52 protein-coding genes (1 of these 52 running past the window's edge) are annotated in these 57671 nt (G+C 63.4%); 37 read left to right on the forward strand and 15 right to left on the reverse strand.

Annotated elements, in window-relative coordinates; genetic code table 11:
- Positions 1–82: 82 nt before the first annotated feature.
- Both JFN93_RS23550 and JFN93_RS23555 read right to left on the reverse strand, forming a co-directional pair.
- Complete coding sequence (locus JFN93_RS23550; RefSeq protein ID WP_199386834.1) at positions 83–2971, reverse strand: patatin-like phospholipase family protein; 2889 nt, start codon at positions 2969–2971, stop codon at positions 83–85.
- Positions 2972–3016: 45 nt separating this feature from the next.
- Positions 3017–3778 (reverse strand): hypothetical protein, encoded by a 762-nt coding sequence (locus JFN93_RS23555; protein ID WP_199386835.1) that lies wholly within the window; start codon positions 3776–3778, stop codon positions 3017–3019.
- 397 nt (positions 3779–4175) lie between these two features.
- Between JFN93_RS23555 and JFN93_RS23560 the strand changes: the two genes are divergently transcribed.
- From JFN93_RS23560 to JFN93_RS23580, 5 genes are all read left to right on the forward strand, one after another.
- Positions 4176–6830 carry a hybrid sensor histidine kinase/response regulator gene (locus tag JFN93_RS23560; protein ID WP_199386836.1) on the forward strand — a complete coding sequence of 885 codons (2655 nt, stop codon included), beginning with the start codon at positions 4176–4178 and terminating at the stop codon, positions 6828–6830.
- A 230-nt stretch (positions 6831–7060) separates the two neighbouring features.
- On the forward strand, positions 7061–7531 hold the full coding sequence (locus tag JFN93_RS23565; protein WP_199386837.1) for a (2Fe-2S)-binding protein: 471 nt from the start codon (positions 7061–7063) through the stop codon (positions 7529–7531).
- Positions 7528–9684: a xanthine dehydrogenase family protein molybdopterin-binding subunit gene (locus tag JFN93_RS25870; protein ID WP_199386838.1), complete on the forward strand. Its 2157-nt coding sequence runs from the start codon at positions 7528–7530 to the stop codon at positions 9682–9684. Before JFN93_RS23565 ends, JFN93_RS25870 begins: the two co-directional genes overlap by 4 nt.
- Positions 9685–9817: 133 nt before the next feature.
- Entirely contained in the window at positions 9818–10438 is a 621-nt protein-coding gene (locus tag JFN93_RS23575; RefSeq protein ID WP_199386839.1) for a hypothetical protein, read from the forward strand.
- A 227-nt stretch (positions 10439–10665) separates the two neighbouring features.
- Positions 10666–11430, forward strand: a complete 765-nt coding sequence (locus tag JFN93_RS23580; RefSeq protein WP_199386840.1) for a C1 family peptidase — start codon at positions 10666–10668, stop codon at positions 11428–11430.
- Positions 11431–11567: 137 nt separating this feature from the next.
- On the opposite strand, the gene JFN93_RS23585 is transcribed toward JFN93_RS23580, so the two are convergent.
- The 3 genes from JFN93_RS23585 to JFN93_RS23595 form a co-directional block, all read right to left on the reverse strand.
- Positions 11568–11855, reverse strand: a complete 288-nt coding sequence (locus tag JFN93_RS23585) for a hypothetical protein (RefSeq protein ID WP_199386841.1) — start codon at positions 11853–11855, stop codon at positions 11568–11570.
- Positions 11856–12044: 189 nt separating this feature from the next.
- Entirely contained in the window at positions 12045–12443 is a 399-nt protein-coding gene (locus JFN93_RS23590) for an Hsp20/alpha crystallin family protein (RefSeq protein ID WP_215907854.1), read from the reverse strand.
- A 43-nt stretch (positions 12444–12486) separates the two neighbouring features.
- Complete coding sequence (locus tag JFN93_RS23595) at positions 12487–12936, reverse strand: Hsp20/alpha crystallin family protein (protein WP_199386842.1); 450 nt, start codon at positions 12934–12936, stop codon at positions 12487–12489.
- 363 nt (positions 12937–13299) lie between these two features.
- Between JFN93_RS23595 and JFN93_RS23600 the strand changes: the two genes are divergently transcribed.
- Positions 13300–14346 carry an acyl-CoA thioesterase gene (locus JFN93_RS23600; protein ID WP_199386843.1) on the forward strand — a complete coding sequence of 349 codons (1047 nt, stop codon included), beginning with the start codon at positions 13300–13302 and terminating at the stop codon, positions 14344–14346.
- A gap of 42 nt (positions 14347–14388) precedes the next feature.
- Here JFN93_RS23600 and JFN93_RS23605 read toward each other — a convergent pair whose 3' ends face one another.
- Complete coding sequence (locus tag JFN93_RS23605; RefSeq protein WP_199386844.1) at positions 14389–14559, reverse strand: hypothetical protein; 171 nt, start codon at positions 14557–14559, stop codon at positions 14389–14391.
- 462 nt (positions 14560–15021) lie between these two features.
- On the opposite strand from JFN93_RS23605, the gene galE reads away from it, so the two are divergent.
- The 6 genes from galE to JFN93_RS23635 all read left to right on the forward strand — a co-directional run bounded on the left by galE (position 15022) and on the right by JFN93_RS23635 (position 20652).
- On the forward strand, positions 15022–16014 hold the full coding sequence (galE, locus tag JFN93_RS23610) for a UDP-glucose 4-epimerase GalE (protein ID WP_199386845.1): 993 nt from the start codon (positions 15022–15024) through the stop codon (positions 16012–16014).
- Positions 16015–16024: 10 nt separating this feature from the next.
- Positions 16025–16903, forward strand: a complete 879-nt coding sequence (locus JFN93_RS23615) for a YicC/YloC family endoribonuclease (RefSeq protein ID WP_199386846.1) — start codon at positions 16025–16027, stop codon at positions 16901–16903.
- An 18-nt stretch (positions 16904–16921) separates the two neighbouring features.
- A complete protein-coding gene (gene gmk, locus JFN93_RS23620) occupies positions 16922–17530 on the forward strand; it encodes a guanylate kinase (protein ID WP_199386847.1) in 609 nt (202 codons plus the stop codon).
- A 120-nt stretch (positions 17531–17650) separates the two neighbouring features.
- The gene (gene rpoZ, locus JFN93_RS23625) at positions 17651–17857 is read left to right on the forward strand and encodes a DNA-directed RNA polymerase subunit omega (RefSeq protein WP_199386848.1); all 207 of its coding nucleotides are present in this window, start codon (positions 17651–17653) and stop codon (positions 17855–17857) included.
- A gap of 117 nt (positions 17858–17974) precedes the next feature.
- Positions 17975–20128, forward strand: coding sequence for a RelA/SpoT family protein (locus tag JFN93_RS23630; protein WP_199386849.1), 2154 nt, complete (start codon positions 17975–17977; stop codon positions 20126–20128).
- Between the two features lie 140 nt (positions 20129–20268).
- Positions 20269–20652, forward strand: a complete 384-nt coding sequence (locus JFN93_RS23635) for a RidA family protein (protein WP_199386850.1) — start codon at positions 20269–20271, stop codon at positions 20650–20652.
- A gap of 67 nt (positions 20653–20719) precedes the next feature.
- Here JFN93_RS23635 and rpmB read toward each other — a convergent pair whose 3' ends face one another.
- Complete coding sequence (gene rpmB / locus JFN93_RS23640; RefSeq protein ID WP_199386851.1) at positions 20720–20911, reverse strand: 50S ribosomal protein L28; 192 nt, start codon at positions 20909–20911, stop codon at positions 20720–20722.
- A 102-nt stretch (positions 20912–21013) separates the two neighbouring features.
- On the opposite strand from rpmB, the gene JFN93_RS23645 reads away from it, so the two are divergent.
- Positions 21014–21604 (forward strand): YdcF family protein, encoded by a 591-nt coding sequence (locus tag JFN93_RS23645; protein WP_199386852.1) that lies wholly within the window; start codon positions 21014–21016, stop codon positions 21602–21604.
- Positions 21605–21866: 262 nt separating this feature from the next.
- Here JFN93_RS23645 and metG read toward each other — a convergent pair whose 3' ends face one another.
- Genes metG through tmk form a run of 4 tightly spaced genes read right to left on the reverse strand, consistent with a single transcriptional unit; the run spans position 21867 to position 26007 of the window.
- Complete coding sequence (gene metG / locus JFN93_RS23650) at positions 21867–23393, reverse strand: methionine--tRNA ligase (protein WP_199386853.1); 1527 nt, start codon at positions 23391–23393, stop codon at positions 21867–21869.
- A complete protein-coding gene (locus JFN93_RS23655; RefSeq protein WP_199386854.1) occupies positions 23390–24346 on the reverse strand; it encodes a PSP1 domain-containing protein in 957 nt (318 codons plus the stop codon). The genes metG and JFN93_RS23655 overlap by 4 nt, the downstream gene beginning before the upstream one ends.
- Before the next feature lie 17 nt (positions 24347–24363).
- Positions 24364–25326, reverse strand: a complete 963-nt coding sequence (gene holB, locus JFN93_RS23660) for a DNA polymerase III subunit delta' (protein WP_199386855.1) — start codon at positions 25324–25326, stop codon at positions 24364–24366.
- A complete protein-coding gene (gene tmk, locus JFN93_RS23665) occupies positions 25327–26007 on the reverse strand; it encodes a dTMP kinase (RefSeq protein WP_199386856.1) in 681 nt (226 codons plus the stop codon). It lies immediately after the preceding gene.
- Between the two features lie 183 nt (positions 26008–26190).
- On the opposite strand from tmk, the gene rnc reads away from it, so the two are divergent.
- The 19 genes from rnc (at position 26191) to holA (ending at position 48821) form a co-directional block, all read left to right on the forward strand.
- Positions 26191–26886, forward strand: coding sequence for a ribonuclease III (gene rnc, locus JFN93_RS23670; protein ID WP_199386857.1), 696 nt, complete (start codon positions 26191–26193; stop codon positions 26884–26886).
- Position 26887: 1 nt separating this feature from the next.
- On the forward strand, positions 26888–27931 hold the full coding sequence (locus tag JFN93_RS23675) for an elongator complex protein 3 (RefSeq protein ID WP_199386858.1): 1044 nt from the start codon (positions 26888–26890) through the stop codon (positions 27929–27931).
- An 88-nt stretch (positions 27932–28019) separates the two neighbouring features.
- The gene (era, locus tag JFN93_RS23680; RefSeq protein ID WP_199386859.1) at positions 28020–28913 is read left to right on the forward strand and encodes a GTPase Era; all 894 of its coding nucleotides are present in this window, start codon (positions 28020–28022) and stop codon (positions 28911–28913) included.
- Positions 28914–29150: 237 nt separating this feature from the next.
- Positions 29151–31214 (forward strand): Ig-like domain-containing protein, encoded by a 2064-nt coding sequence (locus tag JFN93_RS23685; protein WP_199386860.1) that lies wholly within the window; start codon positions 29151–29153, stop codon positions 31212–31214.
- 291 nt (positions 31215–31505) lie between these two features.
- Positions 31506–32828 (forward strand): ribosome biogenesis GTPase Der, encoded by a 1323-nt coding sequence (gene der, locus JFN93_RS23690; RefSeq protein ID WP_199386861.1) that lies wholly within the window; start codon positions 31506–31508, stop codon positions 32826–32828.
- Positions 32829–32920: 92 nt separating this feature from the next.
- Positions 32921–34600, forward strand: coding sequence for a response regulator (locus JFN93_RS23695; RefSeq protein ID WP_199386862.1), 1680 nt, complete (start codon positions 32921–32923; stop codon positions 34598–34600).
- Entirely contained in the window at positions 34597–34962 is a 366-nt protein-coding gene (locus JFN93_RS23700) for a response regulator (RefSeq protein WP_199386863.1), read from the forward strand. Before JFN93_RS23695 ends, JFN93_RS23700 begins: the two co-directional genes overlap by 4 nt.
- A gap of 12 nt (positions 34963–34974) precedes the next feature.
- Positions 34975–36999 carry a chemotaxis protein CheA gene (locus JFN93_RS23705; protein ID WP_199386864.1) on the forward strand — a complete coding sequence of 675 codons (2025 nt, stop codon included), beginning with the start codon at positions 34975–34977 and terminating at the stop codon, positions 36997–36999.
- Entirely contained in the window at positions 36999–37799 is an 801-nt protein-coding gene (locus tag JFN93_RS23710) for an ExeA family protein (protein WP_199386865.1), read from the forward strand. Before JFN93_RS23705 ends, JFN93_RS23710 begins: the two co-directional genes overlap by 1 nt.
- 19 nt (positions 37800–37818) lie before the next feature.
- The gene (locus JFN93_RS23715; protein WP_199386866.1) at positions 37819–38778 is read left to right on the forward strand and encodes a chemotaxis protein CheW; all 960 of its coding nucleotides are present in this window, start codon (positions 37819–37821) and stop codon (positions 38776–38778) included.
- Between the two features lie 21 nt (positions 38779–38799).
- Positions 38800–39177, forward strand: coding sequence for a response regulator transcription factor (locus tag JFN93_RS23720; protein WP_199386867.1), 378 nt, complete (start codon positions 38800–38802; stop codon positions 39175–39177).
- Between the two features lie 4 nt (positions 39178–39181).
- Complete coding sequence (locus tag JFN93_RS23725) at positions 39182–39685, forward strand: chemotaxis protein CheW (protein ID WP_199386868.1); 504 nt, start codon at positions 39182–39184, stop codon at positions 39683–39685.
- 58 nt (positions 39686–39743) lie between these two features.
- Complete coding sequence (locus JFN93_RS23730) at positions 39744–41729, forward strand: HEAT repeat domain-containing protein (protein WP_328754570.1); 1986 nt, start codon at positions 39744–39746, stop codon at positions 41727–41729.
- 2 nt (positions 41730–41731) lie between these two features.
- Positions 41732–42583: a CheR family methyltransferase gene (locus JFN93_RS23735; RefSeq protein WP_407931901.1), complete on the forward strand. Its 852-nt coding sequence runs from the start codon at positions 41732–41734 to the stop codon at positions 42581–42583.
- A gap of 89 nt (positions 42584–42672) precedes the next feature.
- A complete protein-coding gene (gene cheB / locus JFN93_RS23740) occupies positions 42673–43680 on the forward strand; it encodes a chemotaxis-specific protein-glutamate methyltransferase CheB (protein ID WP_407931902.1) in 1008 nt (335 codons plus the stop codon).
- Between the two features lie 190 nt (positions 43681–43870).
- The gene (locus JFN93_RS23745; protein WP_199386871.1) at positions 43871–44251 is read left to right on the forward strand and encodes a response regulator; all 381 of its coding nucleotides are present in this window, start codon (positions 43871–43873) and stop codon (positions 44249–44251) included.
- A 129-nt stretch (positions 44252–44380) separates the two neighbouring features.
- A complete protein-coding gene (gene leuS, locus JFN93_RS23750) occupies positions 44381–46858 on the forward strand; it encodes a leucine--tRNA ligase (RefSeq protein WP_199386872.1) in 2478 nt (825 codons plus the stop codon).
- Between the two features lie 162 nt (positions 46859–47020).
- Positions 47021–47575: an LPS assembly lipoprotein LptE gene (gene lptE / locus JFN93_RS23755; protein ID WP_199386873.1), complete on the forward strand. Its 555-nt coding sequence runs from the start codon at positions 47021–47023 to the stop codon at positions 47573–47575.
- A 241-nt stretch (positions 47576–47816) separates the two neighbouring features.
- Positions 47817–48821 (forward strand): DNA polymerase III subunit delta, encoded by a 1005-nt coding sequence (holA, locus tag JFN93_RS23760; RefSeq protein ID WP_199386874.1) that lies wholly within the window; start codon positions 47817–47819, stop codon positions 48819–48821.
- A gap of 449 nt (positions 48822–49270) precedes the next feature.
- Here holA and rpsT read toward each other — a convergent pair whose 3' ends face one another.
- Positions 49271–49537, reverse strand: a complete 267-nt coding sequence (gene rpsT, locus JFN93_RS23765; protein ID WP_199386875.1) for a 30S ribosomal protein S20 — start codon at positions 49535–49537, stop codon at positions 49271–49273.
- 459 nt (positions 49538–49996) lie between these two features.
- On the opposite strand from rpsT, the gene JFN93_RS23770 reads away from it, so the two are divergent.
- Entirely contained in the window at positions 49997–50611 is a 615-nt protein-coding gene (locus tag JFN93_RS23770; RefSeq protein ID WP_199386876.1) for a class I SAM-dependent DNA methyltransferase, read from the forward strand.
- A gap of 55 nt (positions 50612–50666) precedes the next feature.
- Positions 50667–50855, forward strand: a complete 189-nt coding sequence (locus tag JFN93_RS23775; RefSeq protein ID WP_199386877.1) for an FmdB family zinc ribbon protein — start codon at positions 50667–50669, stop codon at positions 50853–50855.
- A 129-nt stretch (positions 50856–50984) separates the two neighbouring features.
- On the opposite strand, the gene JFN93_RS23780 is transcribed toward JFN93_RS23775, so the two are convergent.
- From JFN93_RS23780 to JFN93_RS23790, 3 genes are all read right to left on the reverse strand, one after another.
- Entirely contained in the window at positions 50985–52370 is a 1386-nt protein-coding gene (locus tag JFN93_RS23780) for a cytochrome C (protein ID WP_199386878.1), read from the reverse strand.
- A gap of 145 nt (positions 52371–52515) precedes the next feature.
- Positions 52516–52842: a hypothetical protein gene (locus JFN93_RS23785; protein WP_199386879.1), complete on the reverse strand. Its 327-nt coding sequence runs from the start codon at positions 52840–52842 to the stop codon at positions 52516–52518.
- Between the two features lie 188 nt (positions 52843–53030).
- Positions 53031–54749, reverse strand: coding sequence for a DUF3373 family protein (locus tag JFN93_RS23790; protein ID WP_199386880.1), 1719 nt, complete (start codon positions 54747–54749; stop codon positions 53031–53033).
- 293 nt (positions 54750–55042) lie between these two features.
- On the opposite strand from JFN93_RS23790, the gene miaB reads away from it, so the two are divergent.
- From miaB to JFN93_RS23805, 3 genes are all read left to right on the forward strand, one after another.
- On the forward strand, positions 55043–56365 hold the full coding sequence (miaB, locus tag JFN93_RS23795) for a tRNA (N6-isopentenyl adenosine(37)-C2)-methylthiotransferase MiaB (RefSeq protein WP_199386881.1): 1323 nt from the start codon (positions 55043–55045) through the stop codon (positions 56363–56365).
- Positions 56366–56385: 20 nt separating this feature from the next.
- Positions 56386–56889 (forward strand): bifunctional nuclease family protein, encoded by a 504-nt coding sequence (locus JFN93_RS23800; RefSeq protein ID WP_199386882.1) that lies wholly within the window; start codon positions 56386–56388, stop codon positions 56887–56889.
- Positions 56890–57302: 413 nt separating this feature from the next.
- Positions 57303–57671, forward strand: partial view of a M42 family metallopeptidase gene (locus tag JFN93_RS23805; protein WP_199386883.1) — the 5' end (the start) only. Its footprint extends 702 nt past the window's final position; only the first 369 of its 1071 coding nucleotides appear in the window; its start codon is at positions 57303–57305; its stop codon lies beyond the right edge, outside the window.

Consider the following 57671-nt stretch of genomic DNA (forward strand, 5'->3'; position numbering starts at 1 on the left):
CCGAACGCCGAACGCCGAACGCCGAACGCCGAACGCCGAACGCCGAACGCCGAACGCCGAACGCCGAACGCCGAACGGTTTTTCACCCCCCTTCCGTCTCCTGCCCCTCCTGCAGCGCCTTTTTCACTGCGGCACGGTGCAGCCGCTGCGCCTTGGCGAAGAAACTGTCCACCGAGGTGATCCGGTGCTCGGCGAGTTTTTCCAGCGAGTGCATCCCGAGCCTGCGGTAGCTTTCGAACTGCGCCTCGTCAAACCACTGGTCCGCCGTCGTCTCGTGGGGAAAGCCCGGATGGGTTTTCCAGTAGTTGAAATCGTCCACCGGCTCGTCACCGGTCAGTACCGGCTTCACGTAAAGCAAAAGACCGTCGGCGGCGTCCTCGCAGGCGTCGCAGTCGCGGTACTTCACCGTTCCTACGGCGAAATGCGCCTTCTTCGCCCGGATCGCGCTGAAATCGATGTCGATCTCGATGCCGAAATCCGAGCGCACCTTACGTACCGCATTGCCGAGGTCTTCGAAGGTCGCTTCGCAGTCGCATCCGGCATCGCAGACGATGAGGTACCGGCACCGGCGGCGCACCATCTCGTAGAGTCCCAGGTTTTCGAAATGGCCGCCGTCGGACAGGTAGATGAAAGGGCTGTCGTCGGTTGTAAGCCCGAAGGTCTCCTTAAGCAGGTGCCAAAGCGCCAGTTTCGGCGACTCTTTCCGCCAGCTCGTGCGCATCCCCTTGCCGGGATTTCCGACCCACCACCCGAGCCGGACGTCGAAGAACGCCATGATGAAGGTGACCAGCGGCGAGGAGTGGTATCCCATGTTGGGGCTTGCCGCGGCACCGGAAATGGCCATTGCCGTGCCGAGCTTGATCGGGTCCAGCGGTGCCGTTTTGCCGCCACCGAAGAGATCCGCCGGGCGGAATCCACCGGGCTGCTTCGGCACCGGCCGGTCGTCGAGCTTCAACGGCAGCTCGACGTTGCCGCCGGCGGCCAGCGGAGTGAAAACGAAGGAGGTTGCCTTGCGCTGCTGCCAGGCGAGCCGTCTCCCCTTCACCAGGTTCCAGGCCGCGTTCACCACCTGCAACGGGCGCCTGGGCAGATCCTTCAGGTAGACGTCATCGAAGGGATCCAACCCGGTGAAGGGATTGGGGTCCCGCTTCTTTTCGGGGCGGGAGGCGCCGAGATAGCACCGGACCAGCCGGTTGCGATACATGGCATGCAACGAAAACGTGTTGATGTTCACCCATGCCGCCATCGCCATGGAGAGCGCAAAGGAGACCGCGGTCAGCACGGCAACGGTTCCCAGCGGCGCATGCAGGAGCACGAAGCCGTGGTAGGCGAAAGGGTCCAGGGGCCTGAGGTGGAAGGGGGCTCCGGCGGGCCACTGCGGGAGCACCGGAAGCCACTGGGTCGCCAGCAGGGAGAGGGCGATCGCGACAAAGACGATGAAGGTGCCGGCGAGCAGCGCGGGGAGCCGGGTCCGCAGGTTGCTCATCGTCGCCCCGGGACGCAGCGCCGGCGTGGAGGCCGCCTTCCCCATGAGGGCCGCGGCGATGCCGGAAGCGCCGCCGACGGCGGTCCAGGCCCAGTTCCAGAAGGGGAAGGCATTGGCCACCAGCAGCCAGGGGCCGTAGAAGACGACGGTGAGGGCGATACTCCAGAAGAGGGCCGCCAGGAGCACCATCCCCCCCGCGCGTCCCCACCACTCGCGGTCCGGCTCCCCGGTGAACCGCGACAAAGCCGCCACCAGCAACGCGCCGGTGAGTAAAAATACGAGCAGTATCACCGGAACGCACAGGATCAGGTACAAAAGCTCCGGGTTCGCGGTGCCGTAGAGCAGCGGCGTCGCCAACTGGGTCACGGCGAGCCAGCCGAGCAGCCCCGCGACTACTCCGGTCACGGCGGCGCAGACGCCAAACCAGCAGAGGCGCCGGGCGGCGATGCTCTCTTGTCCGCCGGTGCGCATCTGGAGCCACAGCAGGCCGGTCAGCCACCCGGCCACGTGGACCTCGGTGGCAAAGCAGATGAACCCCTTCAGGCTCGGGAAGCGGTCCGGCAGCATCCCATAGGTTTCGGCGAAGTACGCCGAGAGGCCGCCGGCCATCAGCACGACCGGGAGCAGGAAAAACAGCGCGAACCGTCCCTTGGCATACCTTTGGTTGCCGACACTGGGGAGATCCACGGCGGCATAGGCGATCGCGATCACCCCGAACAACGCCCCGAACCCGAGAAAGACCGGAGCAGATCCGGGAAACGCGTTTTCCGTCATGAGCAGGGCGGTCAGCCACCGCGGCAGGAGCAGCAGGGCGAAAAAGAGCGGCAGCAGCACCAGCCAGTTCAAAAGGAGGTTCCGGACGTAGATCCCCACGATGGCCCAGGTGTCGATGCTCAGGATGCCGACCCGCGGCGTCAGGTAGTTGCTGTAGTCCCTGAGGAAGCGGACCTGGTACGGCTCCTTGCAGCGCAATGCCGGCTCTTGCTGGGCGAGCGCCGCGAAGACCGCCTCCTTTCCGGCCAGCACCGCCCTTTTTTCCTGGGTGGGAGTCAGCACGCCGCCGAGCCTTTCTTTTTCGCCGCAGACCTCGCGGTGGATCCAGGAGGAGAGCCAGCTGCCGATGTAGCCCCCCCCGGAGACCGTGGAGACGTAGTCGATCTCCGGCAACATCCCGCAGCGGGCGAGTTGCTGCAGGACTCCCAGGTTGAAGGTGGCGCTGCGAATGCCGCCGCCGGAGAAACAAAGGGAGGTGAATTCCTCCCGGTGGAGTTCCTCCACCACGGCCCGGAAGCGACTTTCCCGCTCCTCCTTCCAGGCTTGGGTCCCGGCGTCCTGGTCCGCAGTCTCGGCCGCGTCATCATCCGCAGCGGTCGCCAGAGGAGGCTCCAGGCCGTCCTTGGCCGCCTTGATCGCCTCGATCTCCTGGCGCAGCATCTGGTCCAGGTCAAGGTATGCTCTGCTTTCCCCTGCGCCGCCTGACGTCATGGCCCCTCCCGAGAATGGATTGGAAAAGCTTCTCCTGGTGCTCCCTTATTTCTGGTTCGTCGCCGCGTAGATCGCTTTCAGGAGCTGGGCGCTCTGGGCCAGCTGCGTGTACGCCTCCTCCTCGGTCATTACCGGCCGGGGCGGGACGGCATCCTCCATGGCATAGCCGAGGCTTTTGGCCCCGTTGGCGATGGCGGCGATCTGGACCGCCAGGTCGCGGTAGAAACGACCGATCTCCGAGGAAAGGTGCAGGGGGGGCAGCCGGTTCATGCGCTCCTCGATCTCACCGGCCAGCCGGGCTACCTTGGCCTCGGTGGTCTCCTTGGGAGGACCGCCCGTCTCGACGACGCCGTCGTTGGCGGCGTGGTTATCCCGGTTGAACTTGTTGTAGGCGGTGTTGTGGAACGGCATGGAGAGATCGCCGAGGTAATGGGCGGCATAGCCCAGCGGATAGAGGGCGTATTTGCCGGCCGCCTGGGCGATGAGGTAGTCGTTTATGGAGGCGATGATCGCTCCGTAGAGGTGGCCGCTGGCATCTTCCGGCTTGTCGTAATCCTTCACCTGGGCGAGGACCATTTCCGTCGTGATCAGAACCCCCGGCGCCGTATTGTGATAGTGGTTCGCTCCCTCGAGATCCCCGGCCTTTTCCTTGGCCAAGTCGGGTCCCACCGCAAGGTAGGCGTAGTTTCCCAGCCCGGCTGCCCGGACTACCGCCATGTGGGTGGCGTCGTGCCAGGCCGAGGCCGGCTGCGGGGCCAGGGCCAGCAGCGCGGCCGCCAGCACCGTCCAGATGCTTCGAATCATCATGGCTTCTCCTTTCTTCGGTCTGATTCCAACGCGGCCCCCCTCCGATAGCGAAAGCGGTGCCGTTTGATCTATCTGCGTTGGACCACTTTTCTAACAAAAGCCGTGCCATCGATTTTTGAGGCTGCGCGGAGATGGTTTCCGACGCAAATACGGTCCGTTATCACAGTCGCCGGGCGCGGCTTGGTTGTATTAGGCAAAACTAACTGTCCATTATGTTGCAATCCAATCAGTAAGAGGTTTAAATCATTGATCATGTAAAAAAATGGACAGTCCATTTTTTTACAGTTGCCGTTCCCGATTCTGGGGGCGGCTGGTGTCCAAAGAGACGGGATGTCGTTCCTATGCCAAGTGCGGCGCGCGAGGCACCGGCAACGGTGCTCGCCATGGGAGTGGTTTGATGCGGATGGACGGACTCAAGGGTTTCTCCACGAAGTACGGGCTGGTCTTTTTCCTCTGCTGGACTGCAGTGATTGGGGCTCTGGCGTCCATTACCCTCTATTTCCACCATGCTGACACCTTGAAGGAGGCGGAGCACGAGGCGCGCGACTACTTCCGGCTCAACATGTTCTACCGGGCCTGGGCGGCGAAAATGGGGGGGGTCTACGTCGACGCCGGCAAGGTGGTCCCCAATCCGCATCTCAATGTCCCCGACCGCGACGTGACGACCACGACCGGAAAGCAGCTCACCCTGGTCAACCCGGCGTACATGACCCGGATGGTTTTCGACAGTCTCCGCACCGCTTCCACCGACCCGATCGTCAGCCGCATCGTGAGCCTCAAACCTCTCAACCCACGCAATGTGCCGGACGTATGGGAACGGGACGCCCTGCTCGGGTTCGAGCAGCGCAAGTACCGGGAGCGCTCGGAGGTGGCGCAGATCGAAGGGCGGCCCTACCTGCGCCTGATCTCCGCCTTCATCACCGATCCCCCCTGTCTCAAATGCCACGGCTTCCAAGGCTATCGGACCGGGGACATCCGCGGCGGCATCACGGTCTCCGTGCCGCTGACCAACCGGCTGCTCCTGGAACGAGCCTCCGACTGGCGCATTGGCGGCGGCTACCTGCTGCTCTGGATCGTCGGCAATGTCGGCATTGCCACCGCCTCGCGCCGCCGCTGGGAATACGAAAAGAAGCTGCACGCCTCGGAGCGGAAATTCCGCACCGTCTGTGACTGGACCCAGGACTGGGAGTACTGGATCGGGAGAGACGGCTCCCTGCAGTACGTCTCCCCGTCCGCCCTCGAGGTGACCGGTTACCCGGCGGAGGAGTTTGTAAAGGACCCGGGGCTCGCGATCCGCATCGTGCATCCGGAGGACCGGGGGGCGTTCGAGACGCATACCGTGGACGGGCACACCCGCTCCGGGCCGGTCGCCGAGTCGATGGAGTTCCGGATCGTGACCCGGCAGGGGGAGACCCGCTGGATCCAGCACAACTGTCGCCCCATCTTCGAAGGGGAGGTCTTTTTGGGGCGGCGCGCCTCCAACCGGGACATCACCGAGCAGAAAGGGGCCGACGCAAAGGTGAGCCGGCTCTCGGCCATTGTCGAATCTTCCGACGACGCCATCATCTCGATGAGCCCGGACGGTATCGTCACGAGCTGGAACCGCGGCGCGGAAAAGATATTCGGATTCCGCGAGGCGGAGATGCTGGGGCAGCGCCCCACCAGACTCTACCCTCCGGACCGCTTCGACGAGGAGGGGCGGATCTTGGCCGTACTGGCGGGAGGCGAAAGCGTCGAGCCCCTGGAGACGGTCCGGGTGGACAAAGAGGGGCGCCGGCTCGACCTTTCGGTGACCGCCTCGCCGATCCGCGATCGGGTGAGCGGGGCGGTCATCGGGATTTCCGTGATCGCCCGGGACATCAGCGACATGAAACGGACCGCTGAGGAACGCCTGCAACTGGAGCGGCAGATGCTGCAGACCCAGAAGCTGGAAAGCCTCGGGGTGTTGGCGGGGGGCATTGCCCACGACTTCAATAACATCCTCATGGCGATCATCGGTAACGCGGACCTCGCCCTGATGCGGATCAACCGGGAATCGCCGGCCCGCGACAACCTGCTCCAGGTGCAGGACGCGGCTTCGCGCGCCGCCGATCTGGCGCGGCAGATGCTGGCCTACTCCGGCAAGGGGAAATTCAGCATCGAAAACATCGACCTGAACCTCCTGGTGCAGGAGATGACCCATATGCTGGAGGTCTCCATCTCGAAGAAGGCGGTGCTCAGGTTCAACCTGCACCAGCCGCTCGCCTTGATTGCCGCCGATGCAACCCAGCTGCGCCAGATCGTCATGAACTTGGTCATCAACGCTTCGGAGGCGATCGGTGACCGCAGCGGCGTGATCGCGATCTCGACGGGATGCATGAACTGCGACCGGCGCTACCTGGACCAGTTTTCCCTGGAAGGGACCATCGAGGAGGGGCCGTATGTCTACCTCGAGGTCGCCGACACCGGCTGCGGCATGGACCGCGAGACCATGGCCCGGATCTTCGACCCCTTCTTCACCACCAAGTTCACCGGCCGTGGCCTCGGGATGGCCGCCGTGCAGGGCATCATCCGCGGGCACAAGGGGGCGATCAAGGTTTACAGCGAGCTCGGGAAGGGGACCTGCTTCAAGGTATTCTTCCCCTCGACCTCCAAGCTGATCGACGTGGTCGACGAGCGCCGCGTCCGGGACCAGGAATGGAAGGGGAGCGGAACCGCCCTTTTGGTAGACGACGAGGAGAGCGTGCTCGGGATCGGCAGCGACATGTTGCGCGAGCTCGGCTTCGAGGTGCTTACCGCGCCGAACGGGCGCCAGGCGGTCGAACTCTTCCAGGCGCACCGGGACCGCATTACCTGCGTCATCCTCGACCTCACCATGCCGCACATGGACGGGGAACAGACGTTCCGGGAGCTGCGCCAGATCGACCCGGAGGTGAAGGTGGTCATGTCCAGCGGCTACAACGAGGACGAGGTCACCCAGAAATTCACCGGCAAAGGGCTGGCCGGGTTCATCCAGAAACCGTACAAGTGCTCGACCCTGCAGGAGACCCTCAACGCCGCGCTGGGAAGGTAACCTCAGCGGGTCTCATCTCGTTTTTTGCGATCCGACTGATCCGACTGATCCGACTGATTGGTCGGATCGGTCGGATCCGATCCCGGCAGCAGGCACCTCCTTTACCTCCTTTTTCCCCTGCCGTACCTTCCCCATTCCCCGTTGACTCGCCATTGGCCTGTGCTAATTTTTTAGCTTTCGTGCCCGGGCGGCCGGTTGGCCGCCGCAACATCCTTTTGCCAGGAGGTTCCATGGTCGCGCTCACGGTTAACGGCAGGCGGTACGAGGTCGAGGTGCCGGTCGACACCCCGCTCCTTTGGGTGCTCCGGGACAATCTCGGCCTCACCGGCACCAAGTACGGCTGCGGCAGGGCGTTGTGCGGGGCCTGCACCGTTCATGTCAACGGCAAGGCGGTTCGCTCCTGCGTCACCCCGGTCTCGGCCGTCATCGGCAAGGAAGTGCTCACCATCGAGGGGCTGGCTCCGGACGCCGACCACCCGGTGCAGCTTGCCTGGATTGCCGAGGACGTCCCCCAGTGCGGCTACTGCCAGTCGGGACAGATCATGTCCGCGGTGGCCCTGCTGGCGGCAAACCCGCGTCCGACCGATGCCGACATCGACCAAGCCATGTCGGCGAACCTCTGCCGCTGCGGGACCTATCCGCGCATCCGCAAGGCGATACATCGTGCCGCCGCAACGATGGCGGCGGGGGGACATCGATGAACGGGACCGTTCGGGTCAGCCGCAGGGATTTCCTGAAGCTGGGAGGTGTGGCGGGGGCGGGGCTGCTGCTGGGATTCCGGTTGCCGGTGCGGGAGGCTGAGGCCGCGGAGGAGCAGAAGCCCCCCTATCCGCCCAACGCCTTTTTGCATATCGGTCAGGACAGCGGCGTCACCATCTTCGTCAACAAGTCCGAAATGGGGCAGGGGCCGTACACGGCGGTGGCCATGCTGATTGCCGAGGAACTGGAGTGCGACTGGAACCGGGTGCGGGTCCAGCCGGCGCCGGTGGCGGCGGTCTACAACAACCCGATGTCCGGGATGCAGATGACCGGCGGCAGCACCACGATCCGCACCGAGTGGGTCCGGATGCGGGAGGTGGGGGCGGCGGCGCGGATGATGCTGATCGAGGCTGCCGCGCAGAACTGGAAGGTTTCCCCCGCCACCTGCCACGCCGAAAACGGCAAGGTCGTCGGCCGGCACGGCGCCTGGGTTTCCTTCGGGGAGATCGCCGAGCAGGCCTCCCTCCTCGAGGTGCCGGCCCAGGTCCCCCTGAAGGACCCTTCGCGGTTCCGGCTGCTCGGCAAGCCGGTGCCTCGGCTCGACACCCCGGCCAAGGTGAACGGCGTCGCCCTTTTCGGTATCGACACCCAGATGCCGGGGATGCTGGTCGCCGTGGTGGAGCGCCCTCCGGTGTACGGCGGGAAGATGCGCCGGCTGGAGGCTACCCGGGCCCGGGCGGTCCCGGGGGTGACTGCGGTCTTCCAGATTCCGCAGGGAGTGGCGGTGGTGGCGCGGGATTTCTGGGCGGCGAAGCGGGGGCGCGATGTTCTCGAGGTGGAATGGGATGACGGCCCCCGCGCCGGGCTCTCCACGGCGGCCATGCGGCAGCACTACCGGGAGCTGGCTCAGGCACCGGGGCTGGTGGCACGCCGCGACGGCGATCCCGAGGGGGCGCTCAACGGTGCGGGAAAACAGGTGACGGTGGAGTACGAGCTTCCCTACCTGGCTCACGCCGACATGGAGCCGCTCAACTGCGCGGTGGACCTGCGGGCCGACGGCTGCGACGTCTGGGTGGGGACCCAGGCCCAGACCGGAAACCAGCTCGCGGTGGCCAGGCTCACCGGACTTAAGCCCGAGCAGATCCGGATCCATACCGCCTTTTTGGGCGGGGGATTCGGCCGCCGCGGCAACCCGCACTCCGATTTCGTGGTGATCGCGACCCAGGTCGCGCTGGGCGTTCGCCGGCCGGTGAAGGTGATCTGGACCCGCGAGGACGACATGAAGGGGGGCTATTACCGTCCGTTGTGGCACGCCCGGATGAGCGCCGGGCTCGACGAGGGGGGAAAGGTGGTCTCCTGGCAGCACCGCATCGTGGGGCAGTCCATCATGAAGGGGACCTCCAACGAAAAACGGCGCATCAAAAACGGCATCGATCTCTCCTCGGTGGAAGGGGCCAAGGAACTCCCCTACGAAATCCCCAACGTCCTGGTCGATCTGCACAGTCCGGAGCCGGGGATGCCGGTGCAGTGGTGGCGCTCGGTGGGGCACTCCCACACCGGCTTCGAGGTGGAGAGCTTCATCGACGAGCTCGCCCACCACGCGGGAAAGGATCCCTACCGGTTCCGCCACGACCTTTTGGCGCGCCATCCGCGCCACCGCGGCGTGCTCGATCTCGCCGCCGAAAAGGCGGGGTGGGGGGGTAAGCTTGCGGCGGGACGCGGGCGGGGGATCGCCGTGTTCGAATCCTACGGCAGCTATGTATGCGAGGTCGCGGAGGTCTCCGTCGACCGCACCGGTTTCGTCCGGGTGCACCGCGTCGTCTGCGCCGTCGACTGCGGGCATACCGTGAATCCGGGGATCATTGCGGCCCAGATGGAAGGAGGGATCGCCTTCGGCCTCACCGCCGCCCTCTATGGCATGATCTCCGTCGAAAACGGGCGGGTGCTGCAGGAGAACTTCAACGACTACCCGGTGCTGCGCATGGATATGATGCCGGAAGTCGAGGTGCACATCGTGAAGCGCTCGGAAAAGCCGGGGGGCATCGGGGAGACGGCGGTCCCGCCGATCGCACCTGCGGTGACCAACGCCATCTTCCAACTGACCGGAAAGCGGGTCCGGCGCCTCCCCATCGACCCGACCTTCCTGAAAAGCTGAGAGTTACCCTCTCCATCCGGCAGAGGGGGGCCGGAGGCCGGGTGAGGGGGGCGATTCTTGATGAGGTTGCCCCCTTCACCCCAGCCCTCTCCCGGGGGGAGAGGGGGTGTCTGAACTTGATGAGGGAGCCGGAATGAAAACTGACCGTAGGAAGAAGGGAGCTTTGCGTCTGGCGGGCTTCGCAATCATCTGGCTGGCCCCCTTTGCTCTGGTTGGCGCAGCGGTCCTTACCAAAACCGCTGGGCTGGCCTTCGCCGTCACCAAGGACGACAGCGCGTCCGCCGCCGCTTTTCTCAAGGCGGCGGCCGTCTTTTCCGATCCCCGCTGTGTGAACTGCCATCCGGCCGGAAACCGGCCGCTGGTCGGCGACCAAAGCCTGCCGCACCCGATGCACGTCGAGCGCGGTCCCCAGGGATTGGGTAGAAACGGTTTGTGGTGCAGCACCTGCCACCAGGAGAAGAACCTGCACGATCCGCATACCCCGCCCGGGGCCCCGGAATGGATGCTTCCCCCCGCCGACATGCCGATGGTCTTCGAAAAGCGAACCCCGCGCCAGCTATGCGAGCAGTTCAAGGACCCGGCACGTAACGGTTCCCGGACCCCCACGGAGATCGCCGAGCACGTCCGGGAGGCTCCCACGGTGCTGTGGGGATGGCATCCGGGCGAGGGGAGGCGGGCGGTGCCGATGCCTCACGACGAGTTCGTGCGGCTGATGACCGAATGGGCGGAGAAAGGCGCCGCCTGTCCCGAATAAACGAGGAGCTTCGGTGCCATTGGCAAACGTAGGGCGCAGCATGCTGCGCCCTTTTCGTCGGTGCTTTTTCCTTCCGAACCGCGGCGGAAATGCCGCTCTTACCGTTCGTGCAATTGTCGCATCCTTTCATTGTTCATTTGATCTTTCACCCTGCTCCGTCCTACAATGAACGTAAGGTTAATTAAGATGTGGCAAGGATGAGGGAGGTCATCCGAAAGGGGGATCACATGGCAATGAAGATCAAACGTTACGGATGGGTCCACGACCTGCCCGACCAGCGTGACCATCTCTACGCAGCCCCTCTGGAGATCCTGCGGGCGCTTCCGGAGCAGGTGGACCTGCGTGGGCAATGCCCGTCGGTCTACGACCAAGGGGATCTGGGGAGCTGCACCGCAAATGCGATCGCGGCTGCGGTCGAGTTCGAACGGAATCGGCAGGGATTGAGGGATTTCATGCCCTCGCGCCTTTTTATCTATTACAACGAACGGGCCCTGGAGGGGACGGTGGACTCCGACAGCGGCGCCCAGATCCGGGATGGCATCAAGACGGTGGCATCGTTTGGCGACTGCCCGGAGGAAGAGTGGCCCTACGACGTCTCCAAGTTCGCCGACAAGCCGACCAACGCCTGCTACCTCGACGCGGCCAAGGTCAAGGCGGTGCTGTACAGCAGCCTGGTGCAGAACCTGAACCAGATGAAGGGCTGCCTTGCTTCCGGCTTCCCGTTCGTCTTCGGCTTCACCGTCTATGAGAGCTTTGAAAGTTCCGAGGTCGCGAGTACCGGCGTCGCGCAGATGCCGGGTTCCGGGGAGCAGGTGATCGGCGGCCACGCCGTGGTGGCGGTCGGCTACGACGACAGCGAACAGCGGTTCATCGTCCGCAACTCCTGGAACACGAACTGGGGAATGAGGGGGTACTTTACGATGCCCTACGCCTACCTGACTGACCCGAAGCTCAGCTCCGACTTCTGGACTATCCGGTTGATTACGGCCTGATGGGAAGGAAAGGTCGCTGACGCTGGGGGGCGGTTTCCCCCGAGGGTAGGGACTGGGTAGCAAAGAGGGATCACCAAAATTGGTGGTCCTTTTTTTATGGTAGGGGGGGGTAGCGCTGCCAGAGGGTGGTGCTTGTCCTAGCCCCAGAACTTGGAGATTACTTTGTCCAGGCCCTCGACGTCCTGGTGATGGACGTGGTGCACCATCATGTCGCCGTCTTGCTGCGGCATCTGATAGTTCGGAGCGGGAAGGGCCAGGGAGAGGTACAGGTAGGCAACGCAGGCGTAGAAAAGGACCAGGGCCGCCATGATCCATTGCGTCGTGGTCGGCTCGCTGGTCAGAAACCACCAGACGCCGGCGGCGACAATCCCGCAGGCTAGGACCGGTGCGGGGATGCGCTTGGATTTTTTGGTCTGCTCCATCATGCGGAACCTTTGACGACGTTGGAATGCGGGTTTAACGGACGGTGGGGCCGCCTCCCGGAGAAAGGCCCGGGACGTTTGGTGAGATTTCCCCGTTATGACGTATCGGCAGAAATCGGATTGGGTTTAGCTTCTTTTTTCCGGGGTTGATCCGGAGGGGCTGCAGGCGCCCCTCCGGAACTCCTCGGTATCTCAGCTGGCGACGGAAATCTCGACCCGCCGCGGCTTGGCCGCCTCCCGCTTGGGAAGGTGCAGGGTAAGCAGGCCGTTGCGGAACTCCGCCTTCATCTGCCCCTGGTCGATCACTTCCGGGATCTGGAACTGGCGGTAGTACGGAGCCCATTCGAATTCGCGGTAGAGCGGGCGCCCCGTGGTCTGAACGGAAACCGGGGCGTTGATGGTAAGGATTCCCTGGTCCACGTGGATCTCGATGTTGTCCTTGAGCGCCCCCGGCAGGTCCGCAGTCAGCAAGAGTTCCGATTCGTCTTCGATTATATTCACCGCCGGCCGCAGGAATTTTTCCGGGGCCCGGGTCTCTTCCCCGGTCTGCAGGCTTCTTTCTTCATTTTGAGCGGTAATGCCGTTTGCCATGATTGGTTACCTCCTTGCTCCGGTTCTTTGACTACGCCAAAGGTCAGGAAATCTTCACCTCGATTTTCTTCGGCTGGGCGTGCTCCGGTTTGGCCATCGAAATCCTCAGCACCCCATCCCTGAAGTCGGCCGAGGTCCGGGACGGATCTATTTCGGTCGGCAGGTCGATGGTACGGGAGAATTTGCCGAAGCCAAGCTCCTTGCGATGAACCAGTTCCCCCTGTCTCTCGCCGGGAGCCTTACGTTCTCCGGCGATGGTGACGGTGTCGCGCAAGAGGGAGACGTCGAGCTGGTTCGGGTCGACGCCGGGGACCAGCGCCTCGAGGTAGACCTGGCCTTCGTCCTCGCTCAGGTTGATGAGGGGGAAGCGCCGCGCCGAAGTCGGAGACAGAAAAGTAGTCGCCAACGGACGGGCAAATCCCACGCCGCGGAAAGCTTCATCGATTTCCCTTCTCAGGCTTTCGAGTTCGTTGAAAAGTGACCAGCTTGCCATGTGAATTGCCTCCTTTCGTTTGGTGAGTACCGGGTACGTCGGTAAGATAATCATCCCTTTTGCGGTGTCAAGGGGGGGATGAGCAATGGGTAATGAGCAATGAGCAAAGAGCAAAATCGTCAAGGTGGTACCGGCGGTCCGGTTGAATTGGTGGTCACTCCGAGAGCTTGCTCACTGCTCATTGCGCACCCTGATTGCTCTCCCCCTTTGCCAACAATGAAAAAGGCGCTATCCTTGGTACTCTTTTCTTTACCGGGAGAGACAAAGGGACAACGAGGTCCAGTATGCATCTTTGCGGTTGATGGCCCCTGTCAGATGAACAGCTGGTGATGAACAGAAAGATTGACTACTACGGAGCTCTCTATGACACGACCCTCGGAAACTTCCTTCTATCACACGCTCCCATTTTCACGGGACTTGTCGCTGCGCCGCCGTTTCATGGTGGTGGACGAACCCCTGCTGGGGAACCTCCGGTTCGGCCTCCTGCTGGAGGTGCTCGACAAGGTGGCCGAAGAGTGTGCCCTCAATTACGTGAACCAGTTCCATCCGGAAGCACGGGTGGTCACGGCGGCCATCGACAATATCATCGTCCGCCATGCCGCCGACGTCACCCGGGACATCGTCTGTGACGCTCGCATCAACCACGTCGGCCGCTCCTCGGTGGAGGTCGGCATCCGGGTCGAGCAGCCGGGAAACCCCGCCAATCACGTGGCTTCCTGCTACTTCTCCATGGTGGCCCGTTCCGGCATGGGGGACGACGCGGTGAGCATGGAGCTTCCCCCGCTCGAATACACCGAGGAGAAGGAGAAGTCCCGGTTCCGCAAGGCGGTGGCGCGCCGTGAGGAATACCGGCAGCAGCAGGCGCTTTTATCCGAGCCTCCCAGCCGCGATGAGTACGCGGTGCTCGCGACGCTCCACAAGGCGCAGGACCTCCCCGGGTTTCACGGGCTCCTGGCCGGACGCCTGGGGACCGACTCGTGGGAACGGATGTACCCCGAGTTCGAGAACGTGCCCCAGAAGATCTTCGGCGGCTACCTGGTCCGGCGCGCCTACGAGCTCAGTTCGATCTGCTCGGAGCTCGTGGCTCCGGATCGTCCCATCATCGCCGCGGTGAACCGGATCAACTTCTTCCACCCGGTCCGGATGGGGGACAAGCTCCACTACACGGCGCGGGTGGTGTACACCAACGGCAGCTTCATCTGCGTGGAGGCAAACATCGAACGCATCAGCCGGGACCGGACCAGCAAGGCGCTGTCCAACTCCTGCCTGTTCACCTTCGTCAACGTGGACCGGAATCTGGTGCACCAGTCGGTTCCGGCGGTATTCCCGACGACCTACGGGGAGGACGCCGGATACCTGGCGGCGCACCGGAGCCTGCAGACGCTGCTTGAGCACACCTCGATCATCTGAAGCGGTTTGGAATGGAGGGATGAGGCGATCTTAGGGGGGCAGTTACGGCGTCTTGCTGAGCGAGATGAGAAATTCCATGACTCCGAGGAGGTTCACCAGCCGGCGGAAGAGACGATTCTTTTCTTGGGGGTCGCATGCGGTGGTCAGTTTTTCCCTGATCTGCTGATATTGTTCGTAAACGGCTTCGATACGGTTGAATTTGGCTTTGCCCACGATGGTCTGCTCCTTGAGATTGTAAAGATTTGAAGAATGTAATTAAACGTAGCAAATTTGTCAAGCGGCAGAAATGGGTCGTGCGCCCTACGCGGGAATCCGCCCGGCGCAGCTCCGGCGGGCCCAGCGCCAGCTCGGACCAAGTTTTCCTCGGCAACCGGTGGTTAAAAGGTTGCGCCGCAATTTTCTAAATGGTATAAACAGTGCCTTATGAAACGGACCGTCCGGTCGCCGCAACACCGCGATCAAGCTCCGGTTCTTGCCCCCCTTCCCGGACCGACCGCTTCACGTTCATGATGCCTTTACGGGTTTAGTCGGGCCGGCTAGACCCTTTTGTATTTCCGGCGCCCGTTTCGGGACGGCCGGGTCAGGTCCCGACACGGCTTGCGACGGGGCCCCAAGGACGGCCCTGCGGCTGTCGCGCGCCAGACCAATCCCATTGCTTCACATCGAGGAGACCCCATGAGCACGATATTGGTTACCGGAGGTGCTGGATACATCGGCAGCCACGTGGTCCGGCAACTTTCCGAGGCAGGCCACAAGGTCGTGGTATTCGACAACCTTTCCACCGGCTCCCCCGATGCCTTGATCCATGGCGAGCAGCTCATCGTCGGCGACCTTGCCGACCGCGAGCGCATCAATACCGTTCTTCGCGAGACCGGGGCCAAGTCGGTCCTGCACTTTGCGGCTGCCATCATTGCCCCCGAATCGGTTTCGTTGCCGCTGAAATACTACGGCAACAACACCCGCAACACCCTGAACCTCCTTGAGGCCTGCGTTGCCAACGGCGTCGAGCGCTTCATCTTTTCCAGCACCGCGGCCGTCTACGGGATCCCCGAAGGGGGCGAAGCTTCGGAGACCAGCCCCACCGTTCCCATCAACCCGTACGGCGCTTCCAAGCTGATGAGCGAGGGGATGCTGCGTGACGCGGCGGCGGCCCACGGCTTCAAGTACGTGGCGCTCCGTTATTTCAACGTCGCCGGCGCCGATCCGCAGGCACGCATGGGGCAGCGCACTCCGGACGCCACCCACCTGATCAAGGTTTCCTGCCAGGCGGCGCTGGGGATGCGCGACTGCGTTTCCATCTTCGGTACCGATTATCCGACCCCCGACGGTACCGGGGTCCGCGATTACATCCACATCGAGGACCTCGCCGCGGCCCACCTCTACGCCCTTTCCTATCTGGAGCGGGGCGGGGAGTCGACGGTGATCAACGTCGGCTACGGGCGTGGCTCCAGTGTCCGCGAGGTGGTCGACGTCGTACAGAAGGTCAGCGGCGTTCAGTTCAAGGTGGTCGAGGGGCCCCGGCGTCCGGGGGATCCCGCGAACCTGGTGGCCCAGGCATCCCGGATCCGTTCCCTGCTCGGCTGGGCTCCCAAGTACGACGACCTCACCACCATCGTGGCCGACGCCTGGCGTTGGGAGAAAAAACTTTTCGAAGCGCAAAAGAAGTAGCGGGGGAACCATGTTAAAGAGCATGACCGGGTATGGCAAAGGGGAAGCGTCGTTCGGCGCGGGGCGGATCGTCGTCGAGCTGCGCTGCGTCAACCACCGCTACGGTGAAATTTCGGTGAAGCTCCCCCGGCAGTTCATGCCCTTCGAGAGCGACATCAAGAAGCGGGTCGCCGAAAGGCTTTCCCGCGGCAAGATCGATCTCTTCATCCAGGTGGAGGGGGGCGCATCCCAGGGGGTGCCGACCGCGAACCTCCCGCTGGCACGCGGCTACTTCAAGGCCTTCAGCAGCATCCGCGAGGCGCTCGGGATCGACGAGCCGGTGGGGCTCGAACTGGTGGTCTCCCAGCGCGACGTGATCACCATGGCTGCCGAGGTGGAGACGGTGACCGACGAGGTCCCGCAGGAGCTCGTCTCGGCACTTGATGCCGCCCTCGCCGGTGCGGACCAGATGCGGATCTTCGAAGGCGAATCGCTTCTGGCCGACTTCCGGAAGCGGCGCGAGCAGCTCGAGGTCCTGATCACCCGGGTGGCGGAACGGGCTCCCGAGGTGGTTTCGGATTACGCGGTGAAGCTCAAGGAGCGGATCGCGGCCCTCATCGCCGACAGCGGGCTGCCTGAGGACCGGCTCGCCCTCGAGGTGGCGGTCCTGGCCGACAAGGGGGACATTACCGAGGAGCTGGTCCGGCTGGCGAGCCATTTGCGCCAGTTCGACGAGACGATCGGCCGCAGCGAGCCGGTGGGGCGCAAGCTCGACTTTTTGCTCCAGGAGATCAACCGCGAGGTCAACACCATCGGCTCCAAGGCCAACGACGCGCAGATCGCGGCGCTGGTGGTCGAATTGAAAAGCGAGCTGGAAAAGATACGCGAACAGGTTCAGAACGTAGAGTAACCTGCCGAAAAGGTGACTATGAAACGAGAAGGCGTGCTCTTTGTCATATCCGCTCCCTCCGGGGCGGGAAAGACCTCTCTGTGCAAGGAAATCATTGACATAATTCCTAATCTCCGGCATTCTGTCAGCTACACGACCCGTACCCCCCGCCCGGGGGAGCTGCATGGCCGTGATTATTTTTTTGTGGACCAGGCGGAATTCCAGCGGATGATCGAGGCCCAGGAGTTTGCCGAATGGGCCGAAGTACACGGCAACCTCTACGGTACTTCCCTCGCCACCCTCAACGAATGCCGCGCCAACGGCATCGACCTCATCCTCGACATCGACTGCCAGGGGGCGCAGCAGCTGAAGGGGCGCTACAACGGCGGCGTCTACATCTTCATTCTCCCCCCCAGCATCGCGGAACTCAGACGGCGGCTCGACAACCGCTCCTCCGACTCCGAAGAGGTGATCGAACGGCGCATCCGGAATGCCGCCGGCGAGATCCGGGAAGCCCGCTGGTACGACTACATCATCGTCAACGACGTGTTCGCCGTGGCGGTGGAGCAGTTGAAGGCGGTCCTCACCGCCGAGCAGTGCCGCTCGTCGCGGGTGATTCAGGGACTGTCGGAAAATTTCGATTTGTAATACACTAAACGTTCGACCTTTAATGTTCGACGTTAAACCCCTCAGTCAGTGCAGTTGTTTTTCAAAACCCGCTCGCACGTCGAACGCTAAACGTCGGACGGATTCCAAGGAGTTACGATAATGGCCCGTGTAACCGTTGAAGATTGCCTCGAGAAGGTCGACAACCGCTTTCTCCTCGTGATGCTCGCTTCCAAGCGGGTGAAGCAGCTTTTCAAGGGGGCGAAGCCCCTCATCGACAACCGCGCCGGCAACAAGAACGTGGTCGTCTCGCTGCGCGAAATCGCCGCCGGCAAGATCGGCTGCGAGCTCGGCAAGAAAAACCGCTAGGCAGCAGGAGGGGAAGAGCTTTTCGCCCCCTCAGATCGGTACCGAAAGGGGCTAAGGGCTCAAGGGGAGACTCCCTTGGCCGTTAGCCCCTTCCTTTTTCCTCAAAGACAGGTTCGCATGATTCGACTGAACGACATACTGGAGAAGGTCGCCGCCTACAACCCCGGTTGCGACCTCGACCTTTTGCGCAAGGCATACGTTTTCAGCGCCAAGGTCCACCAGGGGCAGACCCGCCTCTCCGGCGAACCTTACCTGGTCCACCCGATGGAAGTGGCGGGGATCCTCGCCGACCTGAAGCTCGACCTCCCCGCCGTCGTGACCGGGCTTTTGCACGATACCGTCGAGGACACCCTGACCACGATCGAGGAGCTGGATGCGCTCTTCGGTCCCGAGGTCGCGCGCCTGGTCGACGGGGTCACCAAGATCGGGAAGATCCACTTCAAGACCAAGGAAGAGAGCCAGGCGGAGAACTTCCGCAAGATGCTCCTCGCCATGGCCAACGACATCCGGGTCATTCTGGTCAAGCTCGCCGACCGCCTGCACAACATGCGGACCCTGCAGTACCAGCCCGAGGCGAAGCAGCGCGCCATCGCCAAGGAGACCCTGGACATCTACGCCCCGATCGCCAACCGGCTCGGGATCTCCTGGGTCAAGGGGGAACTGGAGGACCTTTCCTTCCGGTACCTGGAGCCCCAGCTTTACTATGACCTCGCCTCCAAGGTCGCCAAGAAGAAACAGGAGCGCGAGTCCTACGTCTCGAGCGTCAAGGAGATCATCAAGAAGCAGCTCGAAGAGCACGGCATCAAGGGGGAGGTTTCCGGGCGGAGCAAGCACCTCTATTCCATCTACCGCAAGATGCAAAGCCGCAACGTCGACATCGACCAGATCTACGACCTGATCGCGATCCGGGTCAACGTCGACGACATCCGGGAATGCTACGAGGTCCTCGGGATCATCCACTCGACCTGGAAGCCGATTCCGGGGCGGTTCAAGGATTACATCGCGATGCCCAAGGGGAACATGTACCAGTCGCTGCACACGACGGTGATCGGTCCTCTTGGCGAGCGGATGGAGGTCCAGATCCGGACCTCCGAGATGCACCGCGTCGCCGAGTCCGGCATCGCCGCGCACTGGAAGTACAAGGAAGGGGGCAAGGGGTACGACGAGAAGGAGGTGCGGCGCTTCACCTGGCTGCGGCAGCTCCTCGAGTGGCAGCAGGAGCTCGACGACTCCCGCGAGTTCATGGACACCGTCAAGGTCGAGCTCTTCCCCGAGGACGTCTTCGTCTTCACTCCCAAGGGGGACGTGAAGGGGTTCCCGAAGGGATCGACCCCGATCGACTTCGCCTACAGCATCCACTCCGACGTCGGGCACCGCTGCGTCGGCGCGAAGGTGAACGGCAAGCTGGTCCCGCTCAAACATGAGCTTAAGACCGGCGACATCGTCGAGGTCATCACCAGCCCGCACCACACCCCGAGCAAGGACTGGCTCAAGATCGTCAAGAGCTCCCGGGCCCGCAACCGGATCCGGGCCTGGGTCAAGACCGAGGAGCGGATGCGGAGCATCATCCTCGGCCGCGAGATCTGCGAGAAGGAGTTCCGACGCTACTCGGTGAACTTCGCCAAGATGTCCAAGACCGGAGAGCTCAAGCGCGTGGCGCAGGAATTCGGGTTCCAGGCCGAGGACGACCTGATGGCGTCGGTGGGATACGGGAAGCTTTCCAGCAACCAGATCCTGGGCAAGCTGCTCCCGGCCGAAAAGCTGGAGGCGGCGGCCGAGCACAAGGAGACCCGGATCGGGAAGGTGCTCGACAAGCTGAAGGGGAAATCCTCCAGCGCGATCCAGATCGACGGGGTAGAGGACGTGCTGGTCCGCTTCGGCAAGTGCTGCAATCCGCTTCCCGGCGACGAGATCGTCGGCTTCATCACCCGCGGCCGCGGCGTCACCATCCATACCCGCGACTGTCCGTTTGCCCTGGACAGCGAGCCGGAGCGGCGCATCGAGGTGGCGTGGAACAAGGGGACCAAGAGCGCGCTGCCGGTGAAGATCCGCGTGGTCTGCAACGACGAGAAGGGGATCCTGGCGCACATCGCCACCGCCATCACCAACTGCGAGGCGAACATCTCCTCGGCGTCGATCCAGAGCACCCTCGACAAGCGGGGCGAGAACCTCTTCGAGGTCGATGTGACCGACCTGGGGCACTTGAAACGGGTGTTTTCCTCGATCATGAAGGTGAAGGGAGTCATCACCGTGGAGCGGGTGAAAAGCTAGAAGTCACCGGTAGTAGGTAAAAAGCGCACCGCAGAGGACGCGGAGACCCGCAGAGGAAAGATCTTTTATTATTTCGGACGTACCGGCCCTGAGCGTCCCGGCTCCTTAACGAGCGGGACCGGGTGAGGATAGGGGGAAACATGAAGAAGGAAATCATCAGCACGGACCGCGCGCCCAAGGCGATCGGTCCTTACAGCCAAGGGGTGAAGGCAGGGGGCTTTCTGTTTCTTTCCGGTGCCATCGCACTGGACCCGGTGACGGGGGAGATGAAGCAGGGAGGGATCGAGGCGGAGACCGAGCAGGTGATGGCGAACATCGGCGCGCTTTTGGAGGCGGCCGGTGCGAGCTTCGCCGACGTGGTGAAGACGGTCATCTACCTCGCCGACATGAAGGACTTCACCACGGTGAACGGGATCTACGGCCGCTTCTTCGCGGAGAATCCGCCGGCGCGGGTGACCGTCGAGGTGAAGGGGCTGCCGCGCGGGGCGCTCGTCGAGATCGAGGTCACCGCCTGCTGTGGCTAAGGGGCAAAAACAAAGCCGCGGACGCCAGGGGCGCCGCGGCTTTGATCGCTTGCGGAAGAGGTCAGGCTTAGAGGGCTTTGGTCACGTGCCCGGAGCGGATGCAGCGAGTGCAGACCTTGATGCTCCTGACAGTGCCGTTCTGGACGGCCTTAATCTTCTGCAGGTTGGGACGCCAGATCTTCCTGGTTTTGTTGTTGGCGTGGCTGACGTTGTTCCCGAAGCTAGGGCCCTTACCGCAAATCTCGCAAATTCTGGACATTTCTTACCCTCCGGTGGTTACTGAAGTCGCTATTTATAACAGAACGGCGATGGCGATGCAAGCAAAATCTGCGGCGTCGCCCTCGTTTTGAAGGTGTGTCTCATGGTTTTAGTCAAGGGACTGATTTCCCTGATCGTTTTACTCTGCCTGGTCCTGAGCGTGCTGTTCGTGGACTTCGTGTACAAGACCTTCTCCCTCAAGCAGCGCGAGGTGCACGCCGACGCCATCGTCGTCCTCACCGGCGGGCGCGGTAGGGTCGACGAAGGGGTGCGCCTCTACCGGGAAGGGCAGGGGCGCCTCCTCTTCCTGATCGGGGTCGACCCTTCGGTGCGCAAGTCCGAACTCTACAAAGGCGAGGGTTCCGATGGGGTGATCCTGGAGCAGGTTTCCCGCAACACGCTGGAAAACGCCATCTACGCCCGGGACCTGATCATGAAGCACCACGTCAACTCGATCAAGCTGATCACCTCGCGCTACCACATGAAGCGCGCGACCATCATCTTCAGAAACGCGCTCCCCAAGGACGTCGCGGTCTATCCCCATCCGGTCGATTCGAGGAACCTCAAAGAGGAGTGGTGGAACCACGGCGGGAGCTTCAAGCTGCTGTTCTCCGAGTTTTACAAGTACTGCATGTTCCGCTTCTTCTTCCTGCTCGCCCCGGGTGAGCTCCGCCCGCTGCCGTTGGCTTCGTGATGTTGATGGTCCTCGGTAATCTCGCGAAGTTGCGTCAAGTTGCCACAGCAGCCCCGTAGAGCCGCGTACCCTGTGGGCGCGCCGTTCCTGGCGCAAATGAGCAAGGCTGATCGCGCCAGGAATGGCGCTCCCACAAGTTCTGCCGACCGCTCAGCAATAACAAACCTGCACCGCCGTTTTCTCCCGCAAATAAAGAAAGGGACCTCCCGAATACCGGAAGGTCCCTTTCTTTTTTGAAGTCGCTTGCTTTTACTAGCCCGCCTTACCCTTCCGCCTCGATCCTCGGGAAGAGCGCCTCTGCCTTGGCGATCTTGGTGCCGGGCTTGAGGAGCCCCCATTTGAGCCCTTCGGCGCTGGCCTCCTCGGTCACCCCGAGGTAGCAAAGGCCTTTCTGGCTGGTCTTGGGCATGAACGCGGAGAGGAGGAAGTAGACGATCCGCTGGGACTCGAGAAGGTGGTACATCACCGTCGCCAGCCGTTCTTTCTGAGCCGGATCCTTGGCGAGAGCCCACGGGGCGGTCTCGTCGATGTACTTGTTGCCGGCCGAGATGACCTCCCAGATGGATTGCAGCGCCTTGCTGAAGGAGAGGTCATCCAGGTGCTGGTCGACCTGCTGGATCATCGCTTCGGTCTTCTCCCGATAGGCCCGGTCGATCGGGGTCTCGGCGCCCGGTGTCTGCAGCTCGCCGCCGAAGTACTTGTTGAGCATCGCGGTGGAGCGGTTCAGGAGGTTCCCCAGGTCGTTGGCGAGGTCGGAGTTGATCCGGTTCACCAGCGCCGCGTGGGAGAAGTCGCCGTCCAGGCCGAACGGGACCTCGCGCAAAAGGAAATAACGGACCGCGTCCACGCCGTACTTGTCGATCAGCATGTTCGGCTCGACCACGTTTTGCAGGCTCTTGCTCATCTTCTGCCCCTCGACGGTCCACCAGCCGTGGGCAAATACCTTCTTGGGCACCGGCAGCCCGGCCGCCATCAGGAAGGTGGGCCAGTAGACGGTATGGAAGCGGAGGATGTCCTTGCCGATCAGGTGCACGTCGACCGGCCAGAACTTCTCGAAGTTCCCCCCTTCGTCGGGGTAGCCGAGCGCGGTGATGTAGTTGGTGAGCGCGTCGAACCAGACGTAGATGACGTGGTTTTCGTTGCCCGGGACCGGGATCCCCCACTTGAAGGTGGTGCGGGAAACCGAGAGGTCGCGCAACCCTTCCTTCACGAAGGAGATGATCTCGTTACGGCGCGATTTGGGCTGGATGAAGTCCGGGTTCGCCTCGATGTGCGCCAGGAGCTGGTCCTGGTATTTGCTCATCCGGAAGAAGTACGACTCCTCCTTGAGCTTCTCGGTCGGGCGGTTGCAGTCCGGGCACTTGAAATCGATGAGCTGGGTCTCGGTCCAGAAGGTCTCGCACGGGGTGCAGTACCAGTCCTCGTATTCGCCGAGGTAGATGTCGCCTTTCTCCATCACCTTGGCGAAGAAGTCGCTGACCCCCTTCTTGTGCCGCTCCTGGGTGGTCCGGATGAAGTCGGTGTAGGAGATCTCCAGCTTCTCCCACAGCGCCTGGAAGCGCTTCATCACGCGGTCGGCGAGTTCCAGCGGGGTTTCGCCGGCGGTGTTGGCTGCTTTTTCGACTTTCTGGCCGTGCTCGTCGGTGCCGGTGAGGAAAAAGACCTCGAACCCCTTGAGCCGCTTATAACGAGCCAGCACGTCGGCCGCAAGCGTCGTATAGGCGTGCCCGATGTGGGGGACGTCGTTTACGTAGTAGATCGGTGTGGTGACGTAGTAGGCCGGTTTCATGATGGCTTCTCCTTTTTGCGCTCCTTGACGTCCTGGGGACGGCGCTCCCGGTCGCGGTCGCGCCGCTGTTTGCCGGGGTTGGGCCCCTTCTTGGCGTCTCCTTGCTGCTCCTGCTTCTGGTTCTGGGGGGGCTTCTTCACCCGGTCGCTCACGCTCTCGGGAGGGATGTCATCCCCCTTGAGGTGGACCATGCTGTCGTCGGTGGTCTTCACCGTGACGGTCCCCTGCAAGACGTTCACCTTGACGATCTCGCCGTCGATCCCGCAGCACTGGACCCGTTTGCCGCACTTGGGAAGCCCCTTGCGCAGGCTGCAGTAGGTCTCGAATTCGTAGGAGAGGCAGCACAGCAGACGGCCGCACTGGCCGGAGATCTTGCTCGGGTTCAGGGCGAGGTTCTGTTCCTTGGCCATCTTCACCGAGACCGGCTCGAACTCGCGCAGATACGACGAGCAGCAGAGCTCGCGACCGCAGATGCCGATGCCGCCGACCATCTTGGACTCGTCGCGCACCCCGATCTGGCGCATTTCGATCCGGGTATGGAAGGCGTGGGCGAGGTCCTTGACCAGCTCGCGGAAATCGACCCGGCCGTCGGCGGTGAAATAGAAGATCGCCTTGCTCCCGTCGAAGAGGTACTCGACCTTGACGAGCTTCATCTCCATCCCCCGCTCCTTGATGCGGGTGAGGCAGAAACGGTGGGCTTCCTTTTCGCGGGCGGCGTTGGCGGCTGCTGCGGCCAGATCGTGTGGTTCCGCGATCCTCAAGACCGGCTTGATCCCCTCGGGAAGGACCGCGTCGTCCACCTCCAGGGGGCCGGCGACCACCTGGCCGATGCTTTTGCCCCGCTCGGTCTCCACGATCACCTTGTCGCCCCGTTGCATCGAGACAACCTTTCCCATGGTGAAGTCGTAGAGCTTGCCGGCGGCGCCGAATTGGATCCTGACTATCCTTGCCAAAATACCTCCAGTTAATCCTACCTAGCGGCGAGCCTCATGAAGAATACCTCCAGGGCGAGCCGGGCGTTTACGTTGCGGGCCAGCTGGCGGCGCATATCCAGAAGCTGTTCGATGAGCTCCATGGTCCGCCGCTCCGAGAAGCGCGCTGCCTCCCGGGCCACCAGCTCCGCGAGGTCGGCGTTGGCCAGGGCCTCGGGGGTGCGGCGGTAGATGAGGACGTCGCGCAGAAAGGAAAGGAGCAGTTCCAGAAGTTCCGGAAGCCGGTCCTTGTCCGCGGCGTACTCCTCGGACGCCGCGAAAAGCGGCGCTATGTTAGACAACTCGAAGGAGGTGACCCGCTCCAGGAACTCGTTTCTCCCGGCGAGCACCCCTTCGGTTGCGATCTCGATGCCGCGCTTGAGGCTCCCCCCGGAAAGGGTCGCCGCGATGCGCGCCGCCTCCGCGGAAAAGCCGTCCCGCACCAGGCGCCCCTCGACCGCCTCGACCGAAAGCGGCTGGAAGGCGAGTTCCTGGCAGCGCGACAGGATCGTCTGCAGTACTCCGGCGCGCTCCGCGGTGAGCAGGATCATCAGTGCGTCCCCGGGGGGCTCCTCCAGGGTCTTCAAAAGCGCGTTTCCCGAAGACTGGTTCAGCTTCTCGGCGCCGTCGATGATGCACGCCTTCTTGGGTGCCTCGAAGGGACGGTAGCTCAACTCCTTCTGCAGTTCGCGCACCTGGTCGATCTTGATGAACGCGCCGTCCGCCTCCAGGATGTGGAGGTCGGGGTGCTGGCCCGAGGCGACCTTCTTGCAGGAGGGACAGACCCCGCAGGCGTCCGGCTTGCCGCAGAAGATCGCCTGCACGAAAGAAAGCGCGCTCTTGCGTTTGCCGCACCCCTCGATCCCGGTGAAGAGATAGGCGTGGGCCACGCGGTTGAGCGTGATGGAGCGGGAGAGCACATTTAACGCCCGCTCCTGCCCGATGACGTCGGAAAAGGGCATCTAGCTCCCCAGCGCCTGTGCGAGCAGGGCAAAACGCGGCTCGCCCGGGACGACCCGCTGGGCGAGTGCCGCCACGATCCGTCCCGAGATCTCCTCGACGCTCCCGGAGCCCTCGACGATCACGAACCGCTCCGGGTTGGCCTCGGCGAGATCCAGATATCCGTGACGTACCTTTTCATGAAAACGCAGCGATTCCTGCTCGAAACGGTCTTCCTTGGCGCCGTGGGTCCCTTCGATGCGCGCCTTGGCGCGTCCCAGCCCCATCTCCACCGGGCAGTCGATCAGGACGGTCAGGTCGGGACGGACCCGGCCGGTCGCCAGGGTGTTCAACTGGTTGATCATGCTGAAATCGAGCCCCCGGCCGCATCCCTGGTAGGCGACGGTGGCGTCGGTGAAGCGGTCGCAGACGACGATCTCGCCACGCTCCAGTGCGGGGGTGATAACCTGCTCCACGTGCTGGGCGCGGGCCGCGGCGTAGAGCAGCAGTTCGGCGGTCGGGGTGATGGCGTGGTTTTCCGCGTCGAGCAGGATCGCGCGGATCTGGTCCGCGATCGGGCACCCCCCGGGCTCGCGGGTCGCGGTAACCGCTACCCCGGCCGCTTCGAACCGCTCCTTCAAAAGGCGCATCTGGGTGGTCTTGCCCGATCCTTCGATGCCTTCGAATGTAATGAAAAAGCTCATGGGACCATCTCTTTTTCGCCGCTGATACAGGCTTTTAGATTAACGCGCCTATCCTTATAAAATCATGAAATTATAGGTGACGGGTAGTAAATATGCAAGGTTAAAATGCCCCCAAAGCCGCATGGCTATTGCTATGACGGAGGGGTTTGGCTATAGTGGACGACTGTGGACCCCAACGAACTCATGAATAACGCGGATGCCGAGCGTCAGGAGCGGATCGAGGCGGCTTTAGGCTACCGTTTCCGGGACCGTGCCCTGCTCGACGAGGCGCTCACCCATCGATCCTTTCTGAACGAGGCGCGGGGGGGCAAGGACAACCAGCGCCTGGAGTTTTACGGCGACGCGGTCCTCGACTTTCTCCTGTCCGGAATGCTCTTGAGCCGGTTTCCCGGCAGCCGGGAAGGGGAGCTGACCCGGTTGCGCGCGGCGCTGGTGGACGAAGAGAGCCTGGGGCGTCTCGCGGTGGCGCTCGACCTGGGACAGGCGCTCAGGCTCGGGCGCGGCGAGGAGAAAAGCGGCGGCCGGACCAAGCGCTCGCTTTTAGCCGACGCCTACGAGGCCCTTTTGGCGGCGATCTACCTCGACGGCGGTCTGGAACCGGTGACCCGCGTGGTTGCCGCCCACTTTGGCCCGCTCATCGACTCCGGCGAACTCTACGGCCGCGACCACAAGACCTTCCTGCAGGAGCTGGTGCAGACCCGGCACGGACTCCTGCCGAGTTACCGGGTCAAGGAGACCACCGGCCCGGACCACGACCGCCGCTTCACCGTGGAGATTTATCTGGGCGAAAAGCTGATGGGGGAGGGGACCGGGCGGAGCAAGAAGGAGGCCGAGCAGGCGGCGGCGCGCGCTGCGGCTTCGGTGCTCAAGGAGTCGTAGCTTGAAAACACTGGTGGTCCCGTTCTTCATTCCCCACCTCGGGTGCCCGCACCGCTGCGTCTTCTGCGACCAGGAAAAGATCGCCGGTGCCCGCCCCATCCTTCCCTCGCCCCACGAGATCACGGCACGGATCCACGAGTACCGGGGGAGCGCCCCGGGCCGCTCCGTCGAAGTCGCCTTTTTCGGGGGGACCTTCACCGCGCTGCCGCGCGCCGACCAGGAGCGGCTCCTCGCGCCGCTGCAGCCGCTCATTGCCGGCGGGGAGGTGGTGAAAGTCCGGGTCTCCACCCGCCCCGACGCCGTCTCCGCCGACGATGCCTCGTTCCTGAAGCGGATGGGGGTGCGCCTGGTCGAGCTCGGGGTCCAGTCGATGGACGACGAGGTGCTGGAGCTTTCCGGGCGCGGGCACCAGGCCTCCCACGTGGAAGAGGCCTTCCGCCATCTGAAAAAGGCGGGGATCGCGGTCGGCGCCCAGTTGATGCCCGGGCTTCCCGGCGACACCGAGGCCCGTTCGCTGGCCTCGCTCGAGCGGGTGCTGAAGCTCGAGCCGGCCTGCCTGCGGATCTATCCGGCGCTGGTTTTGGAGGGGACGGAGCTGGCGCGGCGTTACCGGGAGGGGGGATACGCGCCCCTTTCCCTTCCGGCGGCGGTCACGGTGGGCAAGCAGATGCTCCGGGCCGCGCTCAAGCACGGCGTGCCGGTACTGCGCATCGGGCTGCATCCTTCCATCGAGCTCGCCGCGCCCGGGGTGGTACTGGCCGGGCCCGAGCACCCGGCCCTGGGGCAGCTTTTGGAGTCGGAACTCTACTACGACGCGGCGCGCGTCCTGGCGGCCGAAATCCCCCGCGGCAGCCGGGTGGTGCTTTCCTGCCACCCCCGCCGGATTTCCGACCTGATCGGGCAGCGGCGCCGCAACCTCGCCCGGCTCAAGGAGGAATTCGGGATCGAGGTCGCCGCAGTCCAGCCCCGGGAGGGACTGGGCCGCACCGTCGTGGCGCTTGCCTGGGGGGGCGGGGAGCGTTCGGTCGACCTGTTGGAGCTCTAGCTCCCTGATGCCGTCGCTTAACCCCAAAGATGTGCCACCAGCCGCGGAGATCGGGGCTGTATCGCAACCAATTTCAAGGAGGACCACCGTGTCCGAACAACCTTTCCGTTCCGGTTTCGTTTCCATCATCGGGCGTCCCAACGTCGGAAAATCTACCCTTTTGAACCGGATCCTGGGGGAGAAGATCGTCATCACCTCCGACAAGCCCCAGACCACCCGCAATCGAATCCAGGGGATCCACAACCTCCCCGGCGGGCAGATGGTCTTCATCGACACCCCGGGGATCCATCGCGCCAAGAGCCGGCTCAACCGGTTCATGGTGGATGAGGCGCTCTCCTCGGTGCAGGGGGTGGACGTCATCCTCTTCCTGGTGGACGGTGCTGCCGATCCGGAGAAAGAGGCGCCGATGATCCACGAGGTACTCGCGGGGGTGGAGAGCCCGGTCATCCTGGTTATGAACAAGATCGACCTGATCCCCAAAGGGGAGCTTTTAGAGCGGATGTCGGCCTACTCGGGGGTGTTTCCGTTCCGCGAGATCTTCCCGATTTCGGCGGCAACCGGCGACGGGGTGGAGCCGCTGGTCCGGCTGGTTTACGATCTTTTGCCCGAGGGGCCGTGCTACTTCCCGGACGACATCCTCACCGACGTGCCGGAGCGTTTCATCGTCGCCGAGATCATCCGGGAGAAGATCTTCCGCCTGACCCGGGACGAGGTGCCGTATTCGGTGGCGGTGGTCGTCGACAGCTTCAAGGAGCGGGAAAACGGCGTGGTTGCCATCGCCGCCACCATCAACGTCGAGCGCGACTCCCAGAAGGGGATCATCATCGGCAAGAAGGGGACCATGCTCAAGCGGATCGGCTCCGACGCCCGCCAGGAAATCGAGCAGCTCCTCGACGCCAAGGTCTTCCTGGAGCTCTTCGTCCGGGTGAGCACCGAATGGAGCGAGAACAGCCGCATGCTCAAGGAGTTCGGCTACGAGTGAGCCGTCCAACCGACGCACCCCACTCGGCAACAAAAAAATCCGGTCCCGGAAAGGGCCGGATTTTTTTGTTGCCGCAGGGGCCGATCCCGGGGAAGCGCTCGGCTCTTGATCGGACGGCGCTGGCGCATCTATGGAATGTCACGAAAGCGGGCTTTTTTTGTGAAAAGATAAATTAGCATCGTATAATGTACTCCGCTTGCCTTGTCTTTTAGTTAAGGGGGGAAAGGAAGGCGGACCATGAGAAAAAGCAAACTTTGGATCTTAGTATTGGTTTTGGGCATCTGCGGCTGTGGTGGCGGTTCCGGGGGGAGTCCTCCTGCCGGGGCGGGAGCTCCCTCCCTTGATTCCATCGTGGTAGTTCCGGGAGATCGCACTTTGGCCGCGCAGGCGGTGCTCCAACTGAGCGCCACCGGCAATTATGCCGACGGGTCGCACAGCGACATCACCCGGACGGTAACCTGGGTCTCGTCGGCGCCGGCGGTCGCCGCGGTGGATACCAGCGGCAAGGTGACCGCGGGGACGGCCGGGACGGCGGCCATCACGGCCAAGCTCGGCACGGTGACCAGCCAGCCGGTGCTGCTGACGGTCAATGCGGCCGTTCCTACCCTGACCGCCGTCACCATCGATCCCCCTGTGGCGAACCTCCCGGTCGGGACTGCGGAACGGTTCACCGCCACGGCGACCTATTCCGACGGCACCCGGAGCGACGTCACCGGCAGCGCGACCTGGACGGCCACCGCGCCGGTGGTCACCTTGGGGGGGACCGGGCAGGCCACCGCGGAGGCCCCCGGTACGGCGACGATCAGCGCATCGTTTCAGGGGATAACCGGAGGGGCATCGGTGACCGTGACCCCGGCCGCCTTGATGGCGCTTTCGCTGGATCCACCCGCCCAGACCATCGCCTTGGGGACCACGTGCGGCTTCACCGCAACCGGCCTCTATTCGGACGGCTCTTCCCGCGAACTTACCCGGGAGGTGAGCTGGCAGGCCTCCGATCCGGCGGTCGCCGCCGCGGAGACCGGCAGCGGGGCCGAGGGGAATTTCACCTCGACCTCGGTGGGCTCGGTGCTGGTGACGGCGACGCTGCAGGGGGTGCAAGGGACTGCCGCGCTTACCGTGAGTCCGGCGCGGCTGGTTTCCCTCTCCCTCACCCCGGAACATCCGTCGCTTCCCCTGGGGACCTCGGTTGCCCTCACCGCCGTCGGCACGTTCTCCGACGGCTCCACCCAGCCGATGGGGAGCGTCACCTGGCTCTCCTCCAATGCGGACGTCGTCGGGGTCAGCAATGCCGGGACCGCGACCTCGCACGGGATCGGGACCGCCACCGTTTCGGCCAGCGTCGGTTCGGTGCGGGGCAATACCACCCTGACCGTCACACCGGCCTACCTGGTCCGGGTGGCGGTCACTCCCGCGGACCAGGCGCTCCCCTTGGGGACCTCGCGCCAGTTCACCGCAACCGGCACCTATTCCGACGGATCGGTGCGCGATGTCACCGCCGCTGCGACCTGGACCTCCTCGGCACCAACGGTGGCCGGCGTCGGCAACGCTGCCGGAGTGGCCGGCAAGGTGAGCGCCCTGGCCGTGGGAGTGGGCACCATCACCGCCACGGTTCCGGTGACCATTCCGGCGCCCGGGGCGGTGGTCGCGACCACCGGAGTGACGGTGACCCCGGCCACGCTGATTTCGCTGGCGCTCAACCCGATCGACTTCACCTTGCCGCTGGGCACCACGCGGACCCTGATGGCGACCGGTACCTATTCCGACGGCACGACCCAGGACCTCAGCCGTTCGGTCACCTGGAGCTCTTCGGCACCGGATGTCGCCCAGGTCAGCAATGCCTCCGGCACCGTCGGGAAGGTCACGCCACTTACCACCGGGGGCGCGACCATAACGGCGAGCTTGGGGGGCAAGTCCACCGTCGCCACGGTGACCGTCACCCCGCTGGACATCATGAACCTCCGCGGGACCTGGGTCGGGAGCTACACCATCTACGACGATCCGGGCAACCCCGCCGAGCTCGGGACCTATTCCTTCACCCTGGTCCTCGGGCAAAGCGGGAGCACGGTCACCGCCTCGCCCACCTTGCGCGGCGCCATCGAGGGGAACGGCTCCCTGGTGGGCGCGGTGAGCGGAGACCAGTTCCGGTTCTCCTTCACCTATACCTCGCCGAGCAACGGCCTGTTGATGACCGACACCGGACTGGCCCACGTCGTGGGGGACACCATGACCGGCGACGTGGTGGAGAACTTCCTGCTCGGTTACAACTGCAGTTACCACTTCACCCTGACCCGGCAGCAGTAGCACGCACCCCGGTAGTACCGCAGTACCCAAAAGCCGCGAAGGCACCTGCCTTCGCGGCTTTTGTCGTTGCCGGCTCCAGAAAAAGCACCACCAAGGACGAGGAGACGAGCTGGACGGAGTGGACTTTGTGGGGAGGGCCCATTGCTCATTGTTTCATTGTCTCATTGCCCCCGCCCTCCGGTATTAACGTTGCTTCTTGACGCGCAAAATGTTACAAGATCAGGTTGCCGCAAAATCTCATGAATTTGGAAAGCGCCCTTAATACAAAAGCTTGGCGCGGCGTAGGAAGCCATGAAACCTATCATTGCCATCGTCGGACGTCCCAATGTCGGGAAATCCACGCTCTTCAACCGCCTGGTCGGCCGCCGCAAGGCCATGGTCGACGACATGCCCGGCGTCACCCGCGACCGCAATTACGCCGAGGTCACCCGCTTCGACCGTCCCTTCATCCTGGTCGACACCGGCGGCTTCGAGCCGGAGACCAACGACCGCCTCCTGCAGCAGATGCGGGAGCAGTCCCGGTTCGCCATGGACGAGGCGGACCTGATCCTCTTGGTGCTGGATGCGCGCTCCGGCCTCACTCCCGCCGACGAGGACGTGGTCGAGATGCTGCGCCGCGTCGACAAGCCGGTCTTCTTCGTGGTCAACAAGGTGGACGGCGACCGTCAGGAGAACGCCGCCGGCGACTTCTACTCCATCGGGGTCGACCGCCTCTACACCGTTTCCGCCGAGCACAACCGCGGCATCGGCGACCTGATGGACGACGTCATGGAAGTCCTCCCGGTGGACGCCGGGAAGGACGAGGCAAGCGACGTCACCCGCATCGCCGTGGTCGGGCGCCCCAACGTCGGTAAATCCACCCTGGTGAACCGCCTTTTGGGCTACGAGCGGGTGGTCGCCAACCCGACCGCCGGCACCACCCGGGACGCCGTCGACACCCGCTTCCTGTGCAACAAGAAGCCCTACGTCCTCATCGACACCGCCGGGATCCGCCGCAAGGGGAAAACGGTGGAGAAGGTGGAGAAGTACAGCGTCATGGATGCGCTCCGCTCCATCGAGCGCGCCGACGTGGTGCTCATCGTCTTGTCCGCCGAGGACGGGGTGACCGAGCAGGATTCCAAGATCGCCGGCTACGCCTACGAGGCGGGACGCGGCTGCATCTTCGTGGTCAACAAGTGGGACACCCTGGAGAAGGACAACTCCTCCATGGGGAAATTCGTCGAGGAGATCCGGCGCTCCTTCAAGTACCTTCCCTTCGCGCCGATCCTCTTCATCTCGGCCAAGACGGGCCAGCGCACCGGGAAGATCATCGCCGAGGTGGACCTGGTCATGGAGCAGTTCTCGCGCCGGGTCACCACCTCGGAGCTGAACCGCGTCTTCTCCAAGGCGGTCGAAGAGCATCACGCCCCGATGGACGGGGGGCGGCGGGTGAAGTTCTACTTCGCCACCCAGGTCGGCACCAAGCCCCCCTCCTTCGTCATCTTCACCAACCGTCCCGAGGGGATCCACTTTTCCTATGAGCGGTACCTCATGAACTCCTTCCGGGAGGCGTTCGGTTTCAACGGCACACCGCTCCATTTGATGTTCCGGGGGAGAGATCGCAAAGAGCGCTAAATTCTTACTTCATTCTTTACTTGAACAAACCGATAGTTTAGTATGAGGCAGTTTTTTTTCGGCTTTTCCAACGTGGCTAGGAACCTGGAATCATGAGTCTTGTCGGCAACCTGCACGACCTGGGGCTGGGGGAGATCCTGCAGATCGTCAGCCTGAGCAGGAAGTCGGGACTCCTCTCCCTTTCCCACCGCGACAAAAAGGCGGAGCTGCTCTTTCGCCGCGGCGACGTCATCCGCGCCAGTTCCAGCGACGTTCCGGCGCGGCTGGGCGAGCTACTCCTCTCCCGCGACGTGGTCGATTCCGCGACGCTCGCGCGCGCCCTGGCCCTGCAGGCCGAGGAAGGCTACCGCCGCCTGCTCGGCGCGATCCTGGTGGAGTTCGGCGTGAGCGCCCAGGCGATCGAGGACGTGGTGCGGGAGCAGATCGAGACCGCGGTCTTCGGCCTTTTCGACTGGGACGAGGGGGCCTTCGAGTTCGAGATCCGGGAGGTGGCCGCGCTGCCGGATGCGGTCCGGGTCGATCCGCTGCAGTTGGTCATCGACCTGGGGGTGAGCCCGCAATGGCTTGCCATGGAAGGGACCCGGATCCTGGACGAGAAGCGGCACAGCGCCGAGGAGGGGGAGGAGGTCGACTTCGCCTTCAACCTGATCCCCGAGGCACCGGCCGCTGCGGCCGAACCGGCCGCAACCGTTAACCGGACCGGCCCGAGCGATGCCCGGGCGGCCGAGGGGGTTAAGGAGCTGCGGCGACCGTCCCCTGAGCTGAGCCAGGGGCGTCCGCTGATCCTGGTGGACGACGACCCGGCCACCCTGCAGGCGCTGGAAGGGGTGCTTTCCCGGGCCGGCTATGCGGTCACCCCGGCGGGGGGAGGGGAGGCTGCCCTCATCGCGCTGGACACCATGTACGCCGAGGGAGTGCGCCCGGTGCTGGTGGTCGACCTGGTGATGCCCCGCATGGATGGGACCGGCCTCTTCGGCGGTCTCGAGTTTTTGGAGCTGGTGCAGCACAACTTCCCGGACGTCTCCCCCCTTGCGGTGACCGATCTGCGCGACGAGGAGGCCGAGGCGACCCTGCGGGAGCTCTCGGTGCCGCTTCTGGACAAGCCGGCGCGCGGGGCCGAGGATGGTTTCGCGGGCTCCCTGGAGCGCGCCCTCGGCGCGGATGGAGCGCCCCTCGACCTGGGGCAGGAACTCCGGCAGGAGTTGGGCGAGGCAGCCGAACCGCCGGAGCCGGCGCCGGCCGCGGCAGCGGAAGAGCCCGGGCTTTCCGGCATGCTGGAAGAGTTGCGCCAGCCCGCGCTGGGGGGCGGGGTGATCCTTTTGGCGCTCCGGTTCGCCGCCCGTTTCCTGAACCGCGGGGTGATCTTCCTGGTCGGCCGGGAAGGGATCGTCGGCGCGGGGGAGTTCGGGATCGACTCCGGCGACGGGCGGGCCGCGGCACGGATCCGGAGCCTCAAGGTCCCGACCCAGGCGCCGTCCGTTTTGGCAACCGTCGCGGCAAGCGGCCGCCCCTTCAAGGGGGTCGTTCCCGAGGCGCGCTGGAATGATGTGCTGCTGAAGGAACTAGGAGAGGGGAGACCGGTGGAGGCGTTTGCCGCACCGATCGTGAGCGCGGGGAAGGTCGTGGCGATCCTCTATGGCGATAACCTTCCCAACTACACGCCGATCGGCGAGACCGACGCGTTGGAGATTTTCCTGAGTCAGGCGGGCGTAGCAATGGAAAAGGCCTTCCTGAAACGTACGCTGCAAGAGCAAGGTCAGGAGGAGACGTGAAGAGGATACTCATTGCCGAAGATTCCAACACCATGCGTTCGATGCTCATCTCGACCATCGACGAGTTGGAAAAGTATGCCATTGTCGAGGCAGCCAGTGGTTTCGAGGCGTTGCGGCTGCTTCCCCGCGAACATGTGGACCTGATCATCACCGACATCAACATGCCCGACATCAACGGGCTGGAGCTGATCAGCTACGTCCGCAACAACCCGAACTACCAGAACATCCCGCTTTTCATCGTCTCCACCGAGAGCGGCGAGAAGGACCTGGAGAAGGGGCTCGCCCTGGGCGCCAACGAATACCTGGTGAAACCGTTCGACCCCCAGAAGCTGCAGGAGCTGATCACCAAGTACCTGGATTAGGGACCGCCACCTATGAGCGTTGAGGAGAACATTGGAAAGGCGGTGAAGGATTTTCTGGCCGAGGCCGAGGAGATCCTGGACCAGTTGAGCCTGGACCTGGTGGCGCTGAGCGACTGCGCCGACACCGGACGCTTCCAGCCCGACCTGGTCAATTCCGTCTTCCGCGCCGCCCACTCGTTGAAAGGGCTCGCCGGCATGTTCGGCTTCAAGGAGGTCTCCGAGGTGGGGCACACCCTGGAGAACCTGCTCGATGCCTTGAGGCTTGGGCGTGTCGACCTCAACTCCTCGGTGGTGAACGTCCTTTTCGAGGCGGTGGAGCTCCTGGGGGTGCTGGTGCGCCACGCCGGCGAGGATGGGGCGCTGCCCGACTGCAGTGCGACCATCGACCGGATCGAGGGGTGCCTGAAGGGTGGGGCGGCGACCCGCGGCGAATCGCCCCTGGCGCGGCTCAACCTCCCCGAGCGGGTCTTGAGCTCGATGACCGAGTACGAGGAGCACCGCCTCGTCGAAAACGTCAAGATGGGACGGCAGGTCTACTCGATCCACGTCTCGCTGCTCCTGGTGAGCTTCGACCAGGACCTTTTGGAGATCACCGAGCAGCTGAAACAGCTGGGCGAGGTGGTCAGCACCCTCCCCTCGGCCTCCTCCAACCTCGAGGCCGGCATCGACTTCGAGATCCTCTTCGGCACCGAACTGGACCAGGCCGCCCTGGCCCCGCTCATCGACCGGGAGAACCTGAGCATCGTCTGCCTGGGTGGGGGCGAGGAGACCGCACCCGCCCCACGCCAAAGGACCGAGTCCCTCCCCGCGGCTCCCCCCGAGTCGACCCAGGAGGCGCTCTCCGCCAAGAGCATGAGCCGCACCGTCCGGGTCGACATCGGCAAGCTCGACCAGCTCATGAACATCGTGGGCGAACTGGTCCTCTCCCATTCCATGATCGCCGAGGTCGCCGCCAAGATGCGCCGCGACGGGCTCATGGTCCCCTCGCACCAGCTGGCCAAGGCGGCCAAGGGGCTGGAAAAGAAACTCACCGAGCTGCAAAAGGGGGTCATGGAGATCCGCATGATCCCGGTCGGGCAGCTCTTCGACAAGATGGCGCGCATCGTCCGCAAGATCTCCCGGGAGCAGGGAAAGCTCGTCGAGCTGAAGCTTCTGGGCGCCGACACCGAGCTCGACAAGCTGATCATCGAGGACATCGCGGACCCGATGATGCACATCGTGCGCAACTCCATCGACCACGGCATCGAGACCCCGGAACGGCGCCTTTCCCTGGGCAAGGACGAGAAGGGGACCATCACCCTTTCCTCCTTCCAGAAGGGAAACCACGTCGTGATCCAGGTGGACGACGACGGCGCCGGCATCGACGTGGCGCGGGTCAAACGCAAGGCGCTCGACCGCGGCCTGATCAGCGATCCCGATTCCCTTTCCGAGCGCGACGCCCTGGAACTCATCTTCCTTCCCGGCTTCTCCACCACCGAGCAGGTGACCGACATCTCCGGGCGGGGCGTGGGGATGGACGTGGTGCGGACCAACATCGCCGCCCTTTCGGGGATGATCGACCTGGAAAACCGCCCCGGCGCCGGGACCCGCGTCATCATCACCTTGCCCATCACCCTCGCCATCATCAAGGCGCTCATCATCACCACCGCAGGGCGTACCTACGCCCTTCCCATCACCTCGGTGCTCGAGTCGATCATCGTGGAGCGGCGCGAGGTGCGCACCATCGAGCGCAAGGAAGTGATCGATCTGCGCGACGCGACCCTGCCGCTTTTGCGGCTGGACGACTTTTTCGAGCTCGACCGAAGCGACCGGGTGCCGGACAGCTTCTACGTGGTCGTGGTCGGGGTCGCCGAAAAGCGGCTGGGGATCGTGGTGGACGACCTCTTGGGGCAGCAGGACATCGTCATCAAGTCGATCGGCGAGACCTTCGCCGGCTTCCGGGGGATCTCCGGGGCCGCCGATCTGGGTGACCAGCGCACCATCCTGGTGCTCGACGTCGGGGGGATCATCGCCGAGGCCTCCCGGGGAGGCGCCTGATGTACAAGGCGTTCTACGGGCTCTCCGAGAAGCCGTTCAGCGTGACCCCGGACCCGCGCTTTCTCTACATGAGCTCCGGTCACCGCGAGGCGCTGGCCCGCCTGGAGTACGCCGTGGAGGAGTGCGAGCTCGCCCTTTTGACCGGGGAGATCGGCTGCGGCAAGACCACCATCTCCCGGGCGCTCATGGACCAGATGGGGGAGCGCTGCCGCTTCTGCTTCGTGATCAACCCCAGGCTCGGGTCCACCGAGCTCCTGCGGGTGATCGCCGCGGGACTCGAGGTAGGCGAGGTGCCCCAGGAAAAGGACCGGCTCCTCTCCGAGATCACCGACGCCCTCTTCAAGATGCACGAGGAGCGGGTGACCCCGGTGGTGGTCATCGACGAGGCGCAGCTGATCCCGGACCGCGAGCTTTTCGACGAGATCCGGCTTTTGACCAACTTCCAGCTCGACGACAAGAACCTTCTGAGCGTGATCATCATGGGGCAGCCGGAACTGCGCGGCATCCTCACCTCGCCGGTGTACGAGCCGCTCCGGCAGCGGATCTCGCTCAACTTTCACCTGGCGCCGCTTTCCCTGGAGGAGACCCTGGAGTACCTCGATTTCCGGATCCAGGCGGCCGGCGGCGTGCCCGGCCTTTTCTCGCCGGACGCGGTGCAGCGCATCTTCGAGCTTTCCGCCGGGGTGCCGCGCCGGATCAACACCATCGCGACCAACGCCCTTCTGGCCGGCTTCGGCCGGGACATCGCCTGGATCGACGCGGAGCTCGTCGACGAGGCGGCCGGGGAGAGCCTCGCCTGAAGGTGAGCCAAGGGAATGCATGAACCTCGCTGATATCAGAAAGAAGGCGCAGCAGACGCAAAAGCGCCAGGAGGGAACCCTCCCGGTCCCGGTGCCGACCCCGCCGCGCCTGCCCGAGGTGGCGCCGCTGCCGGCCGGTCTCGGCGTCGCCGCCCTGGACGAGCTCGCCGCGCCGCTGCCCGAGCCGGAGCTGCCCGACTGCGCCCTGGAGTTTCCCGATCCGCTGGAGGCCTCGAGCGAGCCCCCCTTGTCCCCGATCGGGGGCGCCCTTTCGGCGAGCGTCGCCGCTTTCGCCTGGGACGACCTGCCGGAGCCGCCGGAGGTGACGCCGGCAGTCGCCGCCGCGCCGGTCCCGGCCGCTGCCGCGGCACCCACCGCTCCGGTCGCCGAGACGGTTCCGGTAACCACCTTCCCGGCCATCGTCGCCGCCCCAACCCCTCCCGGCCCGCTCGCCCCGGAGGAGCTCTTCGACCCGCTGGCGGTGATCCTGAAGGGGAGGGAGCTCGCCGAGGCCGAGGAGCGCGAGGCCCAGGTGGTGGTGGAAGAGGTCGCCTCGCTGGAGCTCCTCTGCTTCCGGGTGGCCGACGAGGTCTACGCGATCGACATCCTGGACATCAAGGAGATCGTGCGGCCGCGCGAGGTGACCGAGGTGCCGCGGGTCCCCGGCTTCGTGCGCGGGATCCTTTCCCTGCGCGGGGTGATCATTCCGGTCTTCGACATGCGCCTGCGCCTGGGGCTTACCGCCGGCACCCCCGCCGAGCGGGAGCGGATCGTGGTGGTGAAGCGCGAGGGCGGCTTTTGCGGCGTCCTCGTCGATGAAGTGGTTCAGGTGGTCCGGGTCCCCCTCCAGGGGATCGAGCCGCCGCCGGTGGTCCTTGAGGGGATCGACCGGGAATTCGTGGAGGGAATCGGCCGGGTCCACGGCAAGATGCTCATCCTCCTCGACATGGCAAAGGTGCTCGACGTCACCCTCGGGTAGCGCGGGCGGAGGCAGCAATTGATGAAAAAGAACAGGATCCTCCTGGTGGAGGACGAGGAGAGCCTCCTCAAACTGGAAACCATCCTCTTCACCACGAGGGGGTACCGGGTCACCGGCGTCTCCGACGGCGCGAGCGCGTTGGACCTGATCCGGAAGAGCCCGCCCGACCTGGTGATCCTCGACGTGATGCTCCCGGGGATGGACGGCTTCGACATCTGCCGGGCCATCAAGGACGACCCGGCCAGCGCCGGCATCCCGGTGGTGATCCTGAGCGCGAAGAAGAGCGGGCCCGACCTGGAGCGGGGGCGCACGGCCGGCGCCGACGCCTACCTCACCAAGCCGTTCAAGGCGGTGAAGGTGCTGCAGGTCATCGAGGGGCTGATCGGCGGGGAGTCGTGACCAGATGAAAGACCAGATCCAGGAGATACAGGTCGCCTGCCTGAAGATGGAAGAGGGGCTCTACGCGGTGGACATCATGCGGATCAAGGAGATCCTGCGCCTGCCGCGCCTCTCCCCGCTGCCGCGGGCGCTCCCCTTCGTCGAAGGGGTGATCAACCTGCGCGGCATGGTGATCCCGGTGGTCGACCTGCGCAAGCGTTTCGGGCTCCCCCCGGCCGCCTCGCGGGAGAACGCCCGGCTCTTGATCATCTCCGTGGGGGGGCAGCCGCTGGGGCTCGTCGTGGACGAGGTGACCGAGATGATCAGCGTCCCGGTCAAGGAGATCAAGCCGCCGCCGCGGGGAGTGCGGGTGGTGGGGGGAGAGTTCCTGGTCGGGCTCTGCCTGGTGCAGGAGGTGCCGGTGATGCTCTTGAACATCGACTCCCTGCTCACCTTCTCGGAACAGGCATCCCTGGAGGATATCTCCTCGGTGCCGCTGCCGCCGCCTTTGCGCGGCGCCGAGGCATGAACGAGCGCGCTTTACATTTCAATGCCAGGAGGGCGAGCCTCTGAAACTTCTTGAGGAAATACAAAGGGAACTCCGCTCGCCGGATGAGGAAGTCCGCCGGCTCGCCGTCGTCTCGCTCGCGGGGCACCCCCTCGAGGAGACCGCGGAACTCGTTTTCGGCGCCATGGGGGACCAGAGCTGGCGCGTCCGCAAGGAGGCCGTTGCCGTGCTGCTCGGCTCCGGGGTGCCTTCCCCCGACGTGGTCGAGGGGCTGATCTCCCTTTTGCGCTGCCACGACAACGCCGGCAAGCGCAACGCGGCGGTGGAGTCGCTGGTCGGCCTGGGATCGGTCGCGGTCAAGCCGCTTTGCCGCCATCTCAACGACTACGACCACGACCTGCGCAAGTTCGTGATCGACATCCTGGGGAGCATCGGCTCCTCCGACTGCGTGCCGCTTTTGATCCAGGCGATGGACGATCCCGACCCCAACGTGCGCAGCGGCGCGGTCGAAAACCTCGGCAAGATCGGCGACCCTCAGGCGCTCCCGGCGCTTTTGGGGGCCCTCTCCGAGGGTGACGTCTGGTTCCGCTTCACCGTGCTCGACGCCCTGGCGGCGATCGGCGCGCCGGTGCCGCTCCCGACCATCGCGCCCCTCATGGGCGAGACCCTCTTGCGCCGCGCCATCTACGACTGTCTCGGCGCGGTCGGCGGGATGGAGGCCTTCCCCATCCTGCTCGACGGGATCCAGGAACGGGCCCGTTCCGCCCGGGAGGCCGCCGCCGTTGCCGTGATGCGGCTGCGCAACCGCAGCGACGCGGCCACCCGTGCCTCCATCGAGACCTCGCTGCGCGCGCTGAACGGCACCCACCTTTTGGACGGGATCCTGCGCAGCCTGGGGTGCGCCGAGTTCCCCGCGCTCGAGTCGCTGGTGGCGCTTTTGGGGATCATCGGCGATCCGCGGGCGGCGATGCCGCTGGTCGCGCTTTCCCGCCACGAGCGGCTGCGTGCCGGCTGCGTCCAGGCCTTCCGCGGCATCGGGGTTGCCGTCCTTCCCGAGCTGTGGGATTACTTCCCCTCGGCCACCCCCGACGAGCGCGCCTTCATCGCGTATCTCACCGGCGAGCTGCAGTACGCCCCCGGGGTTGAGCGCCTGATCGAGGGGCTGAAAGACGAGATGCCCTCTCTGCGCGCCGCGTCGCTCCTCTCGCTGGGCAAGCTCAACGTGAAGAGCGCGGTGAAGCGGATGGCGCGCCTTCTGGGCGACCGGGATCCGCTGGTGCGTGCCGCGGCCCGCGAGGCGCTGGACCGCCTGACCGCGACCCAGCCCGAGGCGATGGCCGACATCTGCGCCGGGCTCGCCACCTCCGAACACGCCGCTCGTCGGCGCGACGCCGCGATCCTTCTGGCCGGGCTCAAGGACGCCGACCGTCTCTACCTTTTGGCCAAGGACGAGGACGCCACCGTGCGGCAGGCCGCGGTCAGCTCGCTGTCCCGGCTGCGCGACCCGCAGGGGGTGAAGCACCTGGTGATGGCCCTGGTTGACGAAGTACCCGAGGTCCGGGTCGCCGCCGCGGCGGCTTTGGGGGAGCTGGGGGGCGACGAGGCGCTCCAGCCGCTGCTTCTGGCTTTGAACGACGCCGATCCCGGGGTGCAGATCGCCGCGCTGCGCGGCCTGGCCCATCTCAAGGACGACCGCGCCCTTGCCGGGGTCGCCCTCCTGGTTTCCCACAGCCGCGGGGCGGTCCTCATTGCCGGTTTGAAGACCCTTGCCGCGGTCGGTGGCGAGGCGGCGCTCACCCCGGTCAAGGAGGCCCTCTCCGACGGTGACGAGGAAGTGGTGGAGGCCGCCATCGAGATCCTGGCCCGCTTCGGCGGGGAGTGGATCGCCGAGTGCCGCGACGATCTTTTGAGGCATCCGCACTGGGGGGTGCGCAGCTCGTTTGTGCGCGCCATGGGCGAGACCCTCGGGGAGCGTGCGCTCCCCTACCTCAAGAAGGCCCGGGAAGGGGAGTCCGATCCGCTGGTGCGCGGGGAGATCGAAGGGCTCATGGACAGGCTCGGCTGATGCTGTTCTTTACCGAACCGGACCAGCAGCTCACCGAGGAGGAATTCCGTCTCATTCGGGACCTCATTTACCATCACTGCGGGATTTTTTTCGACAGTGACAGTAAATACCTTCTCGACAAGCGCCTGTACCGCCGGCTGGTCCATCACAGCCTGGGGAGCTTCCGCGAGTACTACCAGTTCCTCAAGTACCATCCCAAGCGCAACGAGGAGCTGTCCGACATCATGGACATCCTCACCACCAACGAGACCTACTTCTTCCGCGAGGGGTTCCAGCTCAAGGCGTACACCGACGAGATCCTTCCGGACCTGATGAAGCTCAGGGAGAAGGAGCGGACCTTGCGGATCTGGAGCGCCGGGTGCTCCACCGGTGAGGAGCCCTACACCATCGCCATGCTGATGCTGGAGATGGGGTGCTTCCTCGGGTGGCGCGTCGAGATCGTGGGCTCCGACATCAGCCAGCGGGTGGTGCAGCAGGCGCGCAAGGGGGTCTACGGCCAGGCGTCGTTTCGGTCCACCGAGGAGCACTACCTCAAGCGCTACTTCGTGAAGACCCCCGACGGGTACCGCATCGCCGACCAGGTCCGCGAGCTGGTTTCGATCAGCCACATGAACCTGTTCGACGCGAACCGGCTCGCCCTTCTGGGGAAGATGGACGTAATCTTTTGCCGCAACGTCATCATCTACTTCGACAATGACGCCAAGAAGCGGCTGATCGACTCCTTCTACCACACGCTCAGCTCCGGCGGATACCTGCTGCTGGGGCACTCCGAGTCGTTGATGAACCTTTCAACCGCCTTTGCATTGCGCCACCTGAAAAACGACATGGTCTACCAGAAGACGGTGGCCCTGTAGCAGAAGAGCCGAGGGGATTGAATTTGAAGAAGACGGTACGTGTAGTAGTTGTCGACGATTCCGCCTACAGCCGGCGGGCCATCACCAGGATGCTGGAAGCGATCCCGGAGGTCCAGGTGGTGGGGTATGCGACCAACGGCGAGGAGGGAATCCGCCGGGTGATCGACCTCGCCCCGGACCTGGTCACCCTCGACCTGGAAATGCCCCGGATGGACGGCTTCACCATGCTGCGCATCCTGATGGCGAGCTCCCCGGTTCCGGTCATCGTCATCAGCTCGACCCGCGGCGACGAAAAGGTTTTCAAGGCGCTCGAACTCGGCGCGGTCGATTTCATCACCAAGCCGACCGGGGTCGCCTCCGAGGATCTGCTCAACATCCAGGAAGACCTGCACGAGAAGGTCCAGGCGGTCTTCAAGCTGAACATCGCCCAGGTGCTGCACAAGCGCCTGGAGCCCCCCCGGGTGGAGGAAGTGCCCGTTTCGCAGCCGGCGCCGCGCCCGGCCTCCACCACCATCGACGTGGTTGCCATCGGCTCTTCCACCGGCGGGCCTCCCGCGCTGCAGGACATCTTCGCCTCGTTCAAACAGGTGCCCCCGTTTGCCATGGTCATCTCGCAGCACATGCCGGGCGGTTTCACCAGGACCTTCGCGGACCGGCTCAACCGGAGCTCCGGTTTCGAGGTGTGGGAGGCGCGCGACGGCGACGCGGTGGTCCCGGGACGGGCGCTGATCGCTCCGGGGGGGAAGAACCTCACCTTCGTCGAGGCGGACGGCAAGGTGGTCGCCCAGGTGGTCGACCCGACCGACAAGGAGCGCTACGTCCCCAGCGTGGACGTGATGTTCGCCAGCGCGGCGCGCATCTGGAAGAACCGGCTGCTGGCGGTGGTCCTGACCGGGATGGGAAACGACGGGGCGGAAGGGGTCGTGCAGGCCAAGCGGGCCGGAGCGCAGGTCCTCGCCGAGTCGGAGGAATCCTGCGTGGTCTTCGGGATGCCGCGCGAGGCGATCCTGACCGGGATGGTGGACAAGGTGGTGACCCTGGACCAGATGCCGCGCGAGATCGTGCTGCGCTGCGGGCTCGCCCCGCGGTTCGGGTAATGGGTTGCCCCCTTGCCGGAACACGGGATGCGGGAACTCTGGATTCCGGAGCTCGCGCCGGTGGGAGCGCCATTCCTGGCGCGAATCCCCCGTTGTCCGCTCCCACAGAAAAAGATGGCCGTACCGGGCCATATTTTGCGATGCTATCAATGTACCGAGGTGACGTAACAACCCGGAGGGATAAAGCCGGATGTCGACTTATCGAATCCTGATCGTCGAAGACTCGCTGACCATGAGGCAGCTGATTTCCTTCGCCCTGAACCGCATCCGCGGCGCCCGTCTCGTGGAGGCGTCCGACGGGATGGAAGGGCTGAAAAAGCTCTCGATGGAGCGGTTCGACCTGATCCTCACCGACATCAACATGCCCGTGATGGACGGCCTGAAGCTGGTGAGCCTGATCCGCAGCGACCCCGGCTATGCCAACGTCCCGATCATCGTCATCACCACCGAGGCCGCCCAGGAGGACCGGGAGCGCGCCCTGGCGCTGGGGGCCAACGATTACATCACCAAGCCGATGCAGCCCTCCAAGGTCTACGAGGTGGCGCGCCGGTTGCTCAACGTCGAACAATGATCAACGATCAAAAGCCGTAATAGATACTTCAGGTAGTAACAAAATAAGAATAAGAGCGATGAACAATGATATGAACGCAGTACCGTTCATTGATCATTGTTCATTGTTCATTGAATTCCGGAGGTTTTGATGGAGGAGCGGTACAACCCTAAACAGGTCGAGGAAAAGTGGCAGGGGTTCTGGGAAACGAACAAGAGCTTCAAGGCGGTCGAGGACGCGCAGCGCGAGAAGTACTACCTCCTCGAGATGTTTCCCTATCCCTCGGGTCGGATCCACATGGGTCACGTCCGCAACTACTCGATCGGTGACGTCATCGCCCGCTTCAAACGGATGCGCGGCTTCAACGTCCTGCACCCGATGGGGTGGGACGCGTTCGGGATGCCGGCGGAAAACGCGGCGATCCAGAACAAGAGCCATCCGGCGAAATGGACCTACGAGAACATCGACTACATGCGCGGCCAGCTGAAGCGCCTAGGCCTTTCCTACGACTGGGACCGCGAACTCGCCACCTGCGACCTCGACTATTACAAGTGGGAGCAGCAGATCTTCCTCGAAATGTACGAGAAAGGTCTCGCCTACAAGAAGGTCTCCCCGGTCAACTGGTGCCCCAAATGCCAGACGGTGCTCGCCAACGAGCAGGTCGAAGACGGCGCCTGCTGGCGCTGCGACTCCGAGGTGGTGCAAAAGGAGCTGGAACAGTGGTCGTTCCGGATCACCGCCTACGCGCAGGAGCTTCTCGATGACACCTACAAGCTGACCAACGGCTGGCCGGAGCGCGTCCTCACCATGCAGCGCAACTGGATCGGGCGCAGCGTCGGCTGCGAGGTCGAGTTCCCGCTGGAAGACGGCTCTTCCAAGATCACGGTCTTCACCACCCGCCAGGATACCCTTTACGGCGCCACCTTCATGTCGCTTGCCCCGGAGCACCCGATGGCGCTCCAGCTCGCCACCGACGCGCAGCGCCCGCAGGTCGAGGCATTCATCGACAAGGTGAAGAAGAGCGACAAACTCAAGCGCGGCGCCGAGGACCAGGAGAAGGAAGGGGTCTTCACCGGTGCCTACTGCATCAACCCGCTCACCAAGGTGAAGATGCCGATCTTCCTCGCCAACTTCGTCCTCATGGAGTACGGCACCGGTGCGGTCATGGCGGTTCCGACCCACGACCAGCGCGACTTCGAGTTCGCCAAGAAATACGATCTGCCGCTCAAGGTGGTCATCGTGCCGGAAGGGGAGACCCTCGATCCGGCGACCATGACCGAGGCCTTCACCGTCGAAGGGATCATGGTGAGCTCCGGATCTTTCGACGGGATGAAGAGCGGTGACGCCAAGGAGGCGATCGCCGACTTCCTCGAGAAGGAAGGGATCGGCCGCAAGACCGTCAACTTCCGCCTGCGCGACTGGGGCGTTTCCCGGCAGCGTTACTGGGGGAACCCGATCCCGATGATCAACTGCCCCACCTGCGGCGTGGTGCCGGTGCCCAAGGATCAGCTTCCGGTCGTGCTTCCGATGGACGTTGAGTTCACCGGCGAGGGGGGGAACCCGCTGGCCAAGGTGACGAGCTTCGTCAACTGCACCTGCCCGGTCTGCGGCGGCGCCGCGCGGCGCGAGACCGACACCATGGACACCTTCGTGCAGTCCTCCTGGTACTTCCTCCGCTACTGCTCCCCGAAATACAACGAGGGGCCGCTGGACAAAAAGCAGGTGGAAGCCTGGATGCCGGTCGACCAGTACATCGGCGGCATCGAGCATGCCGTTTTGCACCTGCTCTACGCCCGGTTCTTCACCAAGGTGCTGCGCGACCTCGGTTACTGCAACGTGGAGGAGCCGTTCTCCAACCTCCTCACCCAGGGGATGGTGATCAAGGACGGCGCCAAGATGAGCAAGTCCAAGGGGAACGTGGTCGACCCGAACGCCCTCATCGAGCGTTACGGCGCCGACACCGCGCGTCTGTTCTCTCTCTTCGCCGCGCCCCCCGAGAAAGACCTCGACTGGAGCGACCAGGGGGTGGACGGGAGCTACCGCTTCTTAAACCGCGTCTGGCGCCTGGTATTCGAGGCGCTGCCGTTCATCACCGGTGCCGGTGCAGTGGATCCGGCCAAGCTCACCTCCGAAGGGAAGGGGCTGCGCCGTGCGGTGCACAAGACCATCCGCAAGGTCACCGAGGACATCGACGGGCGCTTCCACTTCAACACCGCCATCGCGGCGGTAATGGAGCTCGTGAACGCGATCCAGGCCTTTGAGCCGAAGAGCGCGCCGGGAAATGTGGCCGTCGTGCGCGAGGCCGTCCTCTCGGTGATCCGCCTGCTGGCCCCGTTCGTGCCGCACTTCACCGAGGAACTCTGGACCGCGGTCGGCGAAAAAGGCGCCGTCGAGGCGTCCGGCTGGCCCGGTTTCGATGCCGAGGCGACCGTTGACGAGGAAATCACCGTGGTCGTCCAGGTGAACGGCAAGCTCAGAAGCAAGCTGAACGTCTCCCCCTCCGCCGCCGAGGAAGAGGTCAAGGCTCAGGCCCTGGCCGATGAAAAGGTCCAGCCGTTCCTGGAAGGTAAATCGGTGAAGAAAGTGATCTACGTCGCCGGCAAGCTCGTGAACATCGTCGTCGCCTGAAAACAAACCGCACACGGATAGAACCTCTCAAGGACGGATTCTCACGGACAACCCCTTGCGGGGTTTTCCCGGAAAAGGTCCCTTGATCCGTCTTTTCGAGGTGTTATCCGTGTGCGGCTCCCCTGACTCCAGATCCCGGACCACCGGCCCCGAGAATTCATTATGTCCAAGCTCCTCCTGATACTCCTTGCCGTCCTTGTTCTTTCCGGTTGCGGTTATCATGTCGTCGGCGACCGCGACTTCCTGCAAGGGGCCAACGGCGTCAACGTGATCCTGTTCGTCAACCGGAGCTACCGTTCTGGCGTCGAAGGGGTCCTTGGCAGGCAGATCGTGGATGAATTCGCCCAGCGCTCCGGTGGGAAGGTCCTCCCCGGAGACAAGGCCGACCTGGAACTCGTCGGGGTGATCCTTTCCTACGCAACCATCCCGGTCTCCTACACTGCCAACGACGTCATCCGTGAATACCAGGCATCGCTCAAGGTTGAAGCCACCCTGCGCCAGCGTACCTCGCAGAAAGTTCTCTGGAAGGGAGAGGTGACCGAGACCCAGGTCTATCCGGCGAACATCCCGCCCCAGAACGCCACGACGACCGCCACCCCGGTGCAGCAGAATGCCGGCACCATCCCGCTGCAGCAAAACGCCGAGTCGGCCGCCGTGGAGCGCATCTGCCGCCGGATCGCCGAAGACATCTGGACCAAGGCCGGGGAACGGTTTTGATCAATGATCGATGGACAATGGACCATGGCTATTGGTCAATCGTCAGTGGTCAGTGGTCTTAGAGCAAAGAGTAATGCTCAAACAGCAATGAGCAGGTAAACCCCATAACTCCCCCCTTTGACAAAAGGGGGGCTGGGGGGGATTTGCCTTTGAGGTTTGGGTGCCCTTTATTCCCTTCCCCTGGTCCACCTTGGAAAGCAACCATCCATGAAGCACCAGCTTCACTACAAAGGTCTTTGCAATGAAGCCTGAAGAATTCAACAGATTCGTGGAAAAGGGGGAGCTCGGCCCCCTTTATCTTTTGTATGGGGACGAGCCGTATCTCGTGGAGCGTGCGGTGAAGCGGCTGTTGGACCGCGTCGTCGACCCCGGTTTCCGCGACTTCAACCTGAACGTCTTCTATGGCAACGAATGCAAGGGGGACGAGGTCTTCAGCGCCGCCCAGACCTTGCCGATGTTCGCCGACCGCCGGGTGATCCTGGTGAAGAAAGCGGGTGAACTGAACGCCGCTGCCCAGGAAATCCTCCTTCCCTACCTCCAGGACCCCGCGCCGTCGACCTGCCTCATCCTGCAGGCGGAGAAGATCGACGGACGCAAGAAGTTCTTCCTGGACTTCAAAAAGCGCGGCGAGGCGGTCGAATTCAAGCGCCCCTACGAGAACCAACTCGGCCCCTACATCCGCGACGAAATACGTGCCGCGGGAAAAAGGATCGATCCCTCCGCAGCGGACCTGCTCGGCATCCTGGTCGGGACCAACCTCCAGGAGCTCGCCTCCCAGGTCGAGAAACTCTGCATCTACTGCGGGAACAAGGAAGTGATCGGGATGGACGACGTCCGGGCGATCGTTTCCGACACCAAGGTGGAGAGCGTCTTCGAGTTCACCGATGCCATCGGCGGGAAGGACCTGGCCAAGGCGCTGCGGATGCTCACCTCGCTGTTTCGCGACGGCGAGGTCCCGATTCGGATGCTGGGCGCGGTGGCGCGCCATTTCCGGCAACTGTGGCAGGTGCGGGAACTTTTGGATCGGCGGGTGCCGTCGTCCGAATTGGGTAAGGCAACGGGGATCAACCCGTACTTTTTGAAGAAGGTGACCGATCAGGCGAGAAACTACACGGTGGGCGAGCTGAGGGTGATCTTCGAGAAGATGCTGGAACTGGACCTGGCCTTCAAGTCCGGGGGGCGTTCCGAGGTCCTGTTCGAGCGGTTCGTGACCGAGGTCTGCACTGCGGGGCGGTCCGGGCGGTGAACCGCCCGGCGTTCGACGTTCGACGTTCGACGTTCGACGTTCGACGTTCGACGAGGGCTTGGTGCGCCTCCTCAAGGGGATCCGCCCGCTTTAAGTAGCGAGGGATTACCCTGTGGGAGCGCCTTTCCAGGCGCGAATAACCGCAACCCTGATCACGGCAGGAGAGGGCGTATCCACAAAGGGATTCGCCCCTTTTTTGTTGCAAGGGATTACCCTGTGGGAGCGCCTTTCCAGGCGCGAATAACGCAACCATAATCACGGAGCCCTGCATCACCGCCTTCGGCAGATCGTGCCAGGCGGTTAAACCTGTAGGAGCGACATTCCTGTCGCGATTCCGCGCGGGGCCTAACCCTCTCCCGGAGGAGAGGGGATGCAGCAAATCCAAAGCCAACGCAGAAAAGGGAATCCGTTGCCGGATTCCCTTCCTTGTTACTAGTATGCGTCTCGCCTTATGCGGAGAGAGTATTAACCAGTTTGGTGAGGCGGGAGACGTTCCTGGAGGCGTTGGAGGAGTGGATAACCCCTTTGGTCGCCGCAGAATCGATCACCGGGATCGCCTGAGCCAGAGCCGCGGTTGCAGCAGCCTGATCCTTAGCAGCGACAGCCTCGCGGACCCGCTTGATGAAGGTACGCAGGGTGGAGCGGACGTGCCGATTGCGATCCGTTCTCTTCTCCGTCTGCCTGATCCTCTTGAGCGCCGATTTATGATTTGCCAAACCACACCTCCAATATTTTTACGCAATGCGCTTTGATTTCGGAAAGTAGGATTTATACCATTTGGCAATGCGCAATGTCAAGCAGAAATGTTGCATAGATTTGCCAACTTATTCACGGAGCCGAAGGGCGGGTTTGAAAAGAGAGGAGGGGCGGCCGACACTGACCGTGGGGCGTATGTACTGTGGGAGCGCGAGGCGTGTATTTACTGTGGGAGGGCCTTTCCAGGCGCGATCCGCCGAAGGCGGTAACGTGACGCCGGGTGCGGTTGATGGAGCCGGGAATGGCGCGCCCACAAGCTAACCAGGTCCTACGGGATGACGTCGCGGCACCGGAAGATGGATTCTTTGTGTAATATATTGAAATTTGAATTATTGAATTGTATACTCGGATGTCGCTCAAGAGGGTGAGTCATCGCCCGGAACGCGCACCAAAATCCTCAACCTAAGAAAGGCACCGCAATGGAAAATAAGGGTAAACGCGATTTCGACGCCGCCGCAGCCACCTGGGACAATGAGCCGCGCCGCCTGAAGCTGGCCCAGGAGGTCGTGGCCGCCATTACCAGCCGGCTTCCCCTCACCGCCGGCATGACGGCACTCGACTATGGCTGCGGCAGCGGCCTGGTCACCCTCGGGCTCCACGGCTTCGTCAGCCGGATCACCGGCGCGGACAGCTCGCAAGGGATGCTCGATGTCCTGGACGCCAAAGTCGCCGAGCGTGGGATCGATAACGTCACCACCCTGCACATCGATCTCGAGCACCAGGAAGCGATTCCCGGCAAATACGACTTGATCGTAAGCAGCATGACGATGCACCATGTAAAGGACGTCGAGGGACTGGTTCAAAGTCTCGTCGCCAGCCTCAACCCCGGCGGTTGGCTGGCCCTGGCCGATCTGGAAAAGGAAGACGGCAGTTTTCACGCCGACACCGTCGTCGAGCACAATGGCTTCGAACGCGAGTTCTTCCCCGGAACTTTCCAGAGAGCCGGTCTGTCCGAGATAGGCGTAGTCACGGCGGCCGTAGTGGAGAAAGGGGAGCGCAGCTACCCGGTCTTGCTCGCCTTCGGAAGTAAGTAACCAGCCAACGAGCCCCTGACGGCTCAAAACATGCCACAGGTACCTGGAGGTTCCCATGCCGATATTCGAGTACAGCTGCCGCAGATGCGAGCACCGTTTTGAAAAGGTGCAGAAGTCCCAGGACGCAGCCGAGGTCATCTGCCCGCATTGCGGGTCCGACGACGTGAAGAAGGAGCTCTCCTCCTTCGCCACCGGTTCCGGCGGCGGAGCGTCGTCCCATTCCTGCGCCCCGGGCGGTGGTTGAAGGGTCTGATCGGCGCCGGTCGGCGTCGTCCAACCCTGCCGCGACCGTCATCTCGGCGGTCGCACCACAAAAAAAGGGGGCGCACATCGCGCCCCCAACTTCATCCCCAGCAAGTAATCTCTCCGTTTCCTACCAATCTTCCTTCATCTTCGCGGCTACCTTGTTGAAGAACAGCTCCGGGCTGGTCAGCTTCACCACTTCCTTGTCGCTGTAACCAAGCTCCTTGAAGTTCAGCACGCCGTTGGGGGCGTGGCAGTTGGCGCAGGAAAGCGCCCGGGTCTTGGTGACCAGGTGGCTGCTGGCAAAGTAGATGGTTTGCCACCCCGGAACCGCTTCCTTGGCGACCTGCTCCGGGTTTTTCATCCCCAGGGTGCGGGCGGCCGATTCCACGCCGGCGCGGGTGTTGCCGTTTGCCATGGGCGGTGCGAAGTCCATGGAGAGGAGCTCTCCGGTCTTCTTGTTATAGAACGCTTTCCCCTGGAAGATCTTGAAGGGATAGATCTTGCTCTTGCCGTCCTTTTTGCTCCCCTTGGGGCCGATGAAGTGCGGGGTGTTGGCGACGGTGCCGTTGTACCAGGCATAGACCGGGCTCGATTCGTTGGCCTCCAGTTTCAGCGTGGTCGGCTCGTAGAACTTGTCCGGGTTCTGGGCCCAGACGGTGAAGTCCTTGGCAAAAGCGCCGCCGGTACGCGGAATGTGGCAGGTCTGGCAGGCGACCTTGGCGGTGTGGCGGTTCAGGTCGGCATCTTTGTGCGGGCTCGCGCCGTGGCAGGAGACGTCGGCGCAGGAGAGCCGGACGCCGTCGTTAGCCCAGTTGTTCGGGTCGGTCCCGGTCGGGATCTTGTGGTCTTTCGCCTTGTGGCAGTCGACGCAGACCATTCCCTTGGCGGCATGGGCGTCGGTTTCCTTGGTGAAGGAGAAGCCGCGCTTCACGATGACCCCGCCGCCGGCCGCCTCGTGGCAGACCATGCAGTTCTTCGCGGTCGGCTTGCCGATGGCGAGCGCCGCTTCCTTGGAGCGGTCCTGCCCCATGACCACGCGCCCCTTGTCGTCCTTCATCGGCTTTCTCTTGCGGAAGTCGTACGCGGTGGAGTGGCAGACCAGGCAGTCGATCGCCTTTTCCGCCTCGGCACCCTTGCTCCCGACGTCGTTGAGGTGGTCGCCGGGATGGCAGGTGTTGCAGCCGGAGAACTTGGTCTTGCCGGTTTCGGGGTTCTTGGGGATTTCCTTCAGGTTGTTGACGATGTCGTTGCCGTTGCACATGACGTAGATACGGTTCTGCATCCCGTACTCTTTCTTGGGATCGAGCCCGTCCACGTTGGTCACCTTGGAAGCGTGCTTCCAGTGCACCGTGTCCAAAAACGCCTTGGCCTTGCCGGGGTGGCACTCCTCGCAGGTTTCCGGCCCCTTGTAACCGTTCTCCTTGATGTAGTCCGCGCCGGGATGGGCGGCGTACGCCGCAGTCGCCAAAATGGCGACGGTAAACATTGCAGCTGCCGCAGTCCTCTTCTTCATCTGTGCTCCTCCGCAGTGGTTCGTTGCCCGGCCGGTCTCCGCCCACCGGATGCCGGCCGGGTGGTTAAACATATGAATAATTGGATGAAATCGGGCCAAAAAGAGGCGCTGGAATCAACAGATTGCAGCGCCTTCTTTTATCGGGTCAACAGCCGGCGGTTTTGCGGAAAAACCTGCTGATGTTCTTGCCGTCGATGACTTCGTACTTGCAACGGATCTCGTCACCTTCGACGATGCGGTGGTCCTTGAACTTGTCCAAGGTCAGATCGTCGTTGACGGTGATGACAACGAGCTGTTCGGTCTTGTTGTCCTTGAGGGTTGCCGTGGCCGTCTTGGCGCTGGCACCTTCGATCTCGATCTTGGTGATGACGCCGACCATCTTGATTTCGTCCGCCTGGGCCCCTTTGGTGAAACCGAACACCGACACCGCGACGATGGCTGCTACCACGAGAAATGATACGACTGCCTTCATGACTTTCTCCTTCTGGGCCGGTCCGGGAGGACCAACCCGGGCTCGTCAGCCCGCTTGTTCGAGCCGGCCACCACCTCAACCCCAGAAGAGGGGGTGGCCGGCTGGGAAATGAGTCGATCTGTCGTGGTCAGCGATCCTGGGATAGCCGGTTTTCCCGACCCCAGATCCCGGATCCCCGACCCCGGTTTCTAGAACTTCACCTCGAAGGTCAGGTAGATGTCCTGGGCGTACTTGAGCGGGGTGAGGAGCATCATGTCGGTCGATTTGACCTCGGAGATCTTGACCGGTGCGCCAACCCAGTTGTTGCTGCCGGTGTAGTCGAAGCTGTAGTACTGGTAGCCGAGCCGGAAGAAGGCGGTGGCGAGGTAGGAGGAGATCGGCTTCAGGTTGAGTTCCTGGATCAGGTACGCCTCGTAGACGTCGCCGCGGGTCCCGAGCTTGGAGGTCCACATGTCATCGGCGGACGGGGCGAAGGTGATCCAGTTCTTGGAGCCGTGGTTGTACTCGAGGCCGACCTTGGTGCGGGAAGGCTCGTAGTCGTAGCGGGCGCCGACGTAGGCGGCCCAGCCGGTCTTGTCGGTCGGGGCTTCCGGCTGCAGGAAGCGGCCGGTCATCAGGCCCTGGAAGCCGGCCTGGCCGGAGACGTTGTTGTTCGGGTGGGTGACGCTCAAGCCGGCATCGCCGAAGAAGTTGAGCTTGCCGGGGCCGACGTTCTTGATGGTGCTCATGGCGCCGGCGCCGTACCAGTCGATGTCGCCCAGGTTGACCTTGGGAGCGGTGTTGCCGAAGGCGGTGTTCTGCATGGTCGGGAAGTCGAAGATGCTGAAGCCGCGGTTCCACTGCAGCCAGACGCGCAGCGGGTCGGTGTCGATCGGGATCACGGCGATGCCGAGCATGTCGGTGTCGTTCAGGCTGTTGGCCGGGTTCTCGAAGCCGCTCTCAAAGCCGCGGCCGTAGCAGACCTTCGCGTAGGCGCCGGGGAGGGCATCGATGTCCGGAGCGTAGCCGAGGGTCATGCCGTCGAAGGCGTAGTCGACCAGGAGGGCCGGGGTGCCGCCGTTACCCGGACGCGGGTTGTTCAGGCGCAGGTTGCTCGGCGCGCCGTTGGTGGAGGGGCGACGCCCGACCGAGAACCAGACCGGCTGGTCGCCGATGTTGGACCAGGTGGCGTAGGCGCGGTCCACGTCGAGCAGGCTCGAGGAGGGGACGTGGCCGAGGGTGCCGTCGAAGACGCCGGTGCGGTCGGCAAAGAAGGGGGCGGAGCCGTTGTTGGTGATGGCGCTGTCGTCCTGGGCACCGAAGACCTTATAGGCGAGGAGCCTTACGTTGACGGTAACGTCCTTGGTCGCCTTGGCGTGCAGGTCAAGACCGAGGCGGTTGGTGTAGAGGGAGTCGTTGTTGGGGCGGTAGGAGGGAACCTGCTTGGCGAAATTCCCCAGCCCGCCGATCATCTGCTGGGTCGAGGCCTGGCCCAGGAAGTTGCGGGCGCCGGACAGGGTGTTCGTGTTCTGCATCTGGTTGGAGAAGTTCATCAGGCCGCTGAGCATCGCCGCATTTATCGGGTTGGTCGGGTCGGCAAAGAAGGCGCCCTGAAGCTGCGCCGCGGCGTTGTTGAAGGTTCCCATTGCGTCGGTGAACGCAGCGGTCTGCCCCCGGAGGCTGTCGAAGCGGAACCGGTAGTCGCCGCCGATGGTGAGCCACTTGCTGAGCGACTTGTCTTCGAGCTTTTCGACCTTCCGGGTCAGTTCCTTCTGCTGGTTCTGCGACTTCTCCTCGAGCTGCTGCACCTTCTTGCTCAGTTCATCGACCTTCAATTGCAGGGCCTGGTCGTCCGCCTGGGCGTACGCAGGTGCGGCGAGGGTGGCAATCGCTGCCCCCAACACAAGTCTCTTCGCTACTGTGTTCATCTAACTCCTCCTCGAGTGTTGATCGGCGCCCGGCGCACTGGCGCCCTGCCTCCCCCCTCGCTGCAGTCGATTAGGGAGTTTTAATTAGTTAAACAAAGGTTTGGTTGTGTCGAATATATAGAATGTTGGATTTTAGTGTCAAGCACATTTTTCATATATATGAAGAAATATATAAAACAGTGTTTCGTTTGCGTTACGCCATCGTGCGGCAGGGGGAGTACGGCGTTTAAATCTGTTGACGGGAAGGCGCGAACTTGCGTACTATTCAGCAATTTCGGTAATGGGAACTACACGTGAAACAGGAAAAAATGTTGTATCTGGAAACCTTCGGGTGCCAGATGAATGTCAGTGATTCAGAGAAGATAGTCGCCCTGATGAAGGGGATCGGTTACGGCCGGACCGAGGATCCCCGTCAGGCGGACCTCATTCTCTTAAATACCTGCAGCATCCGGGCGAAGGCCGAGCAGCGCGTCTACGGCCACCTCGGGAAGTTCAAGTCGATCAAGTCCCGCAACCCGCGGCTCATCATCGGGGTAGGGGGGTGCGTCGCCCAGCAGGAAGGGGAGCGGCTTTTGCAGAAGGCCCCCTTCGTGAACCTGGTCTTCGGCACCCACAACATCCATCTCCTCCAGGAGATGGTGAGCGGCGCCGAGCGCGGCGAGCGGCGCATCGAGACCGACTTCATCGACGACGAAAAAAGGTTCGACCTCTTCCCGGCAACCGACGTCGAGGCGGGCGTGACCCGCTTCGTCACCGTCATGCAGGGGTGCGACAACTTCTGCTCCTACTGCATCGTGCCGCACGTGCGCGGCCGGGAGATCAGCCGCAGCGCCGCGAAGATCGTCGAGGAGATCCGCGCCCTGGCGGCGGCCGGTGTCACCGAGGTGACCCTCCTGGGCCAGAACGTGAACTCCTACGGCCGCGGTGGCGCCGACGAACCGGACTTCCCCGGGCTGCTCCGGATGGTCGCCGAGGTTGACGGGATCGAGCGGATTCGCTTTACCACGTCGCATCCAAAAGACTTATCGGACACATTAGTATATTGCTTTAGTCAAATTAATAAGCTTGCCCCGCATATCCATCTCCCGGCCCAGTCCGGGAGCGATCGCATCCTCAAGGCGATGAACCGCGGCTACACGAGGACCGAGTATCTTCGCAAGGTTGCGCTGCTCAAACAGGCCTGCCCGGAGATCCAGATCACCGGTGACATCATCGTCGGCTTCCCCGGCGAGGACGAGGCTGCGTTTGCGGAGACCCTCACCCTGCTCGACGAGGTCGGCTATGCCGATCTCTTCTCCTTCGTCTACTCGCCCCGCCCCGGCACCCAGGCGGCGGAGCTGGAGGACAGTACCGAATACGCGGTGAAGCAGCAGCGGCTGGACCGGCTCCAGCAGAAACAGAAACGTTCCACCCTGGAGCTGAACCGCTCCCTGGTCGGCACCGTGCAGCAGGTGCTGGTGGAGGGGGCGAGCAGTACCGGTGACTGTCTCTTCGGGAGGACCGGGGGGAACCGCGGCACGCTTTTGGATGGCGCTCCTTCCCTGGCGGGAAAGGTGATTCCGGTGCGGATCGTGGAAGGTTTGCAGACCCTGCTCAAAGGCGAGGTGCTCCATTGAGTCAGAGGGAGGAGACTGGCATGTACATCGAGATGAAAGTCTACGGGTTTGCGCTCGATCCGATCGCGCAGATGCCGGTGGTGATCCTCAAAGACGCCGACGGTGAACAGACCGTTCCGGTCTGGATCGGCGCCGCCGAGTCGATCTCCTTCGCCGCAGAATTCATCGGGCGCGAAGCCGCCGGCCGCAACGGGCGCAAGGACGTCTTCACCGCCCTTTTGGAGCGGCTGCAGATGACCGTGGCCGGGATCTACCTCGAAAGCGTTCAGGACGGCGTCTTCACCACCTCGGTACGGGTCCAGCCCGCGGGAGGGGACGAGCTGCGCCTCGAAGTCCACGTAAGCGAGGCGATGCTCTTATCGCTTAAGTACCGCAAGCCGGTCCTGGTGAATCCCGACCTCTTGTCGCAGGTGTCCCAGCTCGACATGAGCGAAGACAGCTTCGCCGACGAGAACAACGCCCGCCGCTTCGTCGACTTCCTCGACCAGCTCGACCCGTCCTCGATGAACAAATACCCGATGTAGGCAATTCAATTGACCATGGATACTTGGCAATTGACCACGCCGCCATCAGCACCTTCCTCATCTTTCGATCCAAGCCATCTTGTTTCCAAGTTCCAGCAATCTCTCGTTCCCAAGTTCCTGCACTCTCTCGTTCCCAAGCTCCAGCTTGGGAACGTAGTCCATTCAGGAAGCTCCCGCTTCACAAAGGCCTCCTTTACCAAGCTGGAGCTTGGATCGTTTTTGCGTTCCCAAGGTGGACCTTGGGCATGAGGCATTGAGCGAGAAGAGACGGTTGCAACTGCTCCTTGCTCCATGCCACGAACCCCATTGTCAACCAACCTCCTTTCATCGTAAGGTAGGGGATAAAGATTTTGGCTGATCAACCGATCTGATCACTTTGGTACCGAATCGACTGACAAGGAGAGTGAACCCCCATGAGAGAAGCATCCATCGAATTCCTGCAGCAGCTTCTTCAAGCGCCGAGCCCTTCCGGATACGAGCAGCCGGCCCAGCGCATTTTCCGTTCCTACATCGCTCCCTTCGCCCAGGTCACGAGCGACGTCATGGGCAACGTCTTCGGGTTCATTCCCGGCGCCGGTGACAACCTCCCCCGGGTCATGCTGGTCGGCCACTCCGACGAGATCGGCCTGCAGGTCCGCTACGTCGACGACAACGGCTTCATCTTTTTCGGCTCCATCGGCGGGGTCGATCCCCACATCACCCCCGGCATGCGGGTCAACGTCCAGGCCGCCCATGGTCCGGTGAAAGGTGTCGTCGGCAAGAAGCCGATCCACCTCATCGAG

The organism is Geomesophilobacter sediminis, from assembly GCF_016458275.1.
Classification (GTDB): Bacteria; Desulfobacterota; Desulfuromonadia; order Geobacterales; family Geobacteraceae; genus Geomesophilobacter; species Geomesophilobacter sediminis.

What these genes read in the sequence shown, in the direction of transcription:
- JFN93_RS23720 (WP_199386867.1), top strand. Translation starts at nt 38,800, where the DNA reads ATGAAAAAGAACAGGATCCTCCTGGTGGAGGACGAGGAGAGCCTCCTC.
- leuS (WP_199386872.1), top strand. Translation starts at nt 44,381, where the DNA reads ATGGAGGAGCGGTACAACCCTAAACAGGTCGAGGAAAAGTGGCAGGGG.
- JFN93_RS23695 (WP_199386862.1), top strand. Translation starts at nt 32,921, where the DNA reads ATGAGTCTTGTCGGCAACCTGCACGACCTGGGGCTGGGGGAGATCCTG.
- lptE (WP_199386873.1), top strand. Translation starts at nt 47,021, where the DNA reads ATGTCCAAGCTCCTCCTGATACTCCTTGCCGTCCTTGTTCTTTCCGGT.
- JFN93_RS23555 (WP_199386835.1), bottom strand. Translation starts at nt 3,778, where the DNA reads ATGATGATTCGAAGCATCTGGACGGTGCTGGCGGCCGCGCTGCTGGCC.
- JFN93_RS23600 (WP_199386843.1), top strand. Translation starts at nt 13,300, where the DNA reads ATGACACGACCCTCGGAAACTTCCTTCTATCACACGCTCCCATTTTCA.
- JFN93_RS23770 (WP_199386876.1), top strand. Translation starts at nt 49,997, where the DNA reads ATGGAAAATAAGGGTAAACGCGATTTCGACGCCGCCGCAGCCACCTGG.
- JFN93_RS23580 (WP_199386840.1), top strand. Translation starts at nt 10,666, where the DNA reads ATGGCAATGAAGATCAAACGTTACGGATGGGTCCACGACCTGCCCGAC.
- JFN93_RS23725 (WP_199386868.1), top strand. Translation starts at nt 39,182, where the DNA reads ATGAAAGACCAGATCCAGGAGATACAGGTCGCCTGCCTGAAGATGGAA.
- JFN93_RS23635 (WP_199386850.1), top strand. Translation starts at nt 20,269, where the DNA reads ATGAAGAAGGAAATCATCAGCACGGACCGCGCGCCCAAGGCGATCGGT.
- cheB (WP_407931902.1), top strand. Translation starts at nt 42,673, where the DNA reads ATGCTGGAAGCGATCCCGGAGGTCCAGGTGGTGGGGTATGCGACCAAC.
- JFN93_RS23790 (WP_199386880.1), bottom strand. Translation starts at nt 54,749, where the DNA reads ATGAACACAGTAGCGAAGAGACTTGTGTTGGGGGCAGCGATTGCCACC.
- JFN93_RS23585 (WP_199386841.1), bottom strand. Translation starts at nt 11,855, where the DNA reads ATGATGGAGCAGACCAAAAAATCCAAGCGCATCCCCGCACCGGTCCTA.
- JFN93_RS23575 (WP_199386839.1), top strand. Translation starts at nt 9,818, where the DNA reads ATGAAAACTGACCGTAGGAAGAAGGGAGCTTTGCGTCTGGCGGGCTTC.
- JFN93_RS23705 (WP_199386864.1), top strand. Translation starts at nt 34,975, where the DNA reads ATGAGCGTTGAGGAGAACATTGGAAAGGCGGTGAAGGATTTTCTGGCC.
- rpmB (WP_199386851.1), bottom strand. Translation starts at nt 20,911, where the DNA reads ATGTCCAGAATTTGCGAGATTTGCGGTAAGGGCCCTAGCTTCGGGAAC.
- holB (WP_199386855.1), bottom strand. Translation starts at nt 25,326, where the DNA reads ATGCCCTTTTCCGACGTCATCGGGCAGGAGCGGGCGTTAAATGTGCTC.
- JFN93_RS25870 (WP_199386838.1), top strand. Translation starts at nt 7,528, where the DNA reads ATGAACGGGACCGTTCGGGTCAGCCGCAGGGATTTCCTGAAGCTGGGA.
- JFN93_RS23565 (WP_199386837.1), top strand. Translation starts at nt 7,061, where the DNA reads ATGGTCGCGCTCACGGTTAACGGCAGGCGGTACGAGGTCGAGGTGCCG.
- JFN93_RS23715 (WP_199386866.1), top strand. Translation starts at nt 37,819, where the DNA reads ATGAACCTCGCTGATATCAGAAAGAAGGCGCAGCAGACGCAAAAGCGC.
- rnc (WP_199386857.1), top strand. Translation starts at nt 26,191, where the DNA reads ATGAATAACGCGGATGCCGAGCGTCAGGAGCGGATCGAGGCGGCTTTA.
- JFN93_RS23615 (WP_199386846.1), top strand. Translation starts at nt 16,025, where the DNA reads ATGTTAAAGAGCATGACCGGGTATGGCAAAGGGGAAGCGTCGTTCGGC.
- JFN93_RS23590 (WP_215907854.1), bottom strand. Translation starts at nt 12,443, where the DNA reads ATGGCAAACGGCATTACCGCTCAAAATGAAGAAAGAAGCCTGCAGACC.
- JFN93_RS23550 (WP_199386834.1), bottom strand. Translation starts at nt 2,971, where the DNA reads ATGACGTCAGGCGGCGCAGGGGAAAGCAGAGCATACCTTGACCTGGAC.
- JFN93_RS23560 (WP_199386836.1), top strand. Translation starts at nt 4,176, where the DNA reads ATGCGGATGGACGGACTCAAGGGTTTCTCCACGAAGTACGGGCTGGTC.
- der (WP_199386861.1), top strand. Translation starts at nt 31,506, where the DNA reads ATGAAACCTATCATTGCCATCGTCGGACGTCCCAATGTCGGGAAATCC.
- JFN93_RS23645 (WP_199386852.1), top strand. Translation starts at nt 21,014, where the DNA reads ATGGTTTTAGTCAAGGGACTGATTTCCCTGATCGTTTTACTCTGCCTG.
- JFN93_RS23785 (WP_199386879.1), bottom strand. Translation starts at nt 52,842, where the DNA reads ATGAAGGCAGTCGTATCATTTCTCGTGGTAGCAGCCATCGTCGCGGTG.
- JFN93_RS23685 (WP_199386860.1), top strand. Translation starts at nt 29,151, where the DNA reads ATGAGAAAAAGCAAACTTTGGATCTTAGTATTGGTTTTGGGCATCTGC.
- metG (WP_199386853.1), bottom strand. Translation starts at nt 23,393, where the DNA reads ATGAAACCGGCCTACTACGTCACCACACCGATCTACTACGTAAACGAC.
- gmk (WP_199386847.1), top strand. Translation starts at nt 16,922, where the DNA reads ATGAAACGAGAAGGCGTGCTCTTTGTCATATCCGCTCCCTCCGGGGCG.
- JFN93_RS23775 (WP_199386877.1), top strand. Translation starts at nt 50,667, where the DNA reads ATGCCGATATTCGAGTACAGCTGCCGCAGATGCGAGCACCGTTTTGAA.
- JFN93_RS23630 (WP_199386849.1), top strand. Translation starts at nt 17,975, where the DNA reads ATGATTCGACTGAACGACATACTGGAGAAGGTCGCCGCCTACAACCCC.
- rpoZ (WP_199386848.1), top strand. Translation starts at nt 17,651, where the DNA reads ATGGCCCGTGTAACCGTTGAAGATTGCCTCGAGAAGGTCGACAACCGC.
- JFN93_RS23780 (WP_199386878.1), bottom strand. Translation starts at nt 52,370, where the DNA reads ATGAAGAAGAGGACTGCGGCAGCTGCAATGTTTACCGTCGCCATTTTG.
- holA (WP_199386874.1), top strand. Translation starts at nt 47,817, where the DNA reads ATGAAGCCTGAAGAATTCAACAGATTCGTGGAAAAGGGGGAGCTCGGC.
- JFN93_RS23745 (WP_199386871.1), top strand. Translation starts at nt 43,871, where the DNA reads ATGTCGACTTATCGAATCCTGATCGTCGAAGACTCGCTGACCATGAGG.
- JFN93_RS23595 (WP_199386842.1), bottom strand. Translation starts at nt 12,936, where the DNA reads ATGGCAAGCTGGTCACTTTTCAACGAACTCGAAAGCCTGAGAAGGGAA.
- galE (WP_199386845.1), top strand. Translation starts at nt 15,022, where the DNA reads ATGAGCACGATATTGGTTACCGGAGGTGCTGGATACATCGGCAGCCAC.
- JFN93_RS23800 (WP_199386882.1), top strand. Translation starts at nt 56,386, where the DNA reads ATGTACATCGAGATGAAAGTCTACGGGTTTGCGCTCGATCCGATCGCG.
- JFN93_RS23710 (WP_199386865.1), top strand. Translation starts at nt 36,999, where the DNA reads ATGTACAAGGCGTTCTACGGGCTCTCCGAGAAGCCGTTCAGCGTGACC.
- tmk (WP_199386856.1), bottom strand. Translation starts at nt 26,007, where the DNA reads ATGAGCTTTTTCATTACATTCGAAGGCATCGAAGGATCGGGCAAGACC.